Origin of the sequence: Undibacterium umbellatum (assembly GCF_014284125.1) — a bacterium.
GTDB classification, from domain to species: Bacteria; Pseudomonadota; Gammaproteobacteria; order Burkholderiales; family Burkholderiaceae_D; genus Undibacterium; species Undibacterium umbellatum.
Map to the genome: position 1 here is coordinate 57672 of NZ_JACOFX010000002.1, position 57671 is coordinate 115342.

The 57671-nt window shown below is 50.6% G+C and carries 49 protein-coding genes (2 of these 49 cut by a window edge); 36 read left to right on the forward strand and 13 right to left on the reverse strand.

The genetic code is table 11. The features are described from left to right. Window positions 1-1008 carry the 5' portion of a type IV-A pilus assembly ATPase PilB gene (pilB, locus tag H8L47_RS04750; RefSeq protein ID WP_186952091.1) on the reverse strand. 723 nt of this gene lie to the left of the window's left edge, so 1008 of the gene's 1731 nt are visible here — the first part of the coding sequence; it begins with the start codon at window positions 1006-1008; its stop codon lies off the left edge, out of view. 324 nt (window positions 1009-1332) lie between these two features. Further along, entirely contained in the window at window positions 1333-2313 is a 981-nt protein-coding gene (ispB, locus tag H8L47_RS04755; RefSeq protein WP_268978041.1) for an octaprenyl diphosphate synthase, read from the reverse strand. 271 nt (window positions 2314-2584) lie between these two features. Between ispB and rplU the strand changes: the two genes are divergently transcribed. The 4 genes from rplU (at window position 2585) to proB (ending at window position 6119) form a co-directional block, all read left to right on the forward strand. Next, entirely contained in the window at window positions 2585-2896 is a 312-nt protein-coding gene (rplU, locus tag H8L47_RS04760) for a 50S ribosomal protein L21 (protein WP_110255243.1), read from the forward strand. A 48-nt stretch (window positions 2897-2944) separates the two neighbouring features. Continuing rightward, the gene (rpmA, locus tag H8L47_RS04765; protein WP_186952092.1) at window positions 2945-3214 is read left to right on the forward strand and encodes a 50S ribosomal protein L27; all 270 of its coding nucleotides are present in this window, start codon (window positions 2945-2947) and stop codon (window positions 3212-3214) included. Between the two features lie 422 nt (window positions 3215-3636). Next, a complete protein-coding gene (gene obgE, locus H8L47_RS04770) occupies window positions 3637-4749 on the forward strand; it encodes a GTPase ObgE (RefSeq protein WP_186952093.1) in 1113 nt (370 codons plus the stop codon). Window positions 4750-5000: 251 nt separating this feature from the next. Further along, window positions 5001-6119 (forward strand): glutamate 5-kinase, encoded by a 1119-nt coding sequence (gene proB / locus H8L47_RS04775; RefSeq protein WP_186952094.1) that lies wholly within the window; start codon window positions 5001-5003, stop codon window positions 6117-6119. 74 nt (window positions 6120-6193) lie between these two features. Here the strand turns inward: proB and H8L47_RS04780 are convergent, their stop codons facing one another. Beyond that, the gene (locus tag H8L47_RS04780; RefSeq protein ID WP_186952095.1) at window positions 6194-6697 is read right to left on the reverse strand and encodes a CNP1-like family protein; all 504 of its coding nucleotides are present in this window, start codon (window positions 6695-6697) and stop codon (window positions 6194-6196) included. Between the two features lie 3 nt (window positions 6698-6700). Then, window positions 6701-7273 (reverse strand): RNA pyrophosphohydrolase, encoded by a 573-nt coding sequence (locus tag H8L47_RS04785; RefSeq protein WP_186952096.1) that lies wholly within the window; start codon window positions 7271-7273, stop codon window positions 6701-6703. Between the two features lie 224 nt (window positions 7274-7497). On the opposite strand from H8L47_RS04785, the gene H8L47_RS04790 reads away from it, so the two are divergent. The 4 genes from H8L47_RS04790 to H8L47_RS04805 all read left to right on the forward strand — a co-directional run bounded on the left by H8L47_RS04790 (window position 7498) and on the right by H8L47_RS04805 (window position 11445). Continuing rightward, window positions 7498-9234, forward strand: a complete 1737-nt coding sequence (locus tag H8L47_RS04790) for a proline--tRNA ligase (RefSeq protein WP_186952097.1) — start codon at window positions 7498-7500, stop codon at window positions 9232-9234. 125 nt (window positions 9235-9359) lie between these two features. After that, a complete protein-coding gene (locus H8L47_RS04795) occupies window positions 9360-9932 on the forward strand; it encodes a lytic transglycosylase domain-containing protein (RefSeq protein WP_186952098.1) in 573 nt (190 codons plus the stop codon). A 133-nt stretch (window positions 9933-10065) separates the two neighbouring features. Next, window positions 10066-10773, forward strand: a complete 708-nt coding sequence (locus H8L47_RS04800) for a hypothetical protein (protein WP_186952099.1) — start codon at window positions 10066-10068, stop codon at window positions 10771-10773. 15 nt (window positions 10774-10788) lie between these two features. After that, complete coding sequence (locus H8L47_RS04805) at window positions 10789-11445, forward strand: hypothetical protein (protein WP_186952100.1); 657 nt, start codon at window positions 10789-10791, stop codon at window positions 11443-11445. 135 nt (window positions 11446-11580) lie between these two features. Here H8L47_RS04805 and H8L47_RS04810 read toward each other — a convergent pair whose 3' ends face one another. Both H8L47_RS04810 and ffh read right to left on the reverse strand, forming a co-directional pair. Then, complete coding sequence (locus tag H8L47_RS04810; protein ID WP_186952101.1) at window positions 11581-11988, reverse strand: SWIB/MDM2 domain-containing protein; 408 nt, start codon at window positions 11986-11988, stop codon at window positions 11581-11583. 278 nt (window positions 11989-12266) lie between these two features. Further along, on the reverse strand, window positions 12267-13634 hold the full coding sequence (ffh, locus tag H8L47_RS04815) for a signal recognition particle protein (RefSeq protein ID WP_186952102.1): 1368 nt from the start codon (window positions 13632-13634) through the stop codon (window positions 12267-12269). A gap of 403 nt (window positions 13635-14037) precedes the next feature. Between ffh and H8L47_RS04820 the strand changes: the two genes are divergently transcribed. The 13 genes from H8L47_RS04820 (at window position 14038) to H8L47_RS04880 (ending at window position 31041) form a co-directional block, all read left to right on the forward strand. Continuing rightward, window positions 14038-15186, forward strand: coding sequence for an ABC transporter substrate-binding protein (locus H8L47_RS04820; RefSeq protein ID WP_186952103.1), 1149 nt, complete (start codon window positions 14038-14040; stop codon window positions 15184-15186). 190 nt (window positions 15187-15376) lie between these two features. Next, the gene (locus H8L47_RS04825) at window positions 15377-16348 is read left to right on the forward strand and encodes an ABC transporter substrate-binding protein (protein WP_186952104.1); all 972 of its coding nucleotides are present in this window, start codon (window positions 15377-15379) and stop codon (window positions 16346-16348) included. Between the two features lie 247 nt (window positions 16349-16595). Further along, the gene (locus tag H8L47_RS04830) at window positions 16596-17414 is read left to right on the forward strand and encodes an ABC transporter permease (RefSeq protein ID WP_186952105.1); all 819 of its coding nucleotides are present in this window, start codon (window positions 16596-16598) and stop codon (window positions 17412-17414) included. A gap of 1 nt (window position 17415) precedes the next feature. After that, complete coding sequence (locus H8L47_RS04835; RefSeq protein ID WP_186952106.1) at window positions 17416-18213, forward strand: ABC transporter ATP-binding protein; 798 nt, start codon at window positions 17416-17418, stop codon at window positions 18211-18213. 67 nt (window positions 18214-18280) lie between these two features. Next, window positions 18281-18739 carry a cache domain-containing protein gene (locus tag H8L47_RS04840; protein WP_186952107.1) on the forward strand — a complete coding sequence of 153 codons (459 nt, stop codon included), beginning with the start codon at window positions 18281-18283 and terminating at the stop codon, window positions 18737-18739. A gap of 6 nt (window positions 18740-18745) precedes the next feature. After that, window positions 18746-20587: a sensor histidine kinase gene (locus tag H8L47_RS04845; protein WP_186952108.1), complete on the forward strand. Its 1842-nt coding sequence runs from the start codon at window positions 18746-18748 to the stop codon at window positions 20585-20587. 34 nt (window positions 20588-20621) lie between these two features. Beyond that, window positions 20622-21980 (forward strand): sigma-54-dependent transcriptional regulator, encoded by a 1359-nt coding sequence (locus H8L47_RS04850; protein ID WP_230413595.1) that lies wholly within the window; start codon window positions 20622-20624, stop codon window positions 21978-21980. A 68-nt stretch (window positions 21981-22048) separates the two neighbouring features. Further along, a complete protein-coding gene (locus H8L47_RS04855) occupies window positions 22049-22858 on the forward strand; it encodes a cytochrome C assembly family protein (protein ID WP_186952109.1) in 810 nt (269 codons plus the stop codon). Continuing rightward, entirely contained in the window at window positions 22855-23088 is a 234-nt protein-coding gene (locus H8L47_RS04860; protein ID WP_186952110.1) for a PP0621 family protein, read from the forward strand. Before H8L47_RS04855 ends, H8L47_RS04860 begins: the two co-directional genes overlap by 4 nt. A gap of 24 nt (window positions 23089-23112) precedes the next feature. Then, window positions 23113-24876, forward strand: a complete 1764-nt coding sequence (locus tag H8L47_RS04865) for a sensor histidine kinase (RefSeq protein WP_186952111.1) — start codon at window positions 23113-23115, stop codon at window positions 24874-24876. Further along, window positions 24873-26327, forward strand: a complete 1455-nt coding sequence (locus tag H8L47_RS04870) for a sigma-54-dependent transcriptional regulator (RefSeq protein ID WP_329605431.1) — start codon at window positions 24873-24875, stop codon at window positions 26325-26327. Before H8L47_RS04865 ends, H8L47_RS04870 begins: the two co-directional genes overlap by 4 nt. Before the next feature lie 551 nt (window positions 26328-26878). Then, window positions 26879-29776 carry a ribonucleoside-diphosphate reductase subunit alpha gene (locus tag H8L47_RS04875; protein ID WP_186952112.1) on the forward strand — a complete coding sequence of 966 codons (2898 nt, stop codon included), beginning with the start codon at window positions 26879-26881 and terminating at the stop codon, window positions 29774-29776. Window positions 29777-29853: 77 nt separating this feature from the next. Then, window positions 29854-31041 carry a ribonucleotide-diphosphate reductase subunit beta gene (locus tag H8L47_RS04880; RefSeq protein WP_186952113.1) on the forward strand — a complete coding sequence of 396 codons (1188 nt, stop codon included), beginning with the start codon at window positions 29854-29856 and terminating at the stop codon, window positions 31039-31041. Between the two features lie 670 nt (window positions 31042-31711). Here the strand turns inward: H8L47_RS04880 and H8L47_RS30205 are convergent. Beyond that, window positions 31712-32551 (reverse strand): hypothetical protein, encoded by an 840-nt coding sequence (locus H8L47_RS30205; RefSeq protein WP_186952114.1) that lies wholly within the window; start codon window positions 32549-32551, stop codon window positions 31712-31714. A gap of 249 nt (window positions 32552-32800) precedes the next feature. Here H8L47_RS30205 and H8L47_RS04890 point away from each other — a divergent pair, with 249 nt between their 5' ends. Beyond that, a complete protein-coding gene (locus H8L47_RS04890) occupies window positions 32801-33325 on the forward strand; it encodes a YggT family protein (RefSeq protein WP_305258151.1) in 525 nt (174 codons plus the stop codon). 11 nt (window positions 33326-33336) lie between these two features. Here the strand turns inward: H8L47_RS04890 and H8L47_RS04895 are convergent, their stop codons facing one another. Next, window positions 33337-34347, reverse strand: a complete 1011-nt coding sequence (locus tag H8L47_RS04895) for a LacI family DNA-binding transcriptional regulator (protein ID WP_186952115.1) — start codon at window positions 34345-34347, stop codon at window positions 33337-33339. Between the two features lie 100 nt (window positions 34348-34447). Between H8L47_RS04895 and H8L47_RS04900 the strand changes: the two genes are divergently transcribed. Continuing rightward, window positions 34448-35725, forward strand: a complete 1278-nt coding sequence (locus H8L47_RS04900; RefSeq protein WP_186952116.1) for an amidohydrolase family protein — start codon at window positions 34448-34450, stop codon at window positions 35723-35725. 63 nt (window positions 35726-35788) lie between these two features. Here H8L47_RS04900 and hemL read toward each other — a convergent pair whose 3' ends face one another. Together hemL and thiD are read right to left on the reverse strand one after the other, a co-directional pair. Beyond that, complete coding sequence (gene hemL / locus H8L47_RS04905) at window positions 35789-37069, reverse strand: glutamate-1-semialdehyde 2,1-aminomutase (protein WP_186952117.1); 1281 nt, start codon at window positions 37067-37069, stop codon at window positions 35789-35791. A gap of 47 nt (window positions 37070-37116) precedes the next feature. After that, window positions 37117-37980 carry a bifunctional hydroxymethylpyrimidine kinase/phosphomethylpyrimidine kinase gene (thiD, locus tag H8L47_RS04910; protein ID WP_186952118.1) on the reverse strand — a complete coding sequence of 288 codons (864 nt, stop codon included), beginning with the start codon at window positions 37978-37980 and terminating at the stop codon, window positions 37117-37119. A 169-nt stretch (window positions 37981-38149) separates the two neighbouring features. Here thiD and H8L47_RS04915 point away from each other — a divergent pair, with 169 nt between their 5' ends. From H8L47_RS04915 to H8L47_RS04940, 6 genes are all read left to right on the forward strand, one after another. Beyond that, entirely contained in the window at window positions 38150-38302 is a 153-nt protein-coding gene (locus tag H8L47_RS04915; protein ID WP_110255217.1) for a rubredoxin, read from the forward strand. A gap of 116 nt (window positions 38303-38418) precedes the next feature. Continuing rightward, window positions 38419-38811 (forward strand): response regulator, encoded by a 393-nt coding sequence (locus H8L47_RS04920; RefSeq protein ID WP_186952119.1) that lies wholly within the window; start codon window positions 38419-38421, stop codon window positions 38809-38811. A gap of 39 nt (window positions 38812-38850) precedes the next feature. Continuing rightward, a complete protein-coding gene (locus H8L47_RS04925; RefSeq protein ID WP_186952120.1) occupies window positions 38851-39216 on the forward strand; it encodes a response regulator transcription factor in 366 nt (121 codons plus the stop codon). A 57-nt stretch (window positions 39217-39273) separates the two neighbouring features. Beyond that, window positions 39274-39858 (forward strand): chemotaxis protein CheW, encoded by a 585-nt coding sequence (locus H8L47_RS04930; protein WP_230413597.1) that lies wholly within the window; start codon window positions 39274-39276, stop codon window positions 39856-39858. A 58-nt stretch (window positions 39859-39916) separates the two neighbouring features. Beyond that, window positions 39917-42256, forward strand: a complete 2340-nt coding sequence (locus tag H8L47_RS04935; RefSeq protein WP_186952121.1) for a methyl-accepting chemotaxis protein — start codon at window positions 39917-39919, stop codon at window positions 42254-42256. A 261-nt stretch (window positions 42257-42517) separates the two neighbouring features. Next, window positions 42518-49276, forward strand: a complete 6759-nt coding sequence (locus H8L47_RS04940; protein WP_186952122.1) for a hybrid sensor histidine kinase/response regulator — start codon at window positions 42518-42520, stop codon at window positions 49274-49276. 559 nt (window positions 49277-49835) lie between these two features. Here H8L47_RS04940 and H8L47_RS04945 read toward each other — a convergent pair. Next, on the reverse strand, window positions 49836-51326 hold the full coding sequence (locus H8L47_RS04945; RefSeq protein ID WP_186952123.1) for a cryptochrome/photolyase family protein: 1491 nt from the start codon (window positions 51324-51326) through the stop codon (window positions 49836-49838). 84 nt (window positions 51327-51410) lie between these two features. Between H8L47_RS04945 and H8L47_RS04950 the strand changes: the two genes are divergently transcribed. From H8L47_RS04950 to H8L47_RS04980, 7 genes are all read left to right on the forward strand, one after another. Continuing rightward, window positions 51411-52091, forward strand: a complete 681-nt coding sequence (locus H8L47_RS04950; protein WP_186952124.1) for a YqgE/AlgH family protein — start codon at window positions 51411-51413, stop codon at window positions 52089-52091. Further along, window positions 52091-52486, forward strand: coding sequence for a Holliday junction resolvase RuvX (gene ruvX, locus H8L47_RS04955; protein WP_186952125.1), 396 nt, complete (start codon window positions 52091-52093; stop codon window positions 52484-52486). Before H8L47_RS04950 ends, ruvX begins: the two co-directional genes overlap by 1 nt. A 5-nt stretch (window positions 52487-52491) precedes the next feature. Beyond that, the gene (pyrR, locus tag H8L47_RS04960) at window positions 52492-53004 is read left to right on the forward strand and encodes a bifunctional pyr operon transcriptional regulator/uracil phosphoribosyltransferase PyrR (protein ID WP_186953069.1); all 513 of its coding nucleotides are present in this window, start codon (window positions 52492-52494) and stop codon (window positions 53002-53004) included. Beyond that, window positions 52997-53968 (forward strand): aspartate carbamoyltransferase catalytic subunit, encoded by a 972-nt coding sequence (locus H8L47_RS04965; protein WP_186952126.1) that lies wholly within the window; start codon window positions 52997-52999, stop codon window positions 53966-53968. Before pyrR ends, H8L47_RS04965 begins: the two co-directional genes overlap by 8 nt. A gap of 7 nt (window positions 53969-53975) precedes the next feature. Beyond that, window positions 53976-55262 (forward strand): dihydroorotase, encoded by a 1287-nt coding sequence (locus H8L47_RS04970; RefSeq protein ID WP_186952127.1) that lies wholly within the window; start codon window positions 53976-53978, stop codon window positions 55260-55262. A gap of 8 nt (window positions 55263-55270) precedes the next feature. Then, window positions 55271-55591 (forward strand): hypothetical protein, encoded by a 321-nt coding sequence (locus H8L47_RS04975; protein ID WP_186952128.1) that lies wholly within the window; start codon window positions 55271-55273, stop codon window positions 55589-55591. Between the two features lie 158 nt (window positions 55592-55749). Next, window positions 55750-56481, forward strand: coding sequence for a lysophospholipid acyltransferase family protein (locus tag H8L47_RS04980; protein WP_186952129.1), 732 nt, complete (start codon window positions 55750-55752; stop codon window positions 56479-56481). A gap of 89 nt (window positions 56482-56570) precedes the next feature. On the opposite strand, the gene H8L47_RS04985 is transcribed toward H8L47_RS04980, so the two are convergent. Together H8L47_RS04985 and H8L47_RS04990 are read right to left on the reverse strand one after the other, a co-directional pair. Continuing rightward, entirely contained in the window at window positions 56571-56789 is a 219-nt protein-coding gene (locus tag H8L47_RS04985; protein ID WP_186952130.1) for a phosphate ABC transporter substrate-binding protein, read from the reverse strand. 298 nt (window positions 56790-57087) lie between these two features. After that, a protein-coding gene (locus tag H8L47_RS04990) for a symmetrical bis(5'-nucleosyl)-tetraphosphatase (RefSeq protein ID WP_186952131.1) crosses the window boundary here: on the reverse strand, window positions 57088-57671 show its 3' portion. It continues 241 nt past the right edge of the window; 584 of the gene's 825 nt are visible here — the last part of the coding sequence; its start codon lies beyond the right edge, outside the window; its stop codon occupies window positions 57088-57090.

Genomic DNA, 57671 nt, shown 5'->3' on the forward strand with positions numbered 1-57671 from the left:
CGGCCCGGTAACCAGTACCATGCCATAAGGTCGTTGAATGGCTTCCATCAAGATCGCTTTGTGATCAGGGTCATAGCCCAAGGCATCAATACCCATTTGCGCCTGAGATCCATCCAGAATACGCATAACGATCTTTTCGCCAAACAGGGTAGGCAAAGTGCTCACACGAAAATCGATGGATTTACTCGCCGATAACTGTAATTTCATGCGACCGTCTTGCGGTACGCGTTTTTCAGAAATATCCAGTTTGGAGATAACCTTGATACGCGAAGATAATTTGTCCTTGATGGCCAGCGGTGGCTGGGCAATCTCTCTGAGTTCACCATCGACACGAAAGCGTATGCGGTAGAATTTTTCAAACGGTTCAAAATGCAAATCGGATGCACCCATATTGATGGCATCAATCAGCATTTTTTGCAGGAATTTGACGACAGGCGCATCATCAATCTCTGTGGCCTGAGCTTCGGCAGCGGCACCGGCACCGAGATCATCTTCCTTGAACTCGAGATCAAAGTCATCGCCGCCAATTTCATTCAGGCTTTGTTCCGAGGATTTGCCCAGCTTGTCCAGCAGCTTAACCAGGGCATCATGCTGCACTACAATAATGTCTATACCAAGACCGGTTTGAAATTTGACCTGATCCAGAGCTGAATTATTGGTCGGATCGGAAATCGCCAAAGAAACTTTATTGCCTTTTTTCGCTACCGCCAGCAGGCGTTGGGCCTGCATGAGCTTTTGATCAACCAGCTTGTCAGGGATCAGTGACTCATTGATGACCGATAAATCCAGTAAGGGGTAGCCGAAAGCATCGGAGCAAAAAGTCGCCAGATCACGTGCGCTGACAGTGCCACTTTGCGTCAGTGCATCAATGAAGCCGATTTTTTCCGCCTGTGCTTTTTTGCTCACAGTTTCAACCTGAGCGGGCGTCAATAAATTGGCTTGCATCAAGGCTCGCGCCAAGCCAGGAGTTGCCATTTGGGGCGCTGAATTTGGTAGGACTGCGGACATAGGATCTTTTGAGTAAATTTGCCAATACAATCAGTTGCCTTGTGATAATGCAACTAAGCCTGTTATTTGTAAAGTCGTTCCATAGTGTAGCCACACTGGATCTGGCAAAATTTGCATTGCGGCTACACCGCCATCCGGCAATGAATCATTTCCGTCGTTTTCGACAATGATTCATTACTTCTTTACTCTGTATAGATCGTTTTCCGCCAAATAGCCATGCCATTTTTTTTCAGGCATTTTTTTGCTGGCCAGAGCGCAGATTTTGAGCAGACTACCTGTCTGCCCGATTTTGTAACAGTCTGTTAATTCTACGAATTTCGTGACTTAATGATTCCTGCCTACGGCAAAGGCGCACAGTTTGACCATGGCCTGTTTGTACTGATTATCCGGCCAGTCCGCGATGGCTGTTGCCGCACGCTCGGCTGCCTTGACAGCTTCACTTTGCGTATAAGCCAGTGCGCCGGACTTGGTGATCGCGTCCAGTATGGCATCAAATTTGGATTCGTCGCCGTTTTCTATACAGGCCCGTACCAGATCGCGTTCTTCTGCACTGCCATTTTTCATCAGATAAATCAGCGGCAGGGTAGGTTTGCCTTCGCGCAAATCATCACCGACGTTTTTACCTATGTCTTCGGCATTCCCGGAATAATCCAGCACATCGTCAATCAACTGAAAAGCAGTGCCCAAAGAGCGCCCATATTCGCCTGCAGCCTCGATTTCTGCCTGATTGGCACCGGCGATAAGCGCACCAATCTCTGCTGCTGCTTCAAACAGTTTGGCTGTTTTGGAACGTATTACTTGCAGATAACGCTCCTCGGTCACGTCAGGATCATGCATATTCAGCAATTGCAAGACTTCGCCTTCAGCAATGACATTGGTGGCGTCGGCCAGAATTTGCATGATTTGCATGCTATTGATGGAGACCATCATCTGAAAGGCGCGTGAATACAGGAAGTCACCTACCAGAACTGAGGCAGCATTGCCAAACAATGCATTGGCAGTCTTGCGGCCACGGCGCATGGACGATTCATCCACCACATCGTCATGCAGCAGGGTCGCTGTATGGATGAATTCGACGATGGCGGCCAGCTCATGGTGATGCTTGCCTTTGTACTGGAAGGCATTCGCCACAAGCAAGACCAGCACGGGCCGTATACGTTTGCCGCCAGCGCTGATGATATATTCGGCGATCTGATTAACCAGGGCAACTTCAGAATGCAATTTGTTGCGGATTACCTGATTCACTTCGTCCATATCGACGGCGATCAGTTCGGTGATGGGGTTTTGGTTGTTTGTGGCAGACAAGGGAGAACCTGCATAAGAATCCGGGATGACCGCGATTATACGATGCAGTGCTGGTATTTGCTTGAAATGCACCAGTTCTCTTGTGCTTCCTCTATTTATTACCGGTTATTATCGGTCAATTGCCTGTTTACCATGGGTGTGCTGAAAAAATATGCAAATAGTCTTTGACGCTTTTGGCAGGATTATGTACAATTTGGGGTTTTCCCGACTTCCCAGGTGAGTTTTGTCTGGCGGGGAGAAAATCCCTAATATTTATTTGATGAGGTTTCACATGTACGCGGTCATAAAAACCGGAGGCAAACAATACAAAGTTGTCGCTGGTGAAAAACTTAAAGTAGAACAGATACCTGCAGACATTGGCTCCGAAATCACCATTGATCAAGTGCTCGCTTTGGGCGCTGGTGAGACCATTAAGTTTGGTGCTCCATTGGTCGCAGGTGCTACGGTGCTGGCTAAGGTTATAGATCACGGTCGTCACGACAAAGTGCGCATTTTCAAAATGCGTCGTCGTAAGCACTATCAGAAACGTCAAGGCCATCGCCAAAACTACACTGAATTGCAAATCGTCTCTATCAACGGCTAATCTGTAGATCAGCAATCAATCTACCTGTATTTAAGGAGCTAATTAAAAATGGCACACAAAAAAGGCGGCGGCACCACGCGCAATGGTCGTGACTCAGAATCAAAACGCCTCGGCGTTAAAGTCTACGGTGGCCAGGCTATCAATGCCGGCGGTATCATCATTCGTCAACGCGGCACTCGCGTACACGCTGGTGAAAACGTTGGTATGGGCAAAGATCACACTTTGTTCGCTCTGGTTAACGGCAAAGTACAATTCGCGATCAAAGGTGCAGCACGTCACCAGTTCGCTATTGTTGTTGCAGACGCAGCAGCGGCGTAATGCATTGAAGTAATTCAAAGCAGGGCGCAAGCCAGTATGATAAAAAGGCTCTGCCATCGGTAGGGCCTTTTTAGTTGGATCAGTCTCCGTTCAAACTCATTGCGGCACTACCTTACCGCAAGCTCACCTCTCCGTATGAATCTGTTTGCGATCTGTAGCGAGCGTCAGCGGGGTCAGGGCAACATTCTGGGTAAAAAGCGCAGCGCAAAAAGCTGAATGTACTCTAGTACATGAGCATTTTGAGCAGTACATGAGCCCCGCGTAGACTCCGATTGCGCACGCGCAGTAAGATCGGAAACAGGTTCTAAGTACACCCTGCATAGGCAGTTTGGTGTTAGCCCTTTTAATTTGAAGAAATCCTGTATAAATTTATTGTTCCATCAGGTTACAAGAATTTATACAAGCTTTTTTAGGTGGTAAAAATGAAATTTATTGATGAAGCCCGTATCGAAGTAATCGCCGGCGATGGTGGCAATGGTGTGGCATCCTTTTGCCGTGAAAAATTCCGTCCATTCGGCGGCCCCGATGGTGGTGATGGTGGCCGTGGCGGCAGTATCTGGGCTGTAGCTGACCGTAATATCAACACTTTGGTTGATTATCGTTATTCCAAATTGCATAAAGCCAAAGACGGTGAAAATGGCCGTGGTGCAGATTGCTACGGCAAAGGTGCTGACGATATCCGTCTGCGCATGCCGGTTGGCACGCAAATTTGCGACAGAAATACCGATGAAGTCATCGCTGACCTGACCGAACATGGTCAGGAAGTTGAACTCGTCAAAGGTGGCGAGGGCGGCTGGGGCAATATCCACTTCAAGACTTCGACCAACCGTGCGCCACGTCAGCGCTCTGATGGTAAAGAAGGCGAACGCCGCGAATTACGTCTGGAATTGAAAGTATTGGCTGACGTTGGCCTGCTGGGTTTGCCAAATGCCGGTAAATCGACTTTCATTACTGCGGTCTCGAATGCGCGTCCAAAGATTGCTGATTATCCTTTCACGACCCTGCATCCTAACCTGGGTATGGTCCGTGTCAGCCATGAAAAAAGCTTCGTCATCGCCGATATTCCTGGTTTGATCGAAGGTGCTGCTGACGGTGCTGGTCTGGGTATCCAGTTCCTCAAGCATTTGCAACGCACAGGCTTGCTCTTGCACATTGTTGATCTGGCACCGTTTGATGAAGCTGTTGACCCAGTCAAAGAAGCCAAGGCCCTGATCAAAGAATTGCGTAAATACGATGAAAGCCTGTATGAGAAGCCACGCTGGCTGGTACTCAACAAGCTCGACGTGTTAACAGAAGATGAACGCAAGAAAAAGGTCAAAGACTTCATCAAGCGTTTTGCCTGGAAGGGTCCGGTCTTTGAAATCTCCGCATTGAATCGTGAAGGCTGCGAAGAGTTGGTGACCGAGATTTACAAGTATCTGGAAGAAAAGCGTACGCATGAACAGCGTTCGCAAGAAACCACGATGAAGGAAGAAGCGCAGGGTATTTTGTCCATTGATCCGGATGATCCGCGTTTTAAAGTGCTGGAAGACTAATAAAAAACCTGGTGAAAGCCAGGTTTTTTTACGTCCACCATCTGTTCATCAACAACTAAAAATGTATAAAGGTGATTATTTTTTATTTGGAAAATTTCTTTTTAATAATTAAAATCTCATAAAAAGTAGAATATGCCTTTTAAATGTGAATTAAATTTAGATTGCAGCGATAGTATCCATATAAAGTATAATTTTGATTTGTTCGCCGCTGAAGTGCGGCAACATCACCAAATCACATTTGTCCCTTATTTATGCAATCTGTCATTCAGCAAGCAAAACGTCTGATTATCAAAGTAGGTTCATCCCTGGTCACCAATGATGGCAAGGGGCTGGACAAGCAGGCCATCGCCAAATGGGCTGCCCAGATCGCTGGCTTGCGTGCCATGGGCAAGGAAGTCGTGCTGGTCAGCTCTGGTGCCATCGCCGAAGGGCGGCAACGCCTGGGCTTTGAAAAACGACCGACTGCCATCCACGAATTGCAGGCTTGTGCTGCCGTCGGTCAAATGGGCCTGGCACAAATTTATGAAAGCAGCTTTCGTGAACACCAGATAGGTACAGCACAAATTTTGTTGACGCATGCCGACTTGGCGGATCGTGAACGCTACCTGAATGCGCGCTCGACATTGTTCACTTTGCTGCGCCTGGGCATCGTCCCCATCATCAATGAAAATGATACAGTGGTCACCGATGAAATCAAGTTTGGTGACAATGACACGCTCGGCGCCCTGGTAGCCAATTTAATAGAAGGCGATGCTCTCATCATCCTGACTGACCAAAAGGGCTTGTATACAGCGGACCCACGCAAAGACCCGAATGCAACCTTCGTGCACGAAGCCAGGGCAGGTGACCTGGCGTTGGAAGCCATGGCAGGTGGTGCTGGTTCCAGCCTCGGTAGTGGTGGCATGCTGACCAAGATACTCGCCGCCAAAAGGGGCGCGCGTTCTGGGGCGCACACGGTCATCGCCTGGGGCCGCGAAGAGAATGTCTTGCTGCGTCTGGCGCAGGGCGAAGCCATAGGTACACAATTGATTTCGCAAATGGCCCCGGTGGCGGCGCGCAAGCAATGGATGATGGATCATTTGCAGACCCTGGGCCAGGTCGTGCTGGATTCGGGTGCCGTACAAAAACTGATACGTGAAGGCAAATCCTTGCTACCCATAGGCGTACTCGATGTACGCGGCGAATTCAGCCGCGGTGCAGTGGTTACTTGCTGTGATGAGGCGGGTACTCCGGTAGCAAGGGGGCTGATTAATTACTCAAGCGCAGATGCACGTCGTATTAAGCGCCATGCTTCGAGCGAGATAGAATCCATACTTGGCTTTGTTGAAGAATCTGAATTGATACACCGCGATAATCTGGTGTTGCTATGAATCAGATATAAAAAATGGGCGCATGAGTGAAAAAATTCAGCGCCCATTTTATTCCTGCATCCTGTTGCAGCTGACTAGTAATATGACATCTTTTTCCCGCGCAGTTTGTCCAGCAACACATTGACTTTGCCTGCGATGGTTTTGCCTTCGCAAAAATAGTCAGAGAACAAGGCCGCATGCTGTTTGTTTGCACCAGTATTCGTGATGCCATCCCACTGGTTGCGGCGTGAGCGCGACCATGTGCCGTCAGGCCGGCCAAACGCATACAGTTTGACCTCATAAGTCTGGCAACGCAGGCCTTCATAGCTGATGTTCTTGGCACCCCCAGAGCTGGTTGCTACCAGGCTATAACGTATGGTGCCATCCGTTGCCACTGTAAGAGATTTGGTGTCAATCGCAAAAGACTGGCTGGGGCTCTTGTAAAAATTCAGCAGGTTTTCCGGCTTTGGTGCCTCTGGTAATTGCAGGACGACCTCATGCCACTCCTTGTCATCTTCTTCCTGGTCTGCTGCATGGGCAAAGCTGCCAGGCAGCAAGGCCAGGGTAAGGATGATACGACCTAGTTTTTTATTCAACATAAATTATTTGGACTCTTCTGGCTCGGTTTTCTTGCAATCCTGATTTTTGGGTGTTTGTTGCTGATTACGCAAATAGCGGCTGCGATTGGAATTGGGGTGCTCTGTGCGGTGCACATAGCGCGACAATTCCTGCAAGGCCAGTTGATAAACACCACGCTTGAATTCAATTACTACATCCAGCGGGACCCAATAGTCATGCCAGCGCCAGGCGTCAAATTCAGGATGGGTGCTGGCCCGCAGATTGACATCGCAATCACGGCCTATCATGCGCAACAGGAACCAGATCTGTTTTTGCCCACGATAATGCCCGCGGATTTCACGCTTGATAAAATGATCCGGCACTTCATAGCGCAGCCAGTCACGGGTACGCCCTATGACTTTGACATGCTCAGGTAGTAAGCCGGTTTCTTCTTCGAGTTCCCGGTACATGGCCTGTTCCGGTGACTCACCATATTTAATGCCACCCTGGGGGAATTGCCAGGAATGCTCGCGCACCCGCTTTCCCCACCAGACTTCATTGTTGGCGTTTAGCAAAATTATGCCAACGTTAGGGCGGAAGCCTTCACGATCCAGCATGTTCAACCTCGAAACTTTCTGTGGCTAAACGGCTTGCTCCTGCAATAGATAGCGTAGAGAGCGTTTGTTTCGTCGAAAAACACTGCATTTTTCAGCGGACAGCCTCCATGGAGGCGAACAAATCGCAGTTTCCTTCATCAAATGTGCAAAGAGTGGGCGCATTAGCCAGCTAATCCTTTAAAATTGAGTTGATTATAACCCTCCATTTAAAAAGAATCACTGTCATGCGTGCTACACGATTTTTTATTTCCACACTGAAAGAAGCTCCTGCCGATGCCGAAATCGTCAGCCATAAACTGATGATGCGTGCGGGCATGATTAAGCGCCTCGGTTCCGGCATCTATAACTACATGCCCATGGGCTTGCGTATCATCCGCAAAGTAGAGAACATTGTTCGTGAAGAAATGAATCGCGCCGGAGCGATAGAGATGCTGATGCCCGTCGTACAACCTGCAGAACTCTGGCAAGAAACTGGCCGCTGGGACAAGATGGGCCCGGAGCTCATGCGCGTCAAAGACCGCCATGGCCGCGATTACATTATCCAGCCTACGTCGGAAGAAGCGATTACTGATGTCATACGCACAGAAATCCGCTCTTACCGCCAGTTGCCTGTGAATTTTTATCACATCCAGACCAAGTTCCGTGACGAACGCCGTCCACGTTTTGGTCTCATGCGTGGCCGTGAATTCACCATGAAAGATGCGTATTCTTTTGACCGCAATGTCGAAGGCATGCAAAAGTCTTATGAAGTCATGTATGACGCCTACACGCGTATCTTCCAGCGCTTTGGCCTGGAATTCCGTGCGGTAGCTGCTGATAACGGCGCGATTGGTGGTTCTGGCTCACATGAATTCCACGTCATTGCTGATACTGGTGAAGACGCGCTGGTGTATTGCCCGACTTCTGATTACGCCGCCAATATGGAAGCGGCAGAAGCCTTGCCTACGCAAACCAGCCGCCCAGCCGCTGCAACTGCGCTGACCAAGACTGCCACGCCAGGTAAAGCCAAGTGTGAAGATGTCGCGCAACTGCTCAACATCCCGTTGGAAACTACGGTCAAGTCCATCGTGCTCGCAGTTGATGCGGAAAAAGACAGTGGCAAGGCAGCGCAAATCTGGCTGCTGCTGTTACGTGGCGACCATGAACTCAATGAAGTCAAGGCAGGCAAAATAGCTGGCATGGCCAACTACCGCTTTGCTACCGAGGCAGAAATTGTCGAGCATTTTGGCACCAAGCCAGGCTACCTCGGCCCTATCGGCACACAAAAACCAGTCAATATCGTGGCTGACAGAACCGTCGCCAACATGGCTGACTTTGTCTGTGGCGCGAATGAAGCTGATTTTCACTTCACCGGTGCCAACTGGGGTCGTGATTTGCCTGAGCCAGCAGTTGCTGACTTACGCAATGTCGTCGCTGGAGATCCATCTCCAGATGGCAAAGGTATATTAGCTATTCAGCGCGGCATCGAAGTTGGCCATGTATTTCAGCTTGGCACCCGCTATTCCGACGACATGAAAGCCACCTTCCTTGATGAAAACGGCAAACCACAATTGCTGCAAATGGGTTGCTACGGTATAGGCGTCACCCGTATTCTGGGTGCTGCAATAGAACAGAATTTCGATGACAAGGGCATCATCTGGCCAACTTCAATTGCACCGTTTGAAGTCGTCATCTGCCCTATGGGCATGGACCGCAGTGAAGCTGTCAAGACTGAGGCTGAATCCCTGTACCAGGCTTTGATTGCTGCTGGTATCGACGTGATACTGGATGACCGTGGCGAACGTCCTGGTGCCATGTTTGCTGACTGGGAACTCATTGGTGTGCCGCATCGCATCGTCATTGGTGACCGTGGTCTCAAAGAAGGCAAGCTGGAATATCTGGGCCGTCGCGATACTGAAGCCAGCAATGTGCCTGTGGCCGAGATGCTGGCCTTCATCCAGGCCAAGATGGTAGAAAAATAAGCCGCAGGATGAAGTATTTTTTCTTGCGCTTTTGCGTGTGGAGCAAAGGAAGATTCAGCGGTAAGTTTGATCTGCAAGTCATATGTGCAGGGTGGAAAAAATCCATCCTGCATCTGGTAATCTGCATGTTGGCTGTTTCTGCATTACCGGTGCAAGCCGGTAATCAAAAAGAAGAAGCCATGGCAGATTCAGTACGCCTTGCACTGGCCAAAGCCGTTTCTGATTCCACGCCACCCAAACCTACGTTTGCCACCATAGAAGAACGTATCAAGTACATCAACTGGCAAGGTGAGATGGCATCGCGCCTTAAGCGACGCATCCCCGATTTACAGACCCGCAAGGAATTGCTGGATGCCATCTGGTATGAATCCAAGCGCGCTGGCCTCGATGTTGCCATGGTCATGGGTTTGATACAGGTAGAGTCTGCCTTCCGCAAATATGCGACTTCTGTTGTCGGAGCACGTGGCTATATGCAGGTCATGCCATTCTGGTCTCGTGTGATTGGTGATGGCGATGCGAAAAAACTGTTCCAGATGCAGACAAACTTGCGTTATGGCTGCTCGATTTTACGTCTGTATATTGATATGGAAAAAGGTGATCTCTACCTGGCACTAGGTCGCTACAATGGTAGCCGTGGCCGCCCTGAATATCCCAAGGCAGTGCTTTCCAACTGGAAAAATTGGGAATTCAACAGCTGATTCATTTGCTGAGTAAAATCTGCATCACCCTCAGGTAGCAATTAACGCTACTCCTGGTCTTGTAAAATAGTCCTTTGCATAAATCACGGGCCAAGTATGATCGGGCATTCCAGAATGCCCGATCATATTCAGGATGACACCAAGACCCGACATGCAGGCACTCTTTTATCAAGAAGATTTTGGCAGCACAGACTGGCGCAAGTTATTGCGCTCACGCTGGCAATTGCTGCTTACGGTTTTGCTTGCCCATTTCTTGCTGATCATGCTTTGGCCAAGCCTGGTCAGACATAAACATGAAATGAGCACGCCACTGGCTTTTGTTGTTCGCATGCTGGAAGCGCCAGTACAAACCAAGCCTGAACAGGCTATACCCGTGACCAAACCAGTGGCGCCACCCAGCCAATTGTCGTTGCCAAACAAACCCCGCGCACCGCTAGTGCTGAATGCTCCCAACATACCCGTTACCAGTGATGCAGGTACAGGCATCAAAGTTCCCCCGGTCACGAATACTGAATCAAGCATGCCTGCATTAACTAGTGAGCCGCCTGTCGTCATTGAGCGTGACATCAGCAAAGTCATCAAGCAGGTAGAGCGCGAAATGCCAAATCGCATCCTGACCGATATCAAGCCAGAAAAATCATCCATGGTGCAATTTGGCATCAATGTTGCCGCTGCTGCGCGTCCTCGTGGCACCAGCTATAAGAACATTATTATGGCGGATGGTACGGCCATGACCAAGGTTACGACACCAGCAGGTTCCTATTGTGTAATAGGCGCAAAACCCGGCGCAGATATCACGCGATCCCCAGGCATACAGACAGTCAGTTGCGGCAGCTATTGAGGCGAGGAGAGATACATGCTGCTAGCTTCTTATCGAGCGCCTGCTCAAGGCAATGAGTGGCAGATATTGTTTGTAGTCCTCCTGTTGCACGCGGCTTTGTATCTGCTGTGGTCGCAGTCAAATGCGATGTACAAAGATGGGGCGACGCAAACAACTAGTGGCAGTCTGATTTTTTTGAATCAGCCTGAGCAGATGAAACTGACACCACGCTCACCAGCTACGCAGGATTTGACAGAACCATCTCGTCAAAGCAGAGTCATGCCAGTTCCGCGGCACAGTTCCGCTATCGGCGTCACAGACAAAGCGACTGTCAGCGACAAAGAACAATCGAATCTGTCAGTCGAAAAAGAGCCAGCAAGTTCCGGAAATGAAATGCCCGTTAACCGTGACACAAGGGAGATTTTCAATGGTTTGAAAAAAGACTTTCAGTACCGCGATCAGGTCAGCGCCAAAACTGCCCCCGCGCCCATGGAAAAGTTTGGTGCTGCGGTGAAATCATCCTCTACTGTCATGCGGGAAAGCTATAAACACGAAGTGCATATACTCGGTGATGGTCGGCCAGTCTCAAAAGTCATCACCCCTTACGGAACGTATTGCATCTTGCATCGCAAGCCTGGTGAGATTATCGGCAATGAGCTGGCAACTGTCCCCGTCACTTGCGGCAATTTGTAAGTGGGCGTCCATAAATGAATTTGCAGAAAATAAAAACAAAAATGCCCGCGCTATGCGGGCATTTTTGTTTGGGATGGGACTAACTGCTTCCCTTAAGTTTCCCAAAGCAACTTCGGGAATCTCTTCCTGAAAAAATCAGGACAGATGACCGGAAATGAGTTTAGTCATTTCAAACATGGACACTTGTTTTTTGCCATCGAAAACGGCTTTCAACTTGTCATCCGCGTTGATGTTGCGTTTGTTTGCTTCATCTTGCAGCTTGTGTTTCTTGATGTATTCCCATACTTTTTTAGTGACTTCAGTACGAGGAATTGCTGCTGCACCGATGACTGCTGCCAAAACTGGGGAGATAGTCATAGGTTTCATGAATGCTGCATTTGGCTTGCGTGCTGCTGCTGGTTTGGCGGCTGCGGCTTTTTTAGGCGCTGCTGCTTTTGCTGCAGGTTTCGCTGCTGCTGCCTTTGGAGCGGCTGCTTTTGCTGCTGGTTTAGCCGCTGGTTTGGCTGCCGGTTTTGCTGCTGGTTTCTTTGGTGCTGTTGCCATAAATAGCCTCCTTCACAAATTTCGTGGACGGAGCTTTGATCGTTTTGAAAAGCTCCTGCATTGCGTCACTTCACGCATCGCTAATAGTGGTGCGGTTTTTACAGGGATGCAAGTGTTTTTTGCTGGAATTTCATGAAAAAGTGCAGGAATTTGCCTGTCGTTGGATTTAAGTCTAAAAAAATGCCGGATTAGCGCCATTTTGGCTGCTATCCGGCATTTTTTCATAGTGCGAAACGAGAAAGGAATTGCGGCTGAAAGTGAGTACAATTTAGCGAATTTCAGCGCTTGCCCGGCATCATTCCCTTCATGCTGCGCAGCATCTTCATCATGCCGCCGCCACGCAATTTCTTCATCATCGATTGCATCTGATCAAACTGGGCCAGCATGCGATTGACTTCCTGTATCTGTACACCGGCACCGGCGGCGATGCGGCGCTTGCGTGAAGCCTTGATCAATTCTGGCTTGGCTCTTTCTTGTGGTGTCATGGAATTGATCATGCCTTCCATGCGGCGTACCTGCTTTTCAGCCTGGTCCATGTTGGCACCACTGGCCGCCTGCTGCATTTGCGCCGGCAGCTTATCCATCAGGTTCGACAGACCGCCCATGTTCTTCATCTGCGAAATTTGCATCTTGAAGTCATTCATATCGAATTTGCCGCCATCCTTGATCTTGTGCGCCAGATCCTGTGCTGCGGCCACATCCATGCCTTTTTGCGCCGATTCCACCAGCGCCAGGATGTCACCCATGCCCAGGATGCGATTGGCCATACGGGTGGCATCGAAGGATTCGAGGCCATCGAGTTTTTCTGCGACACCGACGAATTTGATCGGTTTGCCGGTGATATAACGTACCGACAGGGCCGCGCCGCCGCGTGCATCACCATCGAGCTTGGTCAGTACCACGCCTGTTAAAGGCAGAGCATCATTAAAGGCTTTGGCCGTATTCACGGCATCCTGACCCAGCATGGCATCAACCACAAACAGGGTCTCTATTGGTTTGACGGCAGCGTGGACAGCAGCAATTTCTTGCATCATCGCTTCATCTATACCCAGACGACCTGCAGTATCGATGATCAGCACATCGTGATAATGTTTTTTTGCGTAGTCCAGCGCAGCCAGGGCGATATCTACCGGTTTGTCAGTGGGCAGAGATGGGAAAAAGTCGGCACCAACCTGTGCTGTCACAGTCTGCAACTGACCTATCGCAGCTGGACGGTAAACGTCGGCAGAAACTGTTAATACTTTTTTCTTTTTTTGCTCACGCAGATACTTGGCCAGCTTACCGACTGTCGTGGTTTTACCGGCACCTTGCAAACCGGCCATCAGGATGATTGCCGGTGGCTGGCAGTTAAAACTCAGTTGAGAAGCCTCTTCGCCAAGGTCTGCCCCCATCAGGGCGGCCAGTTCTTTCTGTACCACGCCGACCAGGGCCTGACCCGGTGTCAGGGAGGAAATGACTTCTTCGCCCATGGCTTTTTCTTTGACGCGGGCGATCAGTTCACGCACTGCAGGCAAGGCAACGTCTGCCTCCAGCAAGGCCATGCGCACTTCGCGCAACATGTCGGCGGTATTGGATTCAGTCAGACGGGCTTCGCCGCGCATGGTCTTGACGACTTTGGCGAGGCGCTGGGTAAGGTTATCGAGCATGTTTGCTTAGGAAATCTTAAGAAAAAATCAATAGAGCGGCACTTACTGCGAACCAGAAGGCCTGCAGTAGCAGTTAAAGCAGGCATTTTACCCGAAGCCGCATGCAGACTCTGGCATTTCGCAGATTGCGCAAAGAAGATGTGTTCAGAATTCTGGAAATCCAGAATTATTTTTGTCATATGTGCGAAATTTCAGACGCATGCGGGGTATTACGGATATATTTTGCTTTGAAAAACGGTTAAAAACGGCTTGCCAGCCTTCATTCTTGCTTGGTATGAAGTCTGCTAATAAGAGCGCTATCCCAGAGCTTGCTACAAAATCAAGACGACAAGGCCAACCGCTTTGTTCACCTTGTTTTTGTCGCAGATTCTAAAAATAGCCGCTCAATAATCTGGAGACAATCATGAGTCGACTTCATCGTGCCTGGCGCTTGCCACGCATCATTTGCTTGTGCACCCTGCTTACTTTTTCTGTTTACAGTCAGGCAGAAGAGGGGGTCACTGACAATAACATACTGATAGGACAAACTGTAGGTTTGACCGGGCAGATCGCTGGCCCTGTCAAGGAAATGAATGCTGGTGCTGCAGCATATTTTAATCAAGTCAATAAGAACGGTGGCATTAATGGTCGCAAGATAGAATTGCGCATTCTTGATGATAAGTTCGATCCAGCCACGGCGGCCAGCAATGCCGAGACCCTGATTAAAAAGGACCATGTCTTTGCCTTGTTCCAGAGCCGTGGGACACCGCATACCCAGGCGATTTTACCCATACTGGCGGCCAATAAAGTACCCCTGATTGCTCCAAGCACTGGTGCGGCGGTATTCCACAGCCCGGTTAATCGTTATATCTTCAATGTCAGGGCCAAGTATCAGGATGAAGTGAAAAAAGCGGTAGAGCAGTTTTCTACCATAGGCTTGAAAGACATTGCCCTGATGCACGTGGATGATACTTTCGGTGGTGACGGCCTGGCCGGTTTTACTGCTTCGATGGATCACTTTAAGCTGAAACCTTCGTTAATCAGCAAATATGACAGAGCAAAGCCTGATGTTCCCAAGGCCATCGATGAAGTGATCAAGTCCCCCGCCAAAGCCTTGATCATCATCGGCTCGGCTACGACTGTGGCTGATGTTGTGCGTGGCTTGCGTGCCAAAGGCAGCACAATACAAGTCATGACGCTGTCAAATAATGCTTCGCAATCCTTCATTGACTCCCTGGGTCCAGTCGCAACCGGCATCATGGTTTCGCAGATCATGCCTGCACCACATCTGGTGTCGACGATGCTTGGTCAAGAGTTCAAGACCATCGCCAAGGACAATGGTGTAGCACCATCCTATGCAGCGATGGAAGGTTTTGTAGCAGCAAAGTTGCTGGTAGAAGGTTTGAAGCGGGCAGGCAAGGGCTTGACACGCGATGGCTTGATACGGGCACTGGAATCCATGCACAAGGTTGATCTGGGTGGCATTACCGTGACTTATAGTGAGCGGGACCATAGCGGCAGTGAGTTTGTGGACCTGACCATGATAGGCCGTGACGGCAAGTTTCTACGCTAGCCCACATCAGCAAGTCAGTGCGAAAACACGGAATACCCGACAGGTGTAATCCGGTTTTTCGCATCAATTCAGCGACCTTATGTGCAAAAAAATGAATAAAATCAGTCGTTTACTTAAATTTTTATGCTGGCACAATATCTGCTAATCAGTGCGTGTAGGAAAAAATTAAATCACACTTCAGGAGACAACGATGTTTAAAAAGATTTTGCTTGCCAGTGTAATTAGTTCAGGATTGTTTGCCAGCGCGGCCCAGGCCCAGGACGTTGTCAGACTGGGTAATCTGAAATTTGCGCATTATGGCGCGGTATCGTATATCAAGGAAATCGCCCCCAAGTGCGGCATCAAGGTGGAAGAAAGGGTGTTCGCCAAAGGCCTGGATGCCATGCAGGCAGTCATTGCTGGCGAACTTGATGTGGGTGCCGTATCTTCAGAAGCAACCATATCTGCACGGGCCAGTGGCACTGCTATCTACGTGGTCGCTGGTTTTGCCAAGGGTGGCGCACGCCTGGTCGGGCGCACAGATCTGGGCATAAAAACAGTCAAGGATTTGAAAGGCAAAAAAGTTGGCGTTACCCGTGGTGGCATTCAGGACATTTTGCTGGCAGCAGAACTGTCACAACACGGCCTGACTTATTCTGACCAGCCAGGCAGGGATGTACAAATCATTTACCTTGGTTTCCCTGACCTGAACCAGGCTTTGCTGGGCAAGAATATCGATGCGATCATGCAGTCCGAGCCCTATTCTTCCCAGGCCATCAACAAGGGTTTTGGTAATGAAATCATCAAGCCTTACGACACACCAATAGGTGAGCCTGTGCGTACCATGGTCATGACCGAGAAGTTCTACAAAGAACGCCGTCCAGTCGCCGAAAAATTCATGCGCTGCTTTGTCGAAGCCACCAAAACCTTCATTGAAAACAAGGAACTGGCTGAGAAATATGTGCGTGAAAACATGTTCAAGGGCCAGGTCAGCCATGAAGATTTCGTCAATGCAATTGAAAACTCGCCTTACACCTATGATGTAACGGCAGAGCATATTCAGATCACCACTGATCTGATGCAAAAATATGGCGTAGGAAAAATGGTCAAGCCGCCAGTCGCCAAGGATTGGGTAAAAACCGATCTTCTGGAACAAGCAAAGAAGAGCCTGAACATAAAATAAGCCTTAGAACCGGTTTTCGATCTGTAGCGAGCGAGTGTCAGTGGGGTCAGGGTAACAAAAGTGCAGCGCAAAAAGCGGAATGTACTTAAGTACATGAGCATTTTGAGCAGCACATGAGCCCCGATCACGCTCGCACAGTAAGATCGTAAACAGGTTCTTAGTAAGTCTTTAGCTTGAGCAAAAGGTGAGCCTGCTTCTTTGAGCAAAAATCTGCTCACCCAGCTCCTCAAATCTTGAAGGAAAAATCATGAAATTCAAATGGCGTGAAATTGGCGCGGGGCTGATCGTGCCCGTTATCCTGATCGCAATCTGGCATGTGGTGACCAGCATGGGTTGGGTTAATGCCCAAGTACTTCCTTCGCCGCTGGCCGTGGTAAAAAAATGGATAGAGTACGCATCACCCTATGAAGCCAGGGATGCAGCTACCACAAGTTGGCTGGCCTGGGCTTTTTCTGGGGAATTGATACGCGATACCATGGGAAGCATGTACCGTGTAGTAGTGGGTTTTTTGGTGGGGGCGGGGCTGGCCTTGCCGCTTGGTCTGGCGATGGGTTCCAGTCAAAGAATGTATGCATGGATGAATCCCCTGGTGCAGGTATTGCGCCCGATACCGCCAATTGCCTACATCCCTTTGTCGATACTCTGGTTTGGTCTGGGTAATCCACCTGCCATCTTCCTGATTGCAATCGGTGCATTTTTCCCGGTGCTGATGAACACCATCGCCGGTGTCCGCCATGTTGATGGTATCTATATCCGGGCTGCCCGCAATCTGGGTGCCAGCCAGACCACCATGTTTGTACGAGTCATGCTGCCTGCGGCTGTGCCTTATATTTTGTCTGGTGTGCGTATTGGTATTGGTACTGCGTTTATCGTGGTGATAGTGTCGGAAATGATTGCCGTGAACAATGGCCTGGGTTTCCGTATCCTGGAAGCGCGTGAGTACTTTTGGTCCGACAAGATTATCGCAGGCATGATGAGCATAGGTTTGCTGGGGCTGGCAATTGATCTTGCCATGAATAAACTGAACAATTATTTGCTGCGCTGGCACCGTGGATTGGAGAATTGAGATGAACAATAGTCATATCAGCATTGGAGCTGTGAACAAGATTTTCAAGACCGCTGACAAAGAAGTCGTGGCCTTGCGTGACATCAATCTGGAAATACCGGAAGGGCAGTTCGTTTGCCTGCTTGGACCATCTGGCTGCGGCAAGTCGACCTTGCTGAATGCGGTTGCGGGTTTTTCCTTGCCGACTTCTGGCAGCATTATTGCCAATGGGCAGAAGGTCAGCGCCCCCGGTCCTGACCGTGGCATGGTGTTTCAGGAATATGCATTGTTCCCCTGGATGACGGTGGAGCAGAATATTGCCTTTGGCTTGGAAATCAAGGGAATGGCCAAGGCAGGAATCCAGCAAAGTGTCGCCAGTCTGCTGGCCATGCTGGGCTTGAGCGATTTTAAAGCACGCTTTCCCAAGGATTTATCTGGCGGTATGCGTCAGAGGGTTGCAATTGCCCGTGTATTGGCGCTGGATTCGCCTATCATGTTAATGGATGAACCCTTTGGTGCGCTGGATGCCCTGACGCGTCGCAACTTGCAGGATGAGTTGCTGCGCATCTGGTCAGAGCTGAAGAAAACCATCATCTTCGTTACGCATAGTATAGAAGAAGCAATTTACCTGGCTGACCGTATCGTTGTCATGACTTACCGGCCAGGTACGGTGAAAAAGGATTTGCTGGTTGAATTGCCGCGTTCGCGTGATCCATCTGACCCTGGCTTCAATGCCCTGAAACGCGAGTTGGGACAGTTGGTCATGGAAGAGCAGCAAAGACACCATAATGATGAGCTGAAAATGGCTGCAGTCGATTAAGCCTGGTTAGCAAAAGACAGCGTTTGGATATTCCGGGCGCGCCCAAAAAATCATAAGGAGAGACATCATGTTGAAATTCGCACGAATTGTAGTAGCGGGATTGGTTTTCTTGTTGGGCGCGTCAAGTCAGGCGCAAAGCACGCATGGCACGCCGGCCGAAGCCGTTGCCATGGTGCAAAAAGTGATTGCCAGTATCAAGGCGAATGGCAGAGAGAAAACCATTGCTGATGTGAACAATTTGCAAGGACCATTCCGTGATCGTGACCTATATATCACTATCAATGATATGAATGGCAAAAATCTTGCCCATGGTGCCAATGCCAAAATGCAGGGCAAGGATTTGCTGGATTTGAAAGATGCCGACGGCAAGCTGTTTGTACGCGAACGTATGGAGCTTGCGAAAGCCAAGGGAAAAGGTTGGCAAGACTATAAGTTCGTCAATCCTGTCTCGAAACAGATAGAGCAAAAATCCATGTATTTCGAAAAGTATGAAGATATTATTATCAACTGCGGTATTTATAAGTAAAAGCTTGTGACGGCGTCGCATACTGAAAATGTCCGTGAGCGGCGCCTGATTTTTATCTGCGTTGCGTTCGCCAGCTTTGCGCTGGTGGTCGCCAGCTATTTTGTGGCTGCCAGCATTGCCAGGGAAAATAGCCGGCAAGCCGGTAACAGGCAGTTGCAGATCATCTCCCTGGATATTGAATCTGTGCTGGAGCGTTATGAAACCCTGCCTTTCGCCATTTCTTATCTGCCACTGACGGCAGAAGCGTTGCTGCATAAGCAGAATGCCACGCAGATACAGGCACTGAATCTGAGCCTGCAGGAGCTGGCTGAACAAGCCAAAGTAGCTGCCATCTATCTCATGGACGTGCAGGGAAATACCATTGCTGCCAGCAACTGGAATACTGCACAAAGCTATCTGGGACAAAATTTCGCTTTTCGTCCTTATTTTTCTGAAGCCTTGAAAGAAGCGCGGCCTGGCCACTTTTATGCGATAGGTAACACCACGAATATCCCCGGTTATTTTATTTCCCAGCCTGTCTACCCGCCTGGCAGCAAGCGAGGTAGTCAGGCACCGATAGGGGTCATCGCAGTCAAGATCATTCTCGATGAATTTGAGCAAGCCTGGCACAGTAGTGAGGAGCCAATTGCGCTTAGTGACCGACATGGCGTGGTGTTTTTGAGTAATCGCGCTCCCTGGAAATATCATAGCCTTCAAGACCTGTCCCCAGTTGTCCAGCAAAACTTGAAAGCGACTTTGCAATATGGCGGCCAACATATAGCAGCAATTGCGCAATTACCGATGGTGCAGAAGAAGGGTTATGGTGAATATCTGCAAAGGCCGATAGGGCGCCTGAATTGGCAGCTAATGCTGTTTCCCGATCAGAGCAAAGTCATGCGCGCAGGTTTGCAATCTTCCCTGGTGGTTGCTCTGATGCTGGGAATAGCCCTGGCCTTTACCGCCGTGTTTGACCAGCGTCGCCGCAGGTTGGAAGAGGGGCGACTGGCTCAACGCGCGCTCAAGAAGGCGGCGGACGAACTGGAGCTGCATATCGCTGAACGCACCCATCAATTGACGCAGGCGAATGCAGAACTTGAAAGCCGCTACCTGACACTCAAGCAGACCGAAACCCTGCTGCGCTCTACCCAGAATGAGATGGTGCAAGCTGGTAAACTTGCCATGCTGGGGCAGATGGCAACCGGCATCACCCATGAGTTGAACCAGCCACTGACAGCGATACGCGCCTTTGCCGACAATGCGATTACTTTTATGAATCGTGGCAAGGCTGAACAGGCTTTGGCCAACCTGGAACATATCAGCCATGCCAGCGAACGCATGGGCAGCATCATTGCACAGCTCAAGGGTTTTGCCAGAAAAAGCCCGAATGCGATTGCCGAAGTGGATGTGCAGACTGCTATCCAGTCTGCAGTCAGCTTGTTGCGCAGCGAGACCGACAGGCGCGGCGTGAACTTGCATGTGCATGTTGCCGAACCTGCCAAGGTGTTCGGTGACACCGTCAGGATAGAACAAGTCTTGATCAACCTTATACGCAATGCCCTGGATGCGGTAGAAAATAGCCCTTTCAAGGTAGTTGATGTCAGGCTTTGTCGTGAACAGGGCATGGCAAGAATCAGTATTGCCGACAGTGGCACTGGCATCCCTGAACATGTAGCGGGACATTTGTTTGAGCCATTTTTTACTACCAAGGAAATTGGTCATGGACTGGGGCTGGGCCTGGCGATTTCTTCATCCATCGTGCAGGCCATGAATGGCAGCCTGGTGGCGAATAACCGCCCAGATGGCGGTGCAGAATTCACAGTTTGCATCCCGCTGGCTGTTGAACAGGCAAATAACACAAGCACAGCCTGATCGCGCATGACTGTATACATAGTAAGGAAACACAATGACTGAAATGCTCGCTATATTAATAGAGGATGAGCAGGCAGTACGCCTGGCAACCACCCAGACACTGGAACTTGGTGGTTTTGGGGTGCAGGCTTGCGCCAGTGCTGAAATGGCTGATGCTTATATCAAGGCTGATTTTGCTGGCATTATCGTTACCGACGTTCGTTTACCCGGCAAGTCTGGGCTGGAAGTGCTGGAAAAAGCACGCAGCATCGATGCAGAACTGCCCGTCATCATCATTACCGGTCATGGTGATGTCAGTATGGCGGTAGATGCCATGCGCCATGGTGCTTATGATTTTCTGGAAAAACCTTTCGCTGCCGAACGGCTGCTGGACGCCTGCCTGCGCGCTCAGGAAAAAAGACGGCTGGTCATGGAAAATCGCAAGCTCAAATTATCGTGGTTGACCCATGCTGCAACACCAGATCTTATAGGGCAAAGCACGCAAATAGAAAAGGTCAGGAAATTCATACAAAGCATAGGTCCCACTCAGATTGATGTATTGATTAATGGCGCAACCGGGTCTGGCAAGGAAGTCGTGGCGCGGCAACTGCACCTGGCCAGTGGCTGCAAAGGCGAATTTGTGGCGATCAATTGTGGCGCTTTGCCAGAGTCGGTATTCGAGAGTGAGATCTTTGGGCATGAGGCTGGTGCCTTCACTAGCGCCCAGAAACGCCGCATAGGCAAGCTGGAATATGCACATGGCGGCACGGTATTTCTTGATGAAATTGAAAGTATGCCGCTGAACCTGCAAATCAAGTTACTCAGGGTTTTGCAAGAGCGCAGCCTGGAACGGCTGGGCGGCAATCAATCCATCGTACTGGATTGCCGTATCATCGCGGCCACCAAAACTGATTTGTTGAAACTCAGTGCGCAAGGACAATTTCGTGAAGACTTGTATTACCGTCTCAGTGTCATTACCATGCATTTGCCCAGGCTGAATGAACGGCGCGAAGACATTCCCTTGTTGCTTTCGTATTTTGTACAGAGGGCAGCACTGCGCTACCAAAGACAAGTACCGGTCTGGTCCGCTTCTCAAATGCAGCACTGGATGCAGGCTGACTGGCAGGGCAATGTACGCGAGTTGCGCAATTTTGCAGATCAACTGGTTTTAGGGGTACTCGAGTTTGGTGATGTGCCTGTGCTGCAAAGTAACCATGCTCAGCCAGCGACAGAGACCAAGCTGCCTGAGAAGCTGGACGCGTATGAAGCCAGTCTGATCCAGAGTGCATTGGAAAAGAACGCCAATAATGTGGCTGCGGCGGCCGAATTGCTTGGTATACCCAAGAAAACCCTGTACGACAAGATCAAGAAATATCAAAAAACTTTGTCTTCGATCAATCCCGTGACAGGCTAGGAGCGAGCTGTGGAGGCTGCAGAATGTGCATAATCCAAATTTCATGCGACATGGTGTAAACTTGGCCCATGCAAATCTATCTATCATTTCTTGCCGCCGCCTTATATATAGTGAGCGTCATCGTGCCTGGAAGCAGGCTGACGCTGGGCAGTGTCGTCAGTGGCCTGGCCTGGCTGACGCATGGTTTGGCATTATGGCTGACAATTTTTCCTGATCATGCGCTCAGAGTGGGCTTTGCCGTCATGTTGTCGGCAGCCTTATGGGTGTCGGTGTTTGTTTGCTGGCTGGAGAATCGAAATGCCGCTCTTGACGGTTTGCGTCTGCTGTTGATGCCGAATGCCGCCGTAATGGCTGTCTTGCCCAGTTTCTTCCCTGGTAATTTGATTGCTTTGGCAGGCAAGACCCCCATGTTCCCCTGGCATGTGGTGATTGCCATGCTGGCGTATAGCACACTGACCATTGCAGCTTTTCATGCGCTCGTCATGACGGTGCAAGATAAACATTTGCATCAATTGCGCGCTACTCAACAAGCAGAGTGGCTCAACAAACTGGTCGACAGATTGCCTGCCTTGCTGACCATGGAAAAAATCCTGTTTCGTTTTGTGCTGTTTGGTTTTGTCTTATTGACACTGACTGTTTTGTCGGGCGTGATATTTTCAGAGCAGGTACTGGGTGTTGCCTTTAAATGGGATCACAAGACCTTGTTGTCTCTTTTGTCATGGCTCTTGTTTGCCATCTTGCTGACCGGGCGCTATTGGCGTGGCTGGCGTGGCAAGACTGTACTGAGCTTCACCTTGTCAGGCTTTGTCACCTTGCTACTGGCCTATGTCGGTAGCCGCTTTGTCCTGGAAGTCTTATTGCACAGGAGCCTGTCATGAGAATTTTGTTCTGGTTGGGTTTGCTGGTGCTGATCATCCTGGCTCTGAAGAAGAAAATGCAGCCGCCACGCAGTCCGGTAGCAACGACATCTAGGCCCGACCCGCAAAATCCTGCATCTGCCGAGGCCATGGTTTGCTGCGCGCATTGCCAGATTTATCTGCCCGCGTCAGAAGCTGTGCAGCGCGGCGAGCAAGTGTATTGTAGTAAAGAACATGCAGATCTCGCATGAAGCTGACATCCAATCAGGATACTGATGTCTGAACTTCACTCTGTCGCAGTTGAGCCCTCCCATTCGTTCTGGCGTTCATTACAAACGCTGAATGCATCACGCGTGGTGGTAGCTGCCAGCTTGCTGATCTTGCTGAGCTTGCGCAGTGACAAGGATGTCTGGGCGTTTGAGCATTTGTTTGGTCGCGACATAGGCTTGATCTATCTGCTGGTTGCTGTTGGCTTTTTGGTGCTCAAGCAATTGTATCCACGCCGCTTCATGTGGCAACTGAGCACACAGATATTGCTGGACATTACCATTATTTCCGTCATGTATCTGGCTGGAGGTGGCACTAAAAGTGGTTTGGGGATTTTGTACCTGTTTCCTTTGGCGGGTGCCGCGATACTCAGCCCATTGATCTGGTCTTTCTTTTTTACTTCCATCGTCGTTCTGTTTTTATTGATAGAGAGCGGCTATCATTATTTGCAACTGGAAGAAGGAACACCTTTGTCGCAGGCAGGCCTGCTTGGTGCCGCCTATTTTGCAGTAGTTTCAGTGGTCAATCGTCTTGCCCATAATCTCATCAACCAGGAGCAACTGGCAGCTCAGCGTGGTAACGCGCTGGCCATACAGCAGGCTATTAATCAACTGGTCATTGCAGATATGGGAGATGGCATTCTGGTGCTTGACCAGAATGCCTGTATGTTTGAAATCAATCCGGCGGCAGTGCGTATGCTGGGAGGAAGTCTGACCAAGGAGATGATAGGAGTGGAACTCGCCGATATTGCCCCTTTGCGTCCCGTCTCTGAAATCCTGAACGGCATGAAAGGGCGCCCCAGTTTTTCGGATAGACGTAAAGAGGAAGAAATATCTTTCGTATCCATACGCTGTTATCTGGATGATGTCCGCCCTGAACTGGGTGAGCTGGCTGCCGATACTGCAAGCCGTGAGCGCTTTGAACGCGAGCGACCGCACTTTGTCACGCACCTCAAACTGCGTTTCGTCGCCATCAAGGGCGTCAATGCCGGTGCTTTGAAAGACCGGGCCGACACTTACACTATCGTCTTCATGCAGGACGTATCCGATATAGAAAACCAGGCTCAGCAATTAAAACTGGCTTCCATGGGACGCCTGACGGCCAGTATTGCGCATGAGGTGCGCAATCCACTGTCATCAATTTCCTATGCTGCCTCTTTGCTCAATGAAGACCTTGATAGTCTGGGGCAGGACAGCAAGCAGGCAAGTCGCTTGCTGAAAATTGTTGATGACAATGTGGCGCGCCTGAATCAACTCATTGAAGATATTTTGAAGCTGTCACGCAAGGCTCAGTCGGATGTTTCGCCTTACTATGTCATGGATCTGATCACGGAAATGGTCAGAGACTTTGTCGAAACCCGAGGTTTAGCCACTGATCTGATCGTGGTAGTGACAGACAAGAATTTCATGATCGACTTTGATCCCAGCCACCTGCGTGAAGTAGTCTTGAATCTTTTGTCGAATGCGATACGTTATGCCAGCGGGCAAGCAGGTAGTATCAAATTGTTTGCCCAGGTCAATTCCAGCGGTCGCCAGGAATTGCATATACAAGATGATGGCCCGGCCATTCCTTATGATGTCCGTTCGCACTTATTTGAGCCTTTCTACACAACATCGCGCATGGGCACTGGTCTGGGCTTGTACATGGCCAGGGAATTGTGTTTGAATAACCGTGCCTTGCTTGATTATGAGTACAGGGTGGAAGAAGCCGGAGACGGCAAGGCCGAGCCTAGTGGACGTTTTGTAATTAATTTCTCTGGATATAGTGCATGAGTATGAATGAAGTTACGAGCTGTCCCCGTATCCTGGTGGTCGACGATGAGGCGCATCTGCGCGAATTGCTGGAAATTACGCTGATCAAGATGGGGCTGGATGTGGACAGTGCAGAGACCCTGGCTTTGGCGCGCAGCCATCTTGCCAGATATAGTTACGCGCTAGTGCTGACAGACATGCGCCTGCCTGATGGCTCTGGCATGGAGCTGGTACAAGAAATCAATGCCAACTATAAGAACACGCCGATTGCCGTGATTACCGCATTCGGTAGTGCCGACAATGCGGTAGTTGCCTTGAAGGCTGGTGCTTTCGATTATGTATCCAAACCGGTGGCCCTGGACCAGTTGCGCAAGTTGGTCAGGTCCGCCTTGCAAACCAGTGAGGTCCAGAAAGAGCAGCAGACAGCGCCTGAAAAACGGGCAGTCCCTGCCAATTCTTTCATGATAGGTCAGTCGCAAGGCATGCAGGAGGTCAGGGCGCAGATCAGTCGCCTGGCGCGCAGCATGGCACCGGTTATCATTACTGGTGAGTCTGGCAGTGGCAAGGAGTTGGCAGCCAGGGAAATTCATACCAGTAGTGCCAGAGCAGACAAACCCTTTATTGCCGTCAACTGTGGCGCGATTCCTGAAACGCTCATGGAAGCTGAATTCTTTGGCTATAGAAAGGGCGCGTTTACTGGCGCTGCTGATGACAGGGATGGTTTTTTTCAAGCGGCCAATGGTGGCACCTTGATGCTTGACGAGGTGGCTGACTTGCCCTTAGCCATGCAAGTCAAGCTGTTACGTGCCATACAGGAAAGACGGGTTCGCAAAGTGGGGGCTACCGTAGAAGAGGCGGTGGATGTACGCATCATTAGTGCCACACACCAAAACCTGGCTATCTGTGTAGAAGAGGGGCGCTTCCGGCAAGATTTGTATTACCGCCTGAATGTCATCGAATTGCATCTGCCACCTTTGCGTGAGCGGCTGGAAGATATCGTTGAGCTATCCCGCAATATCCTGAAAAAACTCACAGGCAGTGACATTGATATGTCGGTCGAGGCTATTGATGCATTAATCAGTTATGATTTTCCTGGTAATGTCCGTGAACTGGAAAACATACTTGAGCGTGCCATTGCATTTGCCAATGATGGTTGTATAGAAGTAACCGACCTAGCCTTGCGTGGCACCAGAAAAATGCCGGAAATATTGGTTATGCCAGTAACCCCGGCAGAAATTCCCCCAGCCAGTGCCAGTATAGTGCACGAGTTGGCACATGTTGCCGAGATTGATGTATTTTCCGCACCGAGTTTGCCTTGCTCCCTGCCCGATTTTCTGGAAAACGTTGAACGCGAAATGATAAGACGTGCCTTGCATCAGACCAGGAATAACCGTACCCAGGCGGCAGAGTTGCTTGGCGTCAGTTTCCGGCAGTTGCGTTATCAAATTCAGAAATTGAAAATTCAGGAATAAATCTTTTTACTGTCATTCGTGACCAACAGCACTTGAGCGTGGCTTGGCCGTCAGGACAAGTTGCATGTCGTTTTCTTGCTCACGATTACTCATTGGTATCTACATGATCATCTTCCTGATCCTGCTAAGCAGGAAGATGCATCTCACATCGTTCATGCATGTTAGTGCCCACTCGCGTCTGTGCTCGTGCTTTTCTAGGCTTTGCGAAAGTCAACACCTAAACGCCCTTTTAATGAAAAAAATAATTCAATTATTTAAATAAAAAGCGGTTGCATATGACTAGATGGGGCACTAGAATTAGGGCAAATAAAAAATAGCGCACTAGATGTAGTGGTTTCGAAGATTTACTTGTTTTCTTGCCTTGCTTCAATTTCCCCTCTTGTTTTGCAATTGTCTGGCGAATGATGTGAACAAAATAAACCGGATATCACGAATTTTCGTCCTGTCCGGATAGCTACAGTATTGCGCGTATCCCGTTTAACCCCCTGACTGGCTGAGTTCTGTATCCATGAACTTTGCTGGCAAAAAATAACACCGCATCCGGAGGATCAATGCACTCTTCTAACGAAATATCCACTTTGTCCAAGCCAGAACTGGGCTCAGGCTTGCATGCCGCAGCCACACCTGCTGCCGCCAGCCTGAACAGTTATAGCGAATACCGCATCATTCGCCGTAATGGTTCCGTGGTTGGCTTTGAGCCATCCAAGATCGCCATCGCCATGACCAAGGCATTCCTGGCGGTGAACGGTGGACATGGTGCAGAGTCGGCCCGGATACGCGAGCTGGTTGAGCAATTGACAGCCAGCGTGGTTGCCGCCTTGCTGCGTCGCCAGCCTGCCGGTGGTACTTTCCACATAGAAGATGTGCAAGACCAGGTTGAACTGGCGCTGATGCGCTCAGGCGAACATGATGTCGCCCGTTCTTATGTCTTGTACCGTGCCAAACGAATGGAAGAGCGTCGCCGTGTCAACGATGCGCCTGGCCATGTAGAAGCCGCCGCACCACAATTACATGTGATTGTTGATGGACAGCCTCGTCCGCTGGACGTGGCAGAAGTACGCAAGATGATTGCCGCTGCCTGCCTGGGTCTCGACAAACTGGCGGATCCAGATGCGATTCTGGCCGAGACTTTGAAAAACCTGTACGACGGCGTACCGGTAGAAGAATTGTATAAATCCGCCATCCTGGCCGCCCGCGCGCTGATGGAAAAAGAACCGGCCTACAGCCAGGTCACGGCACGTTTGCTCTTACATACGGTCCGTAAAGAGGTGTTTGGCAAAGAAGTGGCGCAACAGGATGCTGCTGCAGAATATCTGGAGTATTTCCCGAAATTCATCAAGAAGGGTATCGAAGCAGATTTACTGGATGCCAAACTGGGGCAGTTTGATTTGAAGAAACTGGCGAATGCTCTGGTTGCTGACCGCGATCTGCAATTTGGTTACATCGGTTTGCAAACCTTGTATGACCGATACTTCCTGCATGTACGTGGTACCCGAATAGAAATGCCTCAGGCTTTCTATATGCGTGTAGCGATGGGCCTGTCCCTGAACGAAATCGATCGCGAAACCCGCGCAATAGAATTTTACAATCTCTTGTCCAGCTTTGACTTCATGAGCTCGACACCGACCCTGTTCAATTCCGGCACCCAGCGTTCACAACTGTCTTCTTGCTACCTGACGACAGTTGCTGATGACCTTGATGGCATCTACGAAGCCATCAAGGAAAACGCACTGCTGGCAAAATATGCAGGTGGCTTGGGCAATGACTGGACGCCAGTACGCTCGCTCGGTGCGCATATTAAAGGCACGAACGGTAAATCCCAGGGTGTTGTACCTTTCCTGAAAGTCGTCAACGATACGGCGGTGGCTGTTAACCAGGGTGGTAAACGCAAGGGTGCAGTGTGTGCCTATCTGGAAACCTGGCACATGGATATCGAAGAGTTTCTCGATCTGCGCAAGAACACAGGCGATGACCGTCGCCGTACGCATGACATGAATACCTCGAACTGGATTCCTGACCTGTTCATGAAGCGTGTCATGGAAAAAGGCGACTGGACCTTGTTCTCGCCATCCGATGTACCAGACCTGCATGACAAATTTGGTAAGGCTTTTGAAGTGGCGTATGTCGCTTATGAAGCAAAAGCCGCCAATGGTGAACTGACGCTGTCGAAAAAAATCCCTGCGCTGGACTTGTGGCGCAAGATGCTGTCCATGCTGTTTGAAACTGGTCACCCATGGATCACCTTCAAAGATCCTTGCAATATCCGCTCGCCACAACAACATGTCGGCGTAGTCCACAGTTCGAACTTGTGTACAGAAATCACTCTGAACACCAACGATAGCGAGATCGCTGTATGTAATCTGGGTTCGGTCAACATGCCTGCCCACATGAAAGACGGCAAGCTGGATCACATTAAATTACAAAAAACTGTGCGTACAGCGATGCGTATGCTGGATAACGTCATCGACATCAACTACTATGCAGTGAAGAAGGCACGCGATTCCAATTTGCGCCACCGTCCTGTCGGTATGGGTATCATGGGTTTCCAGGATTGCCTGCACATGATGCGCATCCCTTATGCATCGATGGATGCCGTACAGTTCGCTGATACTTCCATGGAAGCCGTTTGCTATTACGCATATTGGGCATCGACTGAACTGGCTGAGGAGCGTGGCCGTTACAGTTCTTATCCTGGCTCTTTGTGGGACCGTGGCATCCTGCCGCAAGACTCCCTGAAGATGCTGGCCGAAGAACGCGGCGGTTATCTGGAAGCAGATTTCTCAGAAACCATGGACTGGTACCCACTGCGTGACCGCATCAAGAAATTTGGTATGCGCAATTCCAATTGCGTGGCGATTGCGCCGACTGCAACAATTTCTAACATTATTGGTGTAGCTGCCTGTATCGAGCCGACTTACCAAAACCTGTATGTGAAGTCGAATTTATCCGGTGAATTTACCGAGATCAATGAACATCTGGTGCGCGATCTGAAAGACCGCGGCATGTGGGATGAAGTCATGATCTCTGACCTGAAATACTTTGATGGCAGCCTGGCCCGCATTGATCGCATCCCGGAAGATCTGCGTGCCCTGTATGCAACTGCATTTGAAATCAGCCCGTCCTGGCTGGTCGAGGCGGCTGCGCGTCGTCAAAAATGGATAGACCAGGCACAGTCCCTGAACATCTATATGGCAGGCGCGTCCGGCAAGAAACTGGACGAGACTTACAAGCTGGCATGGTTGCGTGGTTTGAAAACCACTTACTACCTGCGTACCATAGGTGCAACGCACACTGAAAAATCTACCAGCAAAACAGGTGCATTGAATGCGGTTGGGGTGGATGGTAGTGGTGGTGGCTATGTCGCAGCACCAGCTCAGGAAACCGATGGCCCGGCCTGTATGTTGCGTCCAGGTGATGCCGGTTTTGAAGAGTGCGAAGCTTGCCAATAAGTGTCAAGAGATTGCGGGAAGAAGCCTTGCTTCTTCCCTTGAAGAACAAGCTGTTACAAAAAGTAAGGAAATAGATAATGTTATCTTGGGATGATGAAGTCCAGCCGGCAGCTCCGGCGAGCGCGGCAACGCCAGCACCACGTCAGGTAAGCGGCATGGATTTGCAGCCACGTTTGCAAACACAGGAAGTCGCTCTCAATCCTGCGCTGGTCAATAAGCCAGTCGCAATCGCTGCTGAAAATGTGACGCGCCGTGTCAATGCTGCTGACAAGCGCATTATCAATGGCACCACCGACGTGAATCAGTTGGTCCCCTTCAAATACAAATGGGCCTGGGATAAATATCTGGCAGGTTGCGCTAATCACTGGATGCCGCAAGAGATCAATATGCAGCGTGATATTGAACTCTGGAAAGACCCAAATGGTCTGACCGAAGATGAGCGTCGACTGGTGAAACGTAATCTTGGTTTCTTTGTCACCGCTGATTCCCTGGCTGCCAACAATATCGTGCTCGGCACTTACCGCCATATCACGGCACCGGAATGCCGCCAGTATTTGTTGCGTCAGGCATTTGAAGAAGCGATTCATACTCACGCTTATCAATACATCGTTGAATCGCTGGGTCTGGATGAAGCAGAAATCTTCAACGCCTACAATGAAGTTGATTCCATTCGCGACAAGGATCAGTTCCTGATTCCTTTCATCGACGTGTTAACTGATCCTGCATTCAAGACTGGCACCACCGAGGCAGATCAGACTTTGCTCAAGTCCCTGATCGTATTTGCCTGCCTGATGGAAGGTCTGTTCTTCTATGTTGGCTTCACACAAATTCTGGCGCTTGGTCGTCAAAATAAAATGATGGGCGCGGCAGAACAATATCAATACATCTTGCGCGACGAATCGATGCATTGCAATTTCGGGATCGATTTAATCAATACAATTAAGATGGAAAATCCGCATTTGTGGACGCCAGCATTTCGTGATGAAATTAAATCGTTGTTTTTGCGTGCTGTGGAGTTGGAATATCGTTACGCAGAGGATACAATGCCGCGTGGAGTGCTCGGTTTGAATGCGCCAATGTTCAAGGGTTATTTACGCTTCATTGCAAATCGCCGCGCACAACAAATTGGTCTCGAAACGCTGTTCCCTCAGGAAGAAAATCCTTTCCCTTGGATGAGTGAAATGATAGACCTGAAAAAAGAGCGCAACTTTTTTGAGACACGTGTAATTGAGTATCAAACTGGCGGAGCCCTCAACTGGGAATAATTGCTGAACAAGCGATCGCCAAAATCCGGGTCAGGGATTTCTGATCAAGTAGTGCGAGCATGTGATTGAAGTTTTGATGTGATGTTGAATTTGGGTTTGCAAGACCCCAGATAGGAAATGCAAACACAGCAAATCATCAAATCAGGAAACGCCGCAAGCTGTCAGTGTCCCCCCGGGATTGCTCATGATTTGCACAAGATGTAAAACGCGAGAGGCCTCACCAAACTGAATGGACAGTCATAGACAACATTGTTTTGAACTGTTAGTGCCGCAATACCTGGCTACACTGGGTATTGTGGCTATTGGTCTTTGTATTTCGCAAAAGGATACCGGCGTCTGCTTTAATGCGGGCGTTTTTGGGTTTGCCGCCAGGCGAGGAGCCGGCGTGGAACCTGTTTATGATCTGTAGCGAGCGGTCGTCAGCGGGGCGAAGAGCAGCGCAAAAAGCGGAATGTACTCTAGTACATGAGCATTTTGAGCAGCGCATGAGCCCCGATCACGTCCGCGCAGTAAGATCATAAGCAGGTTCTAAAGCAAACCAGGATGGCTGAAGTGCCCCATCAATAGAGGGGATGGAGCAGTTCGGCCGGTGCAGAATTCATTAGCGCAAACAGCGATCATGTTTGTGCCGATGAATAATCCGCTTGAATGGATCGAGCGGATTTAATTTTTATCTGATTTTTTTCCATCTCAATCGAAGGAGAAACAAAATGGCAACAGCACCACAACCGTCCCCGGACGAACCAGTAGCAGCCAAGAAGCCTGCTGCAAAAAAAGCCGCAGCTAAACCAGCAGCAGCGAAAAAAGTAGCGGCCAAGCCAGCAGCAAAAGCTGCAGCTAAGCCAGCAGCTAAAGCAACTAAGGCAGCAGCTAAACCAGCGGCAGCAAAAAAAGCAGCGGCCAAGCCAGCAGCAAAAGCTGCAGCTAAACCAGCAGCTAAAGCAGCTAAAGCAGCAGCTAAACCAGCAGCAGCTAAAAAAGCAGCAGCCAAGCCAGCAGCTAAGGCAACCAAGGCAGCAGCCAAACCAGCCGTAGCTAAAAAAGCAGCAGCCAAGCCAGCAGCGAAAGCAACCAAGGCAGCTGCTAAACCAGCAGCCAAGGCAGCTAAACCAGTAGCTAAAAAAGCAGCCGCTAAGCCAGCAGCGAAAGCAACCAAGGCAGCAGCTAAGCCAGCAGCTAAAGCAGCCAAGGCAGCTAAACCAGTAGCTAAAAAAGCAGCAGCTAAGCCAGCAGCGAAAGCAACCAAGGCAGCTGCTAAGCCAGCAGCGAAAGCTACTAAGGCAGCAGCCAAACCAGCAGCAGCTAAAAAAGCAGCCGCTAAGCCAGTAGCGAAAAAAGCAGCAGCTAAAGCAGTAGCCAAGCCAGCGGCTAAAGCAACTAAGGCAGCAGCTAAACCAGCAGCTAAACCAGCAGCAAAAGCTGCCGCCAAGCCTGCTAAAGCAGCTAAGCCAGCAGCAGTTAAAGCGGCAAAACCAGCAGCGAAGCCAGCTGCCAAACCTGCAGCAGCCAAAGCCGCTAAGCCAGCAGCAGCAAAGCCAGCAGCAAAAAAAGCCGCGGCTAAGCCAGCCGCAAAAAAGGCCGCTCCAGCAAAACCAGCGACACCTGATGCAAAAACCGTTGTTAGTCCAAATGCAGCATGGCCTTTCCCAACTGGTAATCGCCCAGCGTAATCCTTGATATGCTTGGTGGCCTGGTTTTATTCAGGCACAATACCCACTGTTTGATTCGTCATGCAGTGGGTTTTTTTTAAGGGTGTGTCGTGTTACTTAATAATTTAATTTATGTTATCAAAGCTGTCACGGGAATATTTGCTGGCTTTCTGTTGCTACGTTTCTGGATGCAGGCGCAGCGAATTCGGCCTCCTGCAGCGCTGGCGCAAGCAATTTTCAAATTGACAGATTGGCTGGTGCATCCTATCCGGCGCATCATTCCCGGTTTTGCCGGTTACGATTGGGCGACTCTGCTCGCTGCCATACTGGTTGCCTTGGTTGCAGCAGGCTTTATCGTCTGGATGATTTCCCCCGTATTCTTGATCGAACAGGTTTTCATAATTGCCGGCATCACGTTGGCGCAATGGGTAATTTATGAGATTATGGCCTTGCTGTTGCTGGAGGTATTGTTTAGCTGGGTAAACCCCAGTGCGCCTTTCGCTCCTTTTGTCCGGGCTTTGAACGAGCCTTTCCTGAAACCAGTGAGGAAGCTGATCCCTGCCATCGGTGGCCTGGATTTTTCTCCCATGATTATTTTGATATTGTTGCAGGTGTTGATTAATTCTATCGGGTAAGTTCCAAAGCTTTACTCAGCACAGGGTATGCTGGCAGTTGATTGCCGTATCACCAGTTGTGACTTCAACATTTCTCGCCTTAATGGCGCTTCCGGGTCAACAATGCGGTTGACCAGTATTTGTGCCGTGAGGTTGCCTATGGCTTGCTTGGGCTGCGCTATTGTCGTCAATGGTGGGGTGCTGAACGAGGCCAGGGCAATATCATCGTAACCGATGACAGACAAGGCTTCCGGTATCTTGATGCCGGCTTCATTGGCTGCCCTGATGCCGCCTATCGCCATCAAATCATTGCTGGCAAAAATAGCTGTGGGCCGCTGTGGCAGCGCTAGCAATTGCTGGAAGGCGTTAAAACCGCCCTGACTGGTAAAGTCAGCATGCAGCAGATATGCGCTGTTGAATTCAAGTCCGGCTTCTTGCAAGGCACGGCGATAGCCGGTGACGCGATCACCGCTGGGTAGCAGTATGTCGGGTCCGGCAACGCAGGCAATGCGCTTGTGACCCAGTCCTATCAAGTAGCGGGTCGCTTCGTAGCCACCCTGTTCATGGTCAGCTTCGATAAAGTCGGCCACTACACCCGACACTTCACGATCCACCAGCACCTTGGGTATGCCTTCGTCAGCCAGCAATTGCGTCAGTTCTTCATCTGATCCCGACGATACCAGGATCAGTCCATCAATACGTTTCTCCATCAGCACCCGGATATAAGCTGCTTGCTTTTTCGGATCATCATAGGAATTGCACAGAATGATGTTATAGCCCAGCTTAAATGAAGCGTCTTCTATGCCCTGTATGATTTCTGCAAAATAGGGATTGGAGTTATTCGGTATCATCATGCCCAGGGTGTGGGTGCGATCGTTTTTGAGGCTGCGGGCAACAGCGCTTGGGATGTAGCGCAATTCCTGGATCACGGCCAGCACACGTTCACGTGCATCTTCACTGACGACACGGGTATTATTGATGACGTGAGAAACCGTGGTTGTTGAAACCCTGGCTTTCTCTGCGACTTGCTTCATTGTTGCCATAAGATTCCTGCCTTTCTGTGCCAAGATTATGACGCAGGATGAGGTTCATGGCGCATATTTTCTGCAATAACTATGTACTAATCATATAGAGAGATTTCTGATGAACGATCTTGTCATTCGCAATGCCAGTTTGCCAGATGGTCGCAAGGGTATCGATATCGCTATCCAGGATGGCCGCATAGTCGCGCTTGATATGGCTTTGCCCGTCAGCGCGGCAGAAGAAATCCATGCCAATGGCAACCTGGTGACGCCACCATTTGTTGATGCCCATTTCCACATGGATGCCGTGCTCAGTTACGGTTTGCCACGTGTTAACCAGTCTGGCACTTTATTGGAAGGCATAGCCTTGTGGGGGGAGCTTAAGCCTATGCTGACGCAAGAAGCGCTGGTCGAGCGGGCCATGCGTTATTGCGACTGGGCAGTGGGGCGGGGTTTGCTGGCGGTGCGTTCGCATGTGGACATTTGCGACGACCGTTTGCTGGCCGTAGAAGCCTTGCTGGAAGTAAAACGCCGGGTTGCACCTTATCTGGATTTGCAACTGGTGGCCTTTCCGCAAGATGGTATCTTACGTAGCACTACGGCCATGGATAATCTCAAGCGTTCCATCGCCATGGGGGTGGATGTGGTCGGCGGCATACCGCATTTTGAACGCACTATGGCCGACGGTGCCGAATCGGTACGCCTGCTATGCGAGTTCGCTGCTGAAAAAGGTTTGCGGGTCGACATGCATTGCGATGAATCGGATGACCCCTTGTCACGCCATATAGAAACCCTGGCTTATCACACGCATAGGCTGGGCATGCAGGGGCGGGTAGCTGGTTCGCACCTGACCTCCATGCATTCCATGGATAATTACTATGTCAGTAAATTACTGCCTCTGATACGTGAAGCCGGTGTGGCAGCCATTGCCAATCCCCTGATTAATATCACCCTGCAAGGCCGTCACGACACTTACCCCAAACGCCGTGGCATGACGCGCGTGCCTGAGATGCTGGCCGCTGGCATAGAAGTCGCCTTCGGCCATGACTGCGTGATGGATCCCTGGTATAGCCTGGGTTCTGGCGACATGCTGGAAGTCGCGCAAATGGGTTTGCATGTGGCGCAGATGACCGGTCAGGATGCCATGCGTCAGTGTTTCCAGGCAGTGACTGCTGCACCGGCGCGTATACTGGGCCTGGAAGGATATGGTTTGGAAGTCGGCTGCAATGCTGATCTGGTGATACTCGACGCCAGCGACCCGGTGGAAGCAATACGTTTGCGCGCCACCCGCACCCACGTGCTGCGCCGCGGCAAAGTCATCAGCCAGACGCCGGTGCCGCATGCGAATTTGAATTTGCCAGGCAGGCCAGGGCAGGTGGATTTTAGATCGAAAAACTGAAGCTGCTAATATATAAGAGAGCTTGATTCTCAAGCTCTCTTATAGTCTCTGATAGTCAGGGGATCAGAGTTGTGCGAAAGCTTTTTCAGCCGCAGCAATCGTATCAGCAATGATGGCATCATCATGTTGCGCAGAAACGAAGCCTGCTTCAAAAGCAGATGGTGCCAGGTAAACGCCCTGGTCCAGCATCAGGTGGAAGAAGCGGTTGAATCTTTCCTTGTCGCTGGCCATCATGGCGGCATAAGAACCTGGTATTTCATTGGCAAAATACAGACCAAACATGCCACCGACGGCATCCGCGCAAAAGCTGACGTTGGCAGCTTTTGCAGCAGCAGTCAGTCCATCCACCAGCTTGCGGGTTTGCGCTGTCAGGTTTTCATAGAAGCCTGCCTGCTGGATAATTTTCAGGGTAGTCATGCCCGCTGCCACGGCAACCGGATTGCCCGACAAAGTGCCAGCCTGGTAGACGCCGCCCAAAGGTGCCATGTGCCCCATCAACTCAGCGCGGCCACCAAAGGCGGCTACCGGCAAACCACCACCGATGACCTTGCCAAGACAAGTCAGGTCAGCCTGCACACCATACAATGCCTGCGCACCATGCAGGCCCACGCGGAAGCCGCACATCACTTCATCAAAAATCAAAACGCTGCCATGTGCAGTACACAGCTTGCGCATGGTATTGATGAATTCTTGCGTGGCGCGTATCAGGTTCATATTGCCAGCGACTGGTTCAACGATCACGCAGGCGATCTGGTCACCGATGGACTTGAAGACTTCTTCCAACTGTTCGCAATTATTATAGTCAAGCACCAGGGTGTGTTTGCTGAAGTCTTCCGGCACGCCGGCAGAAGTTGGGTTGCCAAATGTGAGCAAGCCACTGCCAGCCTTGACCAGTAAAGAATCTGCGTGGCCGTGATAGCAACCTTCAAACTTGATGATCTTGTCGCGTTTGGTGGCGCCACGCGCCAGGCGCAGGGCGCTCATGGTGGCTTCTGTTCCACTGGACACCAGGCGTACCTGTTCTATGCTGGGCACGAGTTTGCAGATTTCTTCTGCCATCTCGATCTCACCCTCCGTTGGTGCGCCAAAACTGAGGCCGCGAGCGGCTGCTTCCTGTACAGCGCTGATGACTTCAGGGTGCGCGTGGCCGACGATGGCGGGACCCCAGGAGCCTATGTAATCGATATAGCGCTTGTCTTCTGCATCCCAGAAATAAGGACCGGCAGCGCGCGTGATGAAGCGCGGCGTGCCACCGACGGAGCGGAAGGCGCGCACAGGAGAGTTCACACCACCAGGCGTGGTCTTTTGGGCACGGGCAAACAGGATGTCGTTTTTATCGGTCATAATGGAGCTTAAGTAAGTGATGATGCGAATGCGGTGTGGATAGGTGGCTACAGTGTGGTCTGTTCGGTTTCTCTGGCCCAGAAATAACGGTCTGGTATTAATCTGCCCATGCCCAGCCTTTGTGAATGGCTCAAGGCGGCATGGGTAAATTCCTGGGCTTCAAGCACGGCTTCGGGGATTTCCAGGCCGTTAGCCAGCAGAGCGGCAATCGCGGCAGACAAAGTAGAGCCAGCCCCGGCATGCGAGCCAGGCAAGCGCTGCCAGGCATCACGCCGGACGGCTCCAGACTCATTATATAAAGTGTTAACTACTTCACCGGTTTCACCCGCTGTGCCTGTGACTAATATATACTCGCAGCCGGATTCGATGAGTGTCATGACATCGTCAGCCAGATCTTCTGTTTGAACATTAGCGTCGGCACGGGTTTCAGTTTCTGTGTCGCTACTGTCTTTCCAGGTTTCTGCCAGGCGTGACAGTTCTACCGCAGAGATCATCAGCAGGTTGGCCTGGGGTATCAGTAATTCACGAATTGCCAGTACCAGATCCTCAGCCTCCGGCCCCTGCTCTGCCAGGGCGGCGTTGAAGGGATCCAGTACCAGTGGCAATTCGGGATAGTCTGAGACAATTTCTGCGATGACGGTGACATTTTCGACGCTGCCGACCTGACCGATCTTAAAGGCCAGTACTTGCATGTCTTCCAGCACGGTGCGTGCCTGTTCATCGACTAAATCGCCATCAAGTGGATGTAAATCATCGATTTGCGACGTATCACCAGTTAAAATGGCAGTCATGACAGGCAGGCCGTAACAGCCCATGGCCGCAAACGATGCCAGATCGGCATGAATGCCAGTGGCAGCAACAGGATCTGATGCGCCAAAGCTAAGTATTAGTGGAGAAATTTGGTTTTGCACGTTGGGTAGATTAATATAGCTGACTTCGTGAGGACTTAAATTACTCGCGCAATTGCCATTAGTAACACATTGCAAACAGAATATTTGCAGCAGTTTCAATATTTTACTTGATTGAAGGGTTTTAGTCGTGACTGATACGGTAACGGATAAGGTAGTTTTCAAGGCGTGGATGTGCTTGATTTGCGGATGGGTATATGATGAAGAGCAAGGTTCACCCGAAGACGGCATTCCAGCCGGTACCAAATGGGAAGATGTCCCCATGAACTGGACCTGCCCCGAGTGCGGCGCACGTAAAGAAGACTTCGAAATGGTGGCAATCTGATCGATTTGTCGATTTTGATGTTGCTTAATATGTTTATTCAAGGAAAAAAAGCGCAAATGTGCGTTTTTTTGTTACAGTGATATGTAACCTTAATACTGCCGGGAAGAGATGATTTTATGTCAACGTTGACAGGCAACGAGAACTTGAAAATCATGGTGATTGACGATAGCAGCACCATACGCCGTTCGGCCGAGATTTTTCTTGGGCAGGCCGGATACAAGATAGTATTGGCAGAAGATGGCTTTGATGCGCTTGCCAAGATTAACGATTCTCATCCAGACCTGATTTTTTGCGATATCCTCATGCCTAGACTGGATGGATATCAGACTTGCGCTCTGATTAAGAAAAGCGCGAAATTCCGGGACACACCGGTAATCATGTTGTCTTCTAAGGACGGTTTATTTGACCGCGCCCGTGGTGCCATGGTCGGCTCTGATGAGTATCTGACCAAGCCTTTTACAAAGGATAGTCTGCTGAAAACGGTAAGAAATTACACTTCGGCGACCTAGATTTATATAGTTAAGTTAGTTAATGTGAGGTAAAACAAGATGGCCATTCAAAAAATTCTGGTAGTAGACGATTCTCCAACAGAACGCTATTTCCTGACCGATGTATTGGTGAAAAATGGTTTTTCAGTATCAACAGCTGAAAACGGCGAAGAAGCCCTGAGCAAAATCAAGGCAGACAAACCACAATTGATATTGATGGACGTGGTCATGCCTGGGCAAAATGGTTTCCAGATTACCCGTGCGATCGCCAAAGACCCTGACACACAAGACGTGCCGGTAATTATCTGCACCAGTAAAAATCAGGAAACTGACCGTATCTGGGGTTTGCGTCAGGGTGCCCGCGATTATCTGGTGAAGCCTATTGACCCGGCAGAATTGCTGGCGAAAATTTCTGCTCTCGGTTAATCCGGCTAGACAAGTTTTAATTCTTGCATCAATAATAAGATATCTTCGGATTGCCTCATGAATCAGACTGTGCGTGAAACTGCTGCAGCAAATCTGGAAGTTGTCAAACCCGAAAAGGGTGTGCGTCGTACCCGGCTGCGTGAATTTCAGGCGCAGCTGGTAGAGCGCATGCAAGCTGCCCAGCGTGGTGGCTATACGAAACTTAGCCAGTTGGGCATTATGATAGGACAGGGGCGTTATCTCCTGGATTTGCGTGAATCAGGAGAAATCGTCACTGCCGGTACCCTGACCAGGGTGCCCTTGACGCGCGACTGGTACATAGGTCTGTCCAATATTCGCGGTAATTTGACTGGTGTCATTGATTTGCCACGTTTTCAGGGCATGGATATCACCAAACAAGATACACAATGCCGCATTGTTGCATTTGCACCTGGCATGGCGTTCAACAGTGGCTTGCTGGTATCCCAGGTTCTGGGTTTGCGTACGGTTTCAGAAATGGAAGAAATCCCCTTTGACGACAATCAGCTTGAAAGCAAGGCCTGGTTGAAGAAAAAGTATAGGGATAAAGATGGCAACATCTGGTTTGAACTTAGTCTGGCCACGCTGGTGCAGGACCAGGATTTTTTGCAAATAGGTATTTAAGTCAGTATGTGCATACAAGCAGAACTGACAGCTTTTCAATCGTTTAGGAGACTTAGTAATGGCATTTAATCTACCGTTCTTGTCCAAAGATAAAGAAGATCCGGAAATTGACGGAGCAGAAGTTGCGGCAAGGTCGTTCGGGAATGCTGATTCGATTGAAATTGAAGAAGCAAACAATGTAAAAATGGTGACTCCTGCAACGCAGGCAGCCGTCAACCCGCCTGCTGCAGCTGAAACTGCCGTGCCCAAGGTTGAGTCTTATGGTGATGCCACCTTCATTGGTGATGCGCTGGAGAAGGGGACTGGCATACGCCTGCCCATCATTGGCGGCATGTCGGTTCGTCGTCAGACCAACTTCTTGCTCGGCACCATGGCATTTTTCCTGCTGCTGGGCGGTGCTTCCGTTTATCTGAATTCTGAGCATTCGACACTCTTGTCTACCCAGGCGCAGATCGCTGGTGAGGCGCTGATGCACTCGCAGCGTATTGGTAAAGCGGCTCCGAATGCGATTCAGGGTAACGTCGAGGCGTTTAAACAGCTCAAGGACAGCCGTTCAGAAATGAACAATGACTTGAATATTCTGTTGAACGGCGGTAATTATCAAGGCCGTTCGGTCAAGCGTGCAGACTCTGTACTGGAACCAGCAGTCAAGGAAGCGCAAAAAGCTTGGGGTAACTCAAACAAGGCCGCTGAAACGATTTTGAACCGTCAGAAAGAATTGACAGGTTTCGGTCAGACCCTGCAAAAAATGAATGCCCTGTCTCCGGTTTTGCTGGAATTGACAGAACAAATCTCTACCCTGAAAGTACAGGGCGGTGGATCTGCTCGTGAAATTAATGCCGCTGGTCAGCTGGTCATGTTGACCCAGCGTCTGGGTCGTAGTGCGAATGAATTTCTGACTTCCGAGGGTGTTAATCCAGAAACGGCATTCTTGCTGGGTAAGGACACCAATACTTTCCGTGATCTGGTTGACGGCTTCCTCAATGGTAGTGATGTATTGCGCCTGGCTGCCTCGAAAGATGCGGACACCCGCGACAAGCTGGCCGAGTTGCAAAAAACCTTTGCTGAATATCAGGTTTGGGTATCCAGCATTCTGGGTAATCTGCAAAACTTTATCGCTGCAAAACAATCTGAACAATTGGTGTTTAACGAGAACGAAGATCTCAAAACAAAATTGTCCAAATTGCAGAAAACCTATACTGCTGAACAGGATGGTACCAGTATCTACTTCATGTTGATGCTGGGCTCTGCCTTCTTCGCTTTGCTTGCTGCGGTTGGTATCGGTTTCGTTCAGTTGCAGGAAAGCCGTAACCGCGCCAGGGAAGCGAATGATCGTCGTCTTGAAGCTGCGGCACAAATGATGCAAGCGCAGAAACAGGAAGAAGAAGCGAAAGCCGCGAACGACCAGAATCAGGCCGCGATTTTGCGCCTGATGAATGAATTGCAAGAGGTTGCGGATGGTGACTTGACAGTACAGGCAACGGTTTCTGAAGATATCACGGGCGCGATTGCCGACTCGGTTAACTATACGGTGGAAGAGTTGCGGGGTCTGGTAGGTCGTGTTACGGCAACTGCAGAACAAGTTACCTCAGCGTCTACACAAGCACAAAATATTTCCAGCGACTTGTTGACTGCGTCTGAACAACAGTCACGCGAGATTTCTGATGCTGGTCAGGTGGTTCTGACGATGGCGGCTGAAATTACTGACGTTTCCCGTTCTGCGAATGAATCAGCCGAGGTTGCGCGTCAGTCGGTTGCTGCGGCGGAGCAAGGTGCCCATGCGGTGGAAAACGCCATCAAGGGTATGAACGAGATTCGCGAACAAATCCAGGAAACCTCCAAACGTATTAAACGTCTGGGTGAGTCTTCACAAGAGATTGGTGAGATCACTGAACTGATTTCTGATATTACCGAACAAACCAACGTACTGGCGCTGAATGCGGCGATTCAGGCGGCGTCTGCGGGTGAAGCCGGTCGAGGCTTCTCGGTGGTTGCGGAAGAGGTTCAGCGTTTGGCGGAACGTTCCGCTGAAGCGACCAAGCAGATTGGTGCGCTGGTTCGTACGATTCAAACGGATACCCATGACGCGGTTGCCGCGATGGAAAAATCCACTCAGGGTGTGGTTGAGGGAGCAAAACTGTCAGATGCGGCCGGTACGGCGCTGTCTGAAATCCGTAGCGTTTCCAACCGTCTGGCGGAACTGATTCAAGGTATCTCGCTGGCGACGGAACAACAAGCTACCTCAGCCAACGGCGTTGCACAAAATATCCAGCACATTTTGACCATCACCGAACAAACGCAGCATGGTACGCAGCAAACTGCGGTTTCCATTAAAGAATTGTCCATGCTTGCGGAAGAACTCAAGAACTCTGTGTCACGGTTCCGGGTTGCTGCCTGATTTTCACGCCCCGGTTGTGAGAGTGGACTGTAACAGTGAAAAGCGAAGTGCCTGCCATGTGCGAGCCGACCAGGGCGACCTTGCAAATACTCGCGATAGCGTCGCTATCGCTGTGTATAGTTGGAAGCCTGGTTTTGCCCTGGTTTGCCGGGCACATGCCCTTCACGTGCGCCTTCACTGTTACTGCCCACTAGCTGCAACCCTATCATATTTGCACGGTAATGGACTGCGGTCCATTACCCTTGAGTTTGCGGAGTACGCATGACATCCGATTTTTCAAAATCGCCAGATCTTCCACAGGAGCAGTTCGACATCGGGCCGCTATCCTGGGTGATGGGAGAAGTGCGGGAAGCAATCACGAACGCCGGCAAAATGCTGACCGACGCACTTGCCCAAGACACTGAAACCCGCCCCACCACTTTACTACATGCAAAAAGCTATCTGCATCAAGCCCATGGTGCCTTGCAGATTGTTGATATCGATGGCGTATCCATCGTTACAGAAACCATAGAAGAATTGCTTGAGCGCTTGCAAAGCGGGCAGCTTGAGATGACACAAGCCAATGTAGAAGTCATCGTCGATGCCTTCCATGCTGTCTTGCGTTATCTGGAAGACTTACTCTCAGGAGCGCCGCACCAGCCAGTGCGTCTGTTCCCGTACTACCGCGCTTTGCTGGAATTAAAGGGTGCCGAGCGTATCCATCCAGCCGATTTGTTTTTCCCCTCTTTATCAGCCAAAGAGCAGATACCTGAACTGGCTGTCAGCAGCAAGGCTGTGGCTGTCAGTTACACAGGCTTGCGTCAGCGTTTTGAAAAACTTTTGCTGACCGTCCTGACCAGCAAGGACAAGGATCAGCAAAAACTGGCTACCCAGTCCATGCATGATTTGATCGCTGAAATCGAAAACGGTCAAACCAATTCCCAGGCCAAGGCTTTCTGGGTTGTGATGCGTGCATTTGTTGAGGCGGTTGGCCATGGTGCCATCGACAACCAGCAATATGTGAAACAAATTTTTGGCCGCATCAATCTGCAAATCCGTCGTCTGGTAGAAGGTGTCAGCACCATTCCTGAACGCCTCTTGCGCGATGCCCTGTTTTTCCTGGCCCAGGTTGAATCACCATCCCCATTTGTCACGCGGGTACGCAAGGCTTATCAGCTTGATGACAAAGTGCCCGTTGATTACGACAAAAAGAATTATGGCCAGATTACAGCTGGTGCGCTGACAGCTGCGAAGGAGCAATTGTCTGCAGTGAAAAATTTTTGGGGCAGAATCGCCAATGGCGAAACTGGCCTGGCAGAAAAGTTTTCGCAAAAAATGACCGACCTGGCCGATACTGGCGCAGGTTTGAATGCGCCAGCATTGGCAAAACTCTTGCGCGAATTGAATGGGATTGCGCGCCATGTCGCTCATTCCCCTGATGGCAGTAAGCTGGGCATAGAACTGGCGACCAGCCTGTTGTTTGTCGAGCATGCGCTTGATCATGTAACACGTTTGCCGGCCAATTTTGCAGACCGGGCAGAAGAGATTACTACGCGTTTGTTGTCTGTGGTTTCCGGTGAAACTCCGCAAACACAGGCGAGTTGGATGGGTGAGATTTCCCGCGAAGCGCAACAACGTCAGACTATGGGCGTTCTGGTAGGCGAGATGCAGTCCAGTCTGCGCCATATAGAAAAAGTGCTGGATGAATATTTCCGCAATCCGGCCGATAAAGAAACCCTGAAACCTATCGATGGCAATCTGCACCAGATCGGCGGCGCACTAGCCATGTTGGATCAGGATGATGCCCTGCTGGCAGTTGATCATACGCGTCAGATGATTAGCAAATTCTCGGCAGAAGATGCAGCAGACCCGGTGGCTCAGGCTGCAGCGCATGAAAATGTCGCGCAAAACATCGGTGCCTTGTCTTTCTTTATCGAGACTTTGCAATCCCAGCCTGAGACGGCAAAAAAGAAATTTAATTTTGATCAGGAAGCGGGCTTGTTCCGTTCCAACTTGCTGGAAGCACAGGCGAGCAAGGAATTATTGCCTAGCGCCGACATACTTTTGCCTGGTGAAGAGGCACATGGCCAGGAGACCAAGGTCGCAGTCTTGAAAACTGCCGAGCAGGAACTGGCGCAGCAGCAGCAGGAGTCTGCCCGTCTGGCCGCCTCTCTGGCAGAAACACCACATGATGCAGGCTTGCAGGCGCAACTGAAGAGTTCGCTGGAGTCCGAACGTTCAGTGGCTATACTGCTGGATGACACTGCCGCATCAGATCGCGCCAAATCTGCCATTGATATGCTAGGCAAAACCGATCAGTCAGGAACTTCAGAAGCTTTGCAGGATATCGTTACTGCAGCAGCCGAACCTGTTGTAGCAACTGCGCAGGCTCAGGATATTCCTGTTGGTGATGATGCCATTGATGCAGAATTGCTGGAAATATTCCTCATGGAAGCTGACGAAGTGCTGGCTTATGTCCAGACTACTTTGCCACTGTCCAGAAAAGATACCAATAACCAGGAATACCTGACCAGCTTGCGTCGGTCCTTCCATACCCTTAAAGGTAGTGGTCGCATGGTTGGCCTGATGGTATTTGGCGAAGCTGCCTGGAGCATAGAGCAAGTCATGAACCTGTGGCTGTCTGACTCTCGTAGCGGTGATGAAAACCTGTATGCCCTGCTGGACCGTACTGCCCGCGAGATGGTTGAGTGGGTAGAGGAATTAAAACTAAGCGGCGTCTCGCCACGCACTGGCAAAGCGATTATCGCTGCCGCAGAACGTGTCAAATCAGGTCTCGATTATCAGGATATTCCAGAAGTTGTTGAAGTCGCTGAGCTTGCAATAGCGTCCACAACACCAGAACCAGAAGTGCTGACTGAACCAGTTGCAGAAGAAAATTACGCAGCAGCATTGCCTGAAGAAGTTGAAATTGAAGCACTGGCTATTCCTGAGATTGAAGTGGCTGCGCCAACAATTGAGCATGCCCCGGTCGAACTGGAAGCGTTTGAATTTACGCCAGTTGAACTTGTGCCTGAGCCCGAAACGGCATCTGCAGTACCGGCAGTGAGTGAGACGATTACCTCTTCGGCTGAAGAGACTGCGGATGCATTGCCTGAATTGACGCTGGATACACCTGTCAAGATTGAAGAAATCTCCCTGCCTGTTGAGCGCGCGCTTGAAGTGGCCGTCGCATTGGAAGATATGCCAGCTCAGGAAGCTGAAGGCCTGGTGGCAGATTTGCCGTTTGAATTGACGCTGGATGAAACGGCAGTGGTAGAAACTGTGGCTGCAGACCTGCCAGAAGCTGCTTTACCTGTCGCGGAACTTGCAGAAGAACTTGCTCACATCGATTTACCAACAGAAACCGCCGACCTGCTTGCTGCAAGCGTCGAGTCTGTAGACGAAGTACCTGAAGTAGTCTTGCCGCTGGAGATTGCTGCCAACGAAGAAATTGCTAAAGTGCACGAAGTTGCAGAGTCAGCAACTGCAAAAATTATCGATTTCCCTGATTTGTCTGCACCATCGCCTAGCGTGGATGACAATATCAAGCGCATTGGTGATATAGAAATCAGTCTGCCTCTGTACTCCATTTACATGGCAGAAACGGATGAGATCGTCCGTTTCCTAGTGCAAGATTTTGCAGAATGGAGACACGAACCAGATCGCCATGTTTCCACGCATGCCATCCACGCCAGCCATTCATTGGCGGGAAGTTCAGCGACAGTCGGCCTAAAGCCGCTGCAAGAACTTGCGCACAGTCTGGAATTCGTCTTGCAGAGACTGGAACGTCATCCAGTAAGTTTGCTGGAATCTGAGTACGATGTGCTCGACCGTTCGCTCGATTCGGCCAAGCGCATGCTGCAAAAATTTGCCTTGTCAGAAATGGCAGCGCCGGCACCAGAAGAAATCCGCCAGCTCGAACACTTGTTGCAAGTCGTCATCGAGCGTTCCAATGCAGGGGCTGATGAAGAATTCATTACTTCAACCAACGAGAAACTCGACCTGGTCGCCTTGTCTGAGGATTTGCCTCATGTCGATGCACTGGTAGAAGAAACACTGACTGCAGATTTGTCACTCGGTTTGCCAGCTATCGAAGACAACGAACCTGAGGTCGCGTTACCAATCGAAGACTTGCCAGTACTTGCTGAAGCTGTGCCTGAACCAGATTTCAATCTCGAACATGCAGAAATGCTGGAAGCCCTGCCTGTCGTTGAAGAGGAACTGGTCGCTGATTTGCCAGCAGAGACAGTCAGCGCAGAAATCTTGCCTGAACTTGACGCACTGGCGACGATACACGCAGAAGCTTTACCAGAACCAGACGCGCCAGTTGAAACCATTGTTGATCGCATGAGTACCATCATGACGGACGCAATGGATGATATCCACGATGTCCTGCCATTGGATGTAAGTGCTTTAGAACCTGTGGCATTGCCTGAGTTGGAAGCTGAGTCTGTAGTTGAGTCTGCGCCAGTCATTGAACCCGTATCCGTGACAGAACCTGTGGCACTGGAAGCTGTTCAGCCTGAGCCAGAAGCCGAACCAGAAGTCGTTACTGCGGAAGCACAGCCAGCCGCAGCCGAATATGTGGCTCCAACAAGTGATGGCACCGTACAGATCCGTGATGATCTGGATATGGACTTGTTACCTGTCTTCATAGAAGAAGGTAATGACTTGCTACCTATGGTTGGCCAATTGCTGCGTACCTGGCAAGAAAAGCCGGACGACATGGCAGCACCGCAAGCCATCGCCCGTATCATGCATACCATCAAGGGAAGTGCCCGTATGGCGGGTGCCATGGGCCTGGGTCAGCACATCCATGACATGGAATCACGCATCGAAACCTTGATGCATGGCGGTAGCGCAGTGCGCGCTTCCCTGCTGGATGATTTGCTGGCACGTCACGATCACAGCATGCACATGTTTGACCGCTTGCTGCATCCGGAAGCGTATGCAGCACCTGTACAGGCGGATGCCCCACTGACTACAGCGCAAGAGCTGGATCAGTTCCAGGAGCAAATGGCCGCCAGCAATACCGATGCGCCAGTCGTTATCAATGAATTGGTGAATCTGACGCCTGTTGTGCCTGTGATGACACGTGCAACACCGTCGACAGCTGTGGCTGCGCCGGTAAATACGCCGGTGGGTGCAAATACTCCAGTTCCACTGGTGCGTGTACGTGCCGATATTCTTGACCGTCTGGTTAACCAGGCTGGTGAAGTTTCCATCTCGCGTTCACGTCTGGAAAATGAAGTCAGCACCTTGCGCTCATCTCTCAGTGAATTGACTGAGAACGTCAACCGTCTGCGCGATCAGTTGCGTGAAGTCGAGATTCAGGCAGAAACGCAGATCACCTCACGCATGGCGCATTCTGGTGACCGTGAATTTGATCCGCTGGAATTTGACCGCTTTACCCGCTTGCAAGAATTGACGCGCATGATGGCCGAAAGTGTCAGCGACGTGGCCACCGTACAAACCAACTTGACCCGTACTATCGATGGTGCATCGAATGACTTGCTGGTACAAGCACGTTTGACACGTGACTTGCAACAGGATTTGATGCGCGTGCGTATGATTCCTTTCGCCAGCATTTCCGAGCGTCTGTATCGCGTGACTCGTCAGACTTCCAAAGAAGTCGATAAGCGCGTCAACCTGGATATACGCGGTGCAACGGTAGAGATGGATAGGGGCGTTTTGGAAAAAATGGCCGGTCCATTCGAACACTTGCTGCGTAACGCGATTGTTCACGGTATTGAGAGCCGTGAAAACAGGCGTAATCAAGGTAAAGAAGAAACTGGTGAATTGCTGATTGAAATCCGACAGGAAGGTAATGAAGTTGTGATCCGCTTCAGCGATGATGGCCAGGGCCTGAACCTGACCCGCATCCGCGAAAAAGCGCTGTCTGTTGGCTTGATTACCAATGAAGACACGCCTGGTGATGTGGAAACAGCCAACATGATTTTCGAACCTGGCTTCTCGACAGCCACTGAAATTACCGAACTCGCCGGTCGCGGCGTCGGTATGGACGTGGTTCGCTCTGAAGCAGCATCGCTGGGTGGCCGTGTTGAAGTCATCAGCAATGAAGGTAAGGGCGCTGAATTTACCATCCGCCTGCCTTTGACGCTGGCTGTCACGCAGGTCGTATTGCTGAGCTCTGGTGGCCGTACTTTTGCCGTACCTTCCGTTCTGGTCGAGCAAGTGCAGCAACTGAAATCGAATGCCCTGGCAAATGCCTACAACGATGGCGCAGTCATGTGGCAAGGTCAGCGTGTGACTTTGTACTATCTGTCCTCCATGCTGGGTCAGGACGATGCCACTCCGATGACACAGCAATACAGCCCGCTCCTGATCATGAAGAGCGGTGGCGAGCGTGTCGCGATTCACGTCGATGACGTTCTGGGTAACCGCGAGGTGGTTGTTAAAAACATCGGCCCGCAACTGGCACGTATGACAGGTATAGCTGGCGCGACCGTACTCGGTTCCGGTGAAATCGTTCTGATTCTGAATCCGGTACCGCTGGCACAACGCATGGAGCATGAACATGCGCGCCTGCAACAACTGGGTACAGAGGCAATTCCTGATATGGGTGCCGTCGCCAACCTGCAAAGTGCGACAGAGGTGGCTGAAGTGAAAACCCAGCCTGTGCAAGGGCTGCGTACCCAGCATACTGTCATGGTGGTGGATGATTCTCTGACCGTGCGTCGCGTAACCCAGCGTTTGCTGACACGCGAAGGCTTCCAGGTCATTCTGGCAAAAGACGGTATTGATGCGCTGGAACAATTGCAGTCAGTGACACCGGACGTGATGCTGGTTGATATTGAAATGCCACGCATGGATGGTTTCGATCTGACGCGTAACGTACGCAGTGATTCACGTACCAGTCATATCCCTATCATCATGATCACTTCGCGTACTGCGGATAAGCATAGGAACTATGCGAAAGAACTCGGTGTCAATGAGTACTTCGGTAAGCCTTATCGCGAAGATGATCTGTTGGGGGCGATTATGGGGTTTGTGGGTAAGGATGCGGCGGTGATAGTGTAAGTAGGCTGTAGATTTTAGTTAGTCAAAAAAGCAGAGAGTGATCTCTGCTTTTTTTGTTTTTGTGCACTAGTATTTTATACGGCTTGTAACCCCTGGTGATTGAATTGCCGTGAGCTAAAAGTCGTCATTCCAGCGTGCTTTTGGCTGGAATCCACCGGGCTGGCGCTCCAGTGGCGTTTGCAGCATGCCGTACTGTGCTATACAGGCCTACATTTTCAATGCCAACATTTGGTGAATTACAATCGCAGGCCGGTGGTAGACCGGCGGCTACTTACCTTTTTGCTTCGCCAAAAAGGTAAGCCAAAAAGGCGACCCAGGCGTAGCCGCCCCTTCGGGGTTCCCATTTGTGCAGTACAAAAAATGGGAAGATCCGAAACTCGCTCCGCTCAAACAGCGGCTCTTCTTAATCCATTTTCTGTACTGCACAAATGGCGTCTACACATGGGAACTGCAGAAGTCAAAAGCAACTTCAAAATCAAAATCAACGGCACCGTCAAAACCAACGTCAAAACCACATCAACACATTGCTATCAGCTCCGGTTTATCAAACCTTCAAGCGTCACTCATCCTCAACATGCGCAGCCACCTTCTTCACCACCGCGTACCGCGTCAAAGTCTGCTTGCGCGCCACGTCATGTTCGACGAGCGGAAATGGATAATCCTTGCCTATTTTCACCCCAGCCTGTTCCAGCAATAGTGGAGCTGTCTTCCACGGCGCATGAATGCTGCGCTTGTCCAGTTTCGCCAGTTGCGGCAGGTAACGTTTGATGAACTTGCCTTCAGCGTCGAATTTTTCTGACTGTGTGATGGGATTGAAAATGCGGAAGTAAGGTTGGGCGTCGCAGCCGGAGGACGATGCCCATTGCCAGCCGCCGTTGTTGGCGGAGAGGTCGAAGTCGTTCAGGTGTTCGGCGAAATAGGCTTCGCCGCGGCGCCAGTCTATGCCCAGGTCTTTGATGAGGAAGCAGGCGGTGACCATGCGCAGGCGGTTGTGCATGTAGCCGGTCTGGTTCAGTTGCAGCATGGCGGCATCGACCAGGGGGTAGCCGGTGCGGCCTTCGCACCAAGCGGCGAAGTGGGCGTCAGCTTGTGGACCGGATTCCCACTCTATAGCGTCGTAGTCTGCCTTGAACGAGCGATGGGCGACATGAGGATGGTGATGCAGGATCATAAAATAGAAGTCGCGCCAGATCAGTTCGGACAACCAGATTTCTGCTCCGCGATTGGCAGAGATGCGTATTTGCCGCATGGCTTCCTGCACCAGTTGCCGTATCGATATCGTACCAAAGCGCAAATGGACTGACAGATAAGATGGCCCCTTGACCGCCGGAAAATCGCGTGATTGGTCATACAGTTTCATGCGGCCGACAAAGTCTTCTAGCAAAGTACGTGCGCCCGACATGCCCGCAGCAACTGGCATACGGCGCTCCGCGGCCTGCGCAAAACCCATTTCTGCCAGCGTAGGTATGGTTTGCGCTGAGATCGTGCTTAGCTTGTGTGCGTATTTTTCTATAGGGTAAGAGCGCGAATAAAAGTCGCTCCCCTCTGCATGAAATTTTTTCAGCCATGCATTTTTGTAGGGCGTGAAGACAGAGAAGGGGGTATTCGCCAGCGACAAGACTTCTGACTTTTCAAAAATAACCTGGTCTTTAAAGCTCAGAAATGCACAATTTCGTTTTAATAATTCTTGCCTGATGGATTCATCCCGGACCACTGCCTGTGGTTCGTAATCATGATTGGTGAACACGGCATCCACGCCAAGCTCAGCCACTAGTTGCGAGATAGCTGCTTCTGCCTTGGCATAACAGACCAGCAAACCACCACCCATTTGCTGTAGTTCCTGATCCAGTTCAATAATACTTTCATGAATAAAGACCACCCGCCTGTCATTTTCTGGCAAATTGTCTAATATTGTTTTATCGAAGATGAAAGTGCAGTAGACCTCGTCACTTTGCCGCAGGGCATGGTACAGGGCAGCATGGTCAAAATTTCGCAGGTCGCGGCGGAACCAGACCAGGGAACGCGGGTAATGGACTTTATTTTCTTGCATGATCTGTCTGATGGTGTGGTCAAAACGCAGTGTGGCACCTTAGCACACATCGAAAATACACGCTAAAAATGCTAAAATGTGACCATGGCGAAGCAAACAAAATCACTACATACCAATCTGCACGACGATGCAACACAGTCGGCCCCGAAGACATCCAGACATAAATTCCAGGTGAAAAGCGAAGACGATAACAATTTGGAATTGAATTTAACCAATCATTTCCTGATTGCAATGCCATCCATGATGGACCCCGTCTTTGGCGGCACGGTGATTTATCTATGCGAGCACAGCCCACGCGGTGCCATGGGCATGGTCATCAACCGTGCCATCGAGTTGACGGTGGCTGGCCTGTTTGACCGCATAGACCTGAAGCTGGAAATCATTCCTGATTCCCACCCCATAGGCAAACGCCCAGTTATATTTGGTGGGCCGGTGCAGGACGACCGTGGCTTTGTCCTGCATACCCCTGTCGGTGAATATTCATCTTCATTAAAAGTGACCGAAGAGATCGCCTTCACCACCTCACGCGATGTACTGGAAGCCGTGGCTGCCGGTGACGGGCCCGAGCAAGTCCTGATCAGCGTCGGTTATGCAGGCTGGGGTGCGGGGCAGCTGGAGCAAGAGATACTGGCCAATGGCTGGCTGACCGTCGCTGCTGATGCGCGCATCCTGTTCGATTTGCCATTGGAAGAACGTTTTGCCGCCGCAATCAAATTACTGGGTATAGACCCACTGATGCTGGCATCCGAAGCGGGGCACGCCTGATGGCTGCAAGCGAAGGTACGGTACTTGCCTTTGATTTTGGTTTAAAACGCATAGGTGTTGCTGTGGGTAATACCTTTTTGCGTCAGGCTGAAGCACTCAGCATTATCCATGCCCCTACCAATGACGGCAAATTCGCCGACATCACCAGGCTCATAGAACAATGGCAGCCCGTGCTTTGCGTGGTGGGTTTACCGATGCATCCCGATGGTGCTGACAATGAAATGACACAGCGCTGCAAGCGCTTTGCCAACCAGCTTAATGGACGCTTCAATCTACCCGCTGTGCTGGTCGATGAACGTTATTCTTCTGCCGTACTCGCCAACTCACGCGGTGAGTTCATCGATGACGATGCTGCCGCGCTTATTCTGCAACAATATTTTGATGAAACGCCATGACTACCATGACCACTAATGCTGCCCAGCTTGATGCAGAAGCACTGTATCAGCAACTGCTGGAGCAAATCAGGCCACATGCGCTGGCACAAGACAAACTTGCCATCGTTGGCATTTATTCAGGCGGTGCCTGGATAGCCGAGCGCCTGGTGCAAGACCTGGGCTTGCCGAATAAAGCGGGTCGTATTGATGTCTCTTTTTACCGCGACGACTATGCCGCCAAGGGTCTGCATGCTGAAGTCAAACCTACGCAAATCCCTTTCGATGTCGATGGTGCACAAATCATCCTGGTAGATGATGTGTTGTACACAGGCCGCACCACCCGCGCCGCCATCAATGAATTATTTGATTATGGCCGTCCGGCCCGCATCATGCTGGCTACCCTGGTAGATCGCGGTGGCCGCGAACTGCCGGTGGCTGCTGATTTTGTAGCCCATACCGCCTCATTTGAACCCGCCGTCTCTGTCAATCTGCAACGTGCAGATGATGGCACTTTCAGCATCTCTGTCGACCATGCATAATCCCCAGCTCAATAAACACGGCGAACTCCAGCATTTGCTGACGATAGACGGCTTGCCGAAAGCCATCGTCAATCATATCCTGGATACCGCATCTTCCTTCGTCAGCGTCAGCGACAGGGAAGTCAAAAAAGTGCCGCTGATGCGTGGCAAAAGCGTCTTCAATCTGTTCTTTGAAAACTCTACCCGCACGCGCACGACTTTTGAGATTGCCTCCAAACGTTTGTCGGCAGATGTCATCAATCTCAATATCGCCGCTTCCAGTACCAGCAAGGGCGAGTCCCTGCTCGACACCATCGACAATCTGGCCGCCATGCATGCCGATATGTTCGTCGTGCGTCACGCAACTTCCGGCGCACCTTTCCTGATCGCCAAGCATCTGAATGACACTAAACAGCATCATGTGCATGTGGTGAATGCCGGTGATGGCCGCCATGCCCACCCCACCCAGGGTTTGCTGGACATGTACACCATACGTCACTACAAAAAAGACTTCACCAACCTGACAGTCGCGATTGTTGGCGATGTCTTGCATAGCCGTGTTGCCCGTTCCGATATTCATGCCCTGACAACCCTGGGCGTGCCGGAAGTGCGCGTGATAGGACCACGTACCCTGTTGCCAGGCGGCCTGGATCAGATGGGCGTGCGGGTATTTAACAACATGGATGAAGGCCTGAAAGGCGTCGATGTCATCATCATGCTGCGCCTGCAAAATGAACGTATGAGTGGTGCCTTGCTGCCTTCAGCACAAGAATATTTCAAGAGCTATGGCCTGACACCAGAACGCCTGGCGCTGGCAAAACCAGATGCCATTGTCATGCATCCCGGCCCCATGAACCGTGGTGTGGAAATTGATTCTGCCGTGGCCGATGGCCCGCAGGCAGTGATACTGCCGCAAGTGACTTTTGGTATCGCCGTGCGCATGGCTGTCATGAGCATCGTTGCAGGCAACAGCGGCGGGGTATGAGGAGAATATGAAGATACATATCAAAAATGGCCGCGTGATTGATCCGGCAAGTGCTACCGATGCATTACAGGACGTGTTTATCGCTGCTGGCAAGGTCGTCGCCATAGGCCAGGCACCGGCCGACTTTGTCGCCAATAAAACTGTCGATGCCACAGGCTTGATCGTCACCGCTGGCCTGGTCGATCTGAGTGCCCGCTTGCGTGAACCTGGCTTTGAATACAAGGCTACGCTTGAATCTGAATTGCAAGCTGCCATGCGCGGCGGCGTCACCAGCCTGGTGTGTCCGCCAGATACTGACCCTGTACTTGATGAATCTGGCCTGGTAGAAATGCTCAAGCAAAGAGCACGCATGCAAAACAAGGCGCATGTCTATCCGCTGGGTGCGCTGACCGTCGGTTTGAAAGGCGAATCCCTGACCGAGATGGCTGAGCTGACTCAGGCAGGCTGCATAGGTTTCTCACAAGCTGAAGAAACCATCGCCAATACCAATACCCTGCAAAGGGCACTGGATTACGCCGCCACCTTTGGTTTTACCGTGTGGTTGCGTCCGCAAGATGCCTATATAGGCAAGGGGGGGGTGGCCCACAGCGGCCCACTGGCTTCACGCCTGGGTTTGTCTGGTGTACCTGTCATGGCTGAGACGATTGCCTTGCATACGCTGTTTGAACTCATGCGTGCCACTGGTGCCAAAGTGCATCTATGCCGTATCTCTTCCGCTGCCGGTCTGGAACTGGTGCGCAAGGCCAAGAAAGAAGGCTTGCCGCTGACCTGCGACGTTGGTGCCCACCATGTACATCTGACGGATGCCGACATTGGTTTCTTTGATTCCAATGCCCGCCTGACCCCGCCTTTACGCAGCCAACGTGACCGCGATGCCATTTCTGCGGCATTGAAAGACGGCACCATCGATGCGATATGCTCAGACCATACACCGGTCGATGATGATGAAAAACTGCTGCCCTTTGCCGAAGCGTCGCCAGGTGCCACTGGCCTGGAATTATTATTATCATTAGCATTGAAATGGGCAGAAGACAGCCGTGGCGAAGTCAGCCTGACACTGGCACTGTCCAGGATCAGCCAGCATGCTGCCAGAGTGGCAGGCGTGCCCGCCGGGCAAATCGCTGTTGGACAGGCCGCTGACATCTGCATCTTTGATCCTGCCACACGCTGGAAGGTTGAAGCCAAGGCCCTGGCCAGCCAAGGCAAGCACACGCCATTCCTGGGTTATGAATTGCCGGGTGTGGTCAAGGCGACGATAGTGTCGGGGCATATTGCGTTTGATACATTGCATTAACATCGAAGATGAAAAGTAATCAGCTTACCCGTGGCGAACAAAGACGCGTCATGTATGTGGAAAACAAGAACGGCTTGATCGATAGCGTCGCTGCACGCATAGGTTGGGTTGAGTTTTCCAAAACAGGAAGAACAGTTTACTACCGTGGAAAGTCCTTGCAGGCATGTGCTGGAGGTGGAATTTCCGGTAATTTTATCGACGCCGATACCCGTGAAGAATATTGGATTTCAGGCGTCAAAAAATGCGGTTCCAATGTGCATTATGCGGAATCAGTGAGTGTCTTGATCGATGAAGATGCCGAAGAAGAAGTGGCAAGGCTGCGTGCCTGAAGCAGGCTGAGGTAGTGATCCAAACTGCTCAGTGAGAAATTCGTTTGATTGAGTAGGATGAGTGGGAGTAAAGGCGCGTATAGCCTTACTCCCGCTTTTGTTTATTCAGCTTCGCTATTATTAATTGTTACTCTATGTGAGTATTTTTGTGAGTCCGTATGATCGTTTGGCATTTTTTCCGGATATTTCTCCATCTGACGGCAGGTCTGCTGACTTGCGCCGTGATCTTTCCGTTTTCTTCTGATGCCAGGCGTGACGAGCTGGTTCGTCGCTGGTCGGTCAAATTGCTGTCTATTTGTACCGTGGATGTCACTTTCAAGGATAAAAGCGAAGGTGTGGTGAATGCGTCGGCGATGATCGTGTCCAATCATGTGTCATGGCTGGATATTTTTGTCATCAATACGCTGCACCCTTGTCATTTCGTTGCCAAATCAGATATTCGCAACTGGCCTTTGCTGGGCTGGTTATGTGAAAAAGCGGGCACGATTTTCCTGGTACGCGGCAGGCAGCGCGATGTGCGCCGTATCTATGAAGGCCTGGTACATCAGATAGAAGCGGGCAAGCGCATCGCGTTTTTTCCTGAGGGTACGACAGCAGCACAAGGTAATCTGCTATCTTTTCATGCCAACCTGTTTGAAGCGGCAATAGAAGCGCATGTGCCTGTGCAACCCTTTGTTGTCCGCTATCTTGATGCTCAGGGACAGCTCCATTCCGCCGCTGATTTTATTGGCGACATGACTTTTGCAGAGAGCATGCGCATCATCTTGCTGGCACCGCGCATGACGGCAGAGCTGGTGCGCCTGCCTGCCATTCCTACCGAAGGCGCGCACAGGAGGGAAGTAGCGCAAGTAGCGCGTGCGGCGGTGATGAAGGAATTGGGAATTAGTTGATATGTAGTAGTTTGGTCTAAAGCATCTAAGGTAAAGCCTTGCGAAAACCGGAAGCATCGTTAGATTTTCGCAAAGGCTTTATTTCCTTATTATTTCCACTTCGTTTTACGTTGTTTTTTCCAGTTGCGCTGACGGTTGCCTATATGGCTGTTAATGGTTTCATACCCATGAGGAAAACAGCGTGAACAACCGCTTTTCTCTCCAATGATGATGCGTGATATCTTTATTCCCGAAACTTTTTTGGGAATGTCAGCTAAACCAACTTCATTTTTCCCGAATGCCTTGATGAGGCTGCATTCTCTTTTCATTTTGCTCTCCTTTAAGTAAATACCTAAAAGAGAGCACCTTTCAACATTTCTACTAGCATTTTCTTAACTCCTTACTGAACATAATGTCATGTTAAGCGGTTGCTTGATGCGACTGCATTTCGCACGCAAGCCGAGCGTAATCAGATGCATGTCGGCTCACTCAAGACGCGTCGACAAAAGATGATGTTCGATATGTCAAAATAAATCAAGAGAAACAAAATAAGCAAAGCGGACGCGTGGGTCTTGGAAGTGCTGGTGATATTGTGTATGTACACGGTATTAAAAAACTTGGGAATTATTACCCCGGCTTTTGCTGCTGCGGGCAATCTATTTGCACGACTTGCCTGTCTTCCAGCGCAACAGCAGTCAGCTTGCCGCCCCAGACACAGCCGGTATCCAGGCTGATCAGGTTGTCACGCAAGATCAGGCCCAGGGTGGACCAGTGGCCAAATACCACAGGAGTTTTTTCACTGGCGCGTGGCAGGTCAAACCAGGGGGTAAAGCCTTTTGGCGCGCTGTCCAGGCCATCCTTGCTGTCAAAATCCATGACGCCATCTGCACTGCAAAAACGCATGCGTGTCAGTGCATTGATGATGCAGCGTGACCTGTCATAGCCTTGCAAATCATCATGCCATTGCGCTGGGGTGTTGCCATACATATTGCGTAATAAATCTAGCCATTCCTCACTGCGCAGCTGCGTTTCTACCTCATGTGCCAGCTTCATGGTTTGCTTTGCTGACCATTGCGGGAAAATGCCTGCATGCACCAGCAAATGCTGATGCTGCAAAATCGCCATAGGCCTGTGTCGCAACCAGTCCAGCAATTCCTCACGGTCTGGTGCTTGCAGGATATCGTCCAGGGTATCGCTGCGGTGTGCCTTGC

Bases quoted from the DNA above. Each gene is read 5' to 3' on its own strand.
- ruvX (WP_186952125.1), top strand. From the start codon at position 52,091: ATGGCTGCAAGCGAAGGTACGGTACTTGCCTTTGATTTTGGTTTAAAA.
- H8L47_RS04825 (WP_186952104.1), top strand. From the start codon at position 15,377: ATGTTTAAAAAGATTTTGCTTGCCAGTGTAATTAGTTCAGGATTGTTT.
- H8L47_RS04935 (WP_186952121.1), top strand. From the start codon at position 39,917: ATGGCATTTAATCTACCGTTCTTGTCCAAAGATAAAGAAGATCCGGAA.
- H8L47_RS04870 (WP_329605431.1), top strand. From the start codon at position 24,873: ATGAGTATGAATGAAGTTACGAGCTGTCCCCGTATCCTGGTGGTCGAC.
- H8L47_RS04830 (WP_186952105.1), top strand. From the start codon at position 16,596: ATGAAATTCAAATGGCGTGAAATTGGCGCGGGGCTGATCGTGCCCGTT.
- H8L47_RS04925 (WP_186952120.1), top strand. From the start codon at position 38,851: ATGGCCATTCAAAAAATTCTGGTAGTAGACGATTCTCCAACAGAACGC.
- H8L47_RS04855 (WP_186952109.1), top strand. From the start codon at position 22,049: ATGCAAATCTATCTATCATTTCTTGCCGCCGCCTTATATATAGTGAGC.
- H8L47_RS04840 (WP_186952107.1), top strand. From the start codon at position 18,281: ATGTTGAAATTCGCACGAATTGTAGTAGCGGGATTGGTTTTCTTGTTG.
- H8L47_RS04835 (WP_186952106.1), top strand. From the start codon at position 17,416: ATGAACAATAGTCATATCAGCATTGGAGCTGTGAACAAGATTTTCAAG.
- H8L47_RS04875 (WP_186952112.1), top strand. From the start codon at position 26,879: ATGCACTCTTCTAACGAAATATCCACTTTGTCCAAGCCAGAACTGGGC.
- H8L47_RS04860 (WP_186952110.1), top strand. From the start codon at position 22,855: ATGAGAATTTTGTTCTGGTTGGGTTTGCTGGTGCTGATCATCCTGGCT.
- H8L47_RS04790 (WP_186952097.1), top strand. From the start codon at position 7,498: ATGCGTGCTACACGATTTTTTATTTCCACACTGAAAGAAGCTCCTGCC.
- H8L47_RS04940 (WP_186952122.1), top strand. From the start codon at position 42,518: ATGACATCCGATTTTTCAAAATCGCCAGATCTTCCACAGGAGCAGTTC.
- H8L47_RS04930 (WP_230413597.1), top strand. From the start codon at position 39,274: ATGAATCAGACTGTGCGTGAAACTGCTGCAGCAAATCTGGAAGTTGTC.
- H8L47_RS04975 (WP_186952128.1), top strand. From the start codon at position 55,271: ATGAAAAGTAATCAGCTTACCCGTGGCGAACAAAGACGCGTCATGTAT.
- H8L47_RS04780 (WP_186952095.1), bottom strand. From the start codon at position 6,697: ATGTTGAATAAAAAACTAGGTCGTATCATCCTTACCCTGGCCTTGCTG.
- H8L47_RS04880 (WP_186952113.1), top strand. From the start codon at position 29,854: ATGTTATCTTGGGATGATGAAGTCCAGCCGGCAGCTCCGGCGAGCGCG.
- H8L47_RS04785 (WP_186952096.1), bottom strand. From the start codon at position 7,273: ATGCTGGATCGTGAAGGCTTCCGCCCTAACGTTGGCATAATTTTGCTA.
- H8L47_RS04810 (WP_186952101.1), bottom strand. From the start codon at position 11,988: ATGGCAACAGCACCAAAGAAACCAGCAGCAAAACCGGCAGCCAAACCA.
- ffh (WP_186952102.1), bottom strand. From the start codon at position 13,634: ATGCTCGATAACCTTACCCAGCGCCTCGCCAAAGTCGTCAAGACCATG.
- H8L47_RS04950 (WP_186952124.1), top strand. From the start codon at position 51,411: ATGGCGAAGCAAACAAAATCACTACATACCAATCTGCACGACGATGCA.
- H8L47_RS04915 (WP_110255217.1), top strand. From the start codon at position 38,150: ATGTGCTTGATTTGCGGATGGGTATATGATGAAGAGCAAGGTTCACCC.
- H8L47_RS04805 (WP_186952100.1), top strand. From the start codon at position 10,789: ATGCTGCTAGCTTCTTATCGAGCGCCTGCTCAAGGCAATGAGTGGCAG.
- rplU (WP_110255243.1), top strand. From the start codon at position 2,585: ATGTACGCGGTCATAAAAACCGGAGGCAAACAATACAAAGTTGTCGCT.
- H8L47_RS04850 (WP_230413595.1), top strand. From the start codon at position 20,622: ATGACTGAAATGCTCGCTATATTAATAGAGGATGAGCAGGCAGTACGC.
- pyrR (WP_186953069.1), top strand. From the start codon at position 52,492: ATGACCACTAATGCTGCCCAGCTTGATGCAGAAGCACTGTATCAGCAA.
- H8L47_RS04800 (WP_186952099.1), top strand. From the start codon at position 10,066: ATGACACCAAGACCCGACATGCAGGCACTCTTTTATCAAGAAGATTTT.
- H8L47_RS04970 (WP_186952127.1), top strand. From the start codon at position 53,976: ATGAAGATACATATCAAAAATGGCCGCGTGATTGATCCGGCAAGTGCT.
- H8L47_RS04945 (WP_186952123.1), bottom strand. From the start codon at position 51,326: ATGCAAGAAAATAAAGTCCATTACCCGCGTTCCCTGGTCTGGTTCCGC.
- H8L47_RS04795 (WP_186952098.1), top strand. From the start codon at position 9,360: ATGTTGGCTGTTTCTGCATTACCGGTGCAAGCCGGTAATCAAAAAGAA.
- rpmA (WP_186952092.1), top strand. From the start codon at position 2,945: ATGGCACACAAAAAAGGCGGCGGCACCACGCGCAATGGTCGTGACTCA.
- hemL (WP_186952117.1), bottom strand. From the start codon at position 37,069: ATGACCGATAAAAACGACATCCTGTTTGCCCGTGCCCAAAAGACCACG.
- H8L47_RS04985 (WP_186952130.1), bottom strand. From the start codon at position 56,789: ATGAAAAGAGAATGCAGCCTCATCAAGGCATTCGGGAAAAATGAAGTT.
- H8L47_RS04980 (WP_186952129.1), top strand. From the start codon at position 55,750: ATGATCGTTTGGCATTTTTTCCGGATATTTCTCCATCTGACGGCAGGT.
- H8L47_RS04865 (WP_186952111.1), top strand. From the start codon at position 23,113: ATGTCTGAACTTCACTCTGTCGCAGTTGAGCCCTCCCATTCGTTCTGG.
- proB (WP_186952094.1), top strand. From the start codon at position 5,001: ATGCAATCTGTCATTCAGCAAGCAAAACGTCTGATTATCAAAGTAGGT.
- H8L47_RS04920 (WP_186952119.1), top strand. From the start codon at position 38,419: ATGTCAACGTTGACAGGCAACGAGAACTTGAAAATCATGGTGATTGAC.
- H8L47_RS04900 (WP_186952116.1), top strand. From the start codon at position 34,448: ATGAACGATCTTGTCATTCGCAATGCCAGTTTGCCAGATGGTCGCAAG.
- H8L47_RS04965 (WP_186952126.1), top strand. From the start codon at position 52,997: ATGCATAATCCCCAGCTCAATAAACACGGCGAACTCCAGCATTTGCTG.
- H8L47_RS04895 (WP_186952115.1), bottom strand. From the start codon at position 34,347: ATGGCAACAATGAAGCAAGTCGCAGAGAAAGCCAGGGTTTCAACAACC.
- obgE (WP_186952093.1), top strand. From the start codon at position 3,637: ATGAAATTTATTGATGAAGCCCGTATCGAAGTAATCGCCGGCGATGGT.
- H8L47_RS04820 (WP_186952103.1), top strand. From the start codon at position 14,038: ATGAGTCGACTTCATCGTGCCTGGCGCTTGCCACGCATCATTTGCTTG.